This window comes from Bacillus sp. 5w2 (assembly GCF_054353775.1).
On record NZ_JBTIWT010000020.1, the window covers coordinates 57672 to 98288 of the forward strand.

Consider the following 40617-nt stretch of genomic DNA (forward strand, 5'->3'; position numbering starts at 1 on the left):
TTGGTTCGGTTTAGGTGTTTTTAAAGTAGAAGATGGTTCAGAAGTAATTGATTCTGTAAAAGCAGCAATTAAAAATGGCTACCGCAGCATCGACACTGCAGCAATCTATCAAAATGAAGAAGGCGTTGGACAAGCGATTCGTGAATCAGGTGTTTCACGTGAAGAATTATTTATTACATCAAAAGTATGGAATAGCGATCAAGGATATGAAACAACACTCCAAGCATTTGAAACTACATTAGAAAAATTAGGTCTAGAATATTTAGATTTATATTTAGTACATTGGCCTGTAAAAGGGAAATATACTGAATCATGGAAAGCATTAGAAAAGCTTTATAAAGATGGCCGTGTTCGCGCTATCGGTGTGAGTAATTTCCACATTCACCACTTACAAGACGTATTTGAAATTGCTGAAATTAAGCCAATGGTCAACCAAGTGGAATACCACCCACGTTTAGCACAAGAAGAATTACATGCTTTCTGTAAAGAACATAACATTCAGCTTGAAGCTTGGTCGCCATTAATGCAAGGACAGCTACTGGATAACCCAACATTACAAGACATTGCTACAAAATATAATAAATCAACTGCACAAATTATTTTACGCTGGGATCTACAAAACGAAGTTGTAACAATCCCTAAATCTATTAAAGAACATCGCATTATTGAAAATGCAAATATATTCGATTTTGAATTAAGTGCTGATGACATGAAAGCAATTCAAGCTCTAAATGAAGATCGTCGCGTTGGTCCAGATCCAGATAACTTTAACTTCTAGTAGAAAAACCACTGCCATATGCAGTGGTTTTTACGTTAAAGAAAACTGAAAATTTAAACTATATTCCATCCGGTTGACACTTCATTATCCAAGGTGTAAGATTTTGAATTATCAAAGAAGAACAAAAATTAATAAAATTTATTCGTTTACTCATTGTATCAAGAGAGGTGGAGGGACTGGCCCTTTGAAACCTCGGCAGCAGGTTCATTTTGAATACTGTGCCACTTCCTGCAAGCTTTGTGCTTGAAAGATAGAATGAGGGACTTCGTTTATATACGGGTGCATAACTTGTACGTAAAAATCCCTCTTTCTCAATACGAAAAGAGGGATTTTTTATTTTTCATTTCCCTCATCATCATCCAAACTTAATTATTTAGGAGGAAAATCAAATGAAAAAGAAGTTTGTACCCGGTATCGCATCAGTTGTAGGAGTAAGTATTTTATTAACTGGTTGCGGTAGTTATAAAAACGAAGCAAGCGGAGCAAATGCAAAAGGCGAGGCACCTAGTAAACAGGTTTTAAACTTATCTTCACCTACTGAAATACGAACAATGGATACAGCTCGTGCTACAGATACTGATTCTGGTCAAGTGATGAGAAACGTATTTGAAGGCTTGTATAATCTTGGTGAAGGTAACAAACCTGTCCCTGGTGTTGCAAAATCTCATGAAGTAAGTGGCGATAAAACGAAATACACATTCCATTTACGAGATTCAAAATGGTCAAACGGTACGCCTGTTACCGCGAAAGATTTCGTCTTCGCTTGGCAAAGAGCTGTCGATCCAGCAACAGCCTCTGAATATGCATTTTTATTCTTTGATATTAAAAACGCAACAAAAATTAACAACAAAGAACTTCCAGCCGACCAACTTGGTGTAAAAGCAATTGATGACCATACGTTTGAGGTAGAATTAGAGCGTCCTGTTCCGTATTTTATTAGCTTAACAGCGTTCCCAACATTTCTACCAATTAACGAGGAATTCTTTAAAGCACAAGGTGATAAGTACGCTTTAGAAGATAATGCAATCTTGTACAATGGAGCTTTTACACTAAGCGATTGGAAGCATGAACAAAGCTTTAAATTCAAGAAAAACCCTAGCTATTGGGATAAAGATACTGTCAAACTAGAAGAAATCAATTTTAACGTCGTAAAAGAAAAATCTACAGAAGTAAATTTATTCGAATCTAAACAATTAGACCGTATAAAACTAACATCTGACTTCGTTGATAAATATAAAAAAGATGCCAACTTTAAAGAACGCCCGAACGTAGGGGTCCAGTTTTTACGTATGAATCAACAAAACAAAGTACTTCAAAATGTTTCTGCACGCCAAGCAATCGATCAAACAATTGATCGAAAATCCTTTGTAAATACGTTATTAAATGATGGCTCTACACCAACCTTTAGTCTCGTGCCGAAAAACTTTACAAAGGGGCCTGACGGAACAGACTTCCGTACTGCAAACGGGGATTTAACAAAAATCAATACAAAATCTGCACAAGAATTGTGGAAGAAGGCAAAACAAGAGCTTGGTTCTGAAAAGATCACATTAGAATTATTAACAAGTGATGGTGACCTTGAGAAGAAAACTGGCGAGTTCTTAAAAGGGCAACTAGAAAAGAATTTAGACGGATTAACAGTAAATGTAAAACCACAACCGCGTAAACAACAAGTTTCACTTTTATTAAAAGGTGACTACGAAATCGGAATTGACGGCTGGAGCCCTGATTTTGCGGATCCAATTACATTCCTTGAACTATTTACAACGAATAACCCTTACAACTTAGATCATTACTCTAATAAGGAGTTCGATGAAACAATAGCAAAAGTGAAAACAACTTTAGCTGGTGATGAAAAAGCTCGCTGGGAAGCATTACTGGCATCCGAGAAAATATTATTTAAAGACTCTGTTATCGCTCCTCTTTACCAAAAAGGTGAATCTTATTTAGAACGTTCTTATGTGAAAGGAATTGTGCAAGTAGACTTTGCAGGTCAATTAAACTTCAAATGGGCACAAATTGAAAAATAAAAGGCAACCTGAATTGAAGTTTTTCTACCCATACCAATTGTTTTATTGGAAAAATGTATCAAAAGCGGATTTCTCATTAGGAGAAAATCCGCTTTTTCAATATATTATTTTTAAAAAATAATACTCCATTTTTTATTATTGACATATAGTTCTTTCCAGTGTTAATATTCTAAATAATCAAAGAAACTAAATATTTAACCATCAAAATATAATGTCTTCTACGTTGAAACATATAACGATAGATTATAGTTCAACATGTATATACATATAGAACACCTGATGACCTACATGCACATTTTTATAATAGGTTTTCTCTTCTTCTATAGTTACACTTCAAGACATGGACATTATGACGTTACAAACAACACATTTAGGGAGGAACGAACAATGAAGAAAAAAGTTGTACCTGTTGTTGCATCTGTTTTAGGGGCAAGTCTATTACTAACTGCTTGCGGGGGAAATAAAGATAATGCAAGCGGAGCGAAAGCAAATGATAAAGCACCTGATAAACAGGCCATTAACTTATCATTCGCTTCAGAAATTCCAACAATGGATGTTGCAAAAGCAACGGATGGTGAATCCATGAACGTAATGCGAAATGTTTTTGAAGGTTTATATGCAATGGGAGAAGATAATAAACCGATTCCGGGTGTTGCTGAGTCGGTTGACGTTAGTCCCGATAAAACAAAATATACATTCCACCTGCGTGATTCAAAATGGTCAAACGGTACTCCTGTTACAGCAAAAGATTTCGTCTTCGCTTGGCAACGTGCCGTAAATCCTGATACCGCAGCTGAATATGCATTCTTATTCTTCGATATAAAGAATGCGAAACAAATAAACCAAAAACAATTACCGGTTGATCAATTAGGTATTAAAGCTCTTGATGACAAAACTTTAGAAGTACAACTAGATCGTCCTGTTCCCTACTTCTTAAACTTAACGACATTCTCAACATTCTTACCAATTAATGAAGAGTACTTAAAATCTCAAGGTGATAAATACGGTTTAGAAACAAATCATTTAATTTACAACGGTGCTTTCACATTAGATAACTGGAAACATGAACAAAGCTTCCAATTGAAAAAGAATCCTAACTATTGGGATGCTAAAACGGTAAAATTAGAAGAAATCAACTTCAATGTCGTTAAGGATAAATCTACAGAAGTTAACTTATATGATTCAGGACAAATTGATCGTGTTGCTTTGAATGCGGAGTTTGTTGATAAATATAAGAGCGATCCAAACTTCAAAGAACGAGCTGAAGTTGGCATTCAATTTTTACGACTCAATCAAAAAAATGAAACATTAAAAAATCAACATGCACGCCTTGCTATTAACGGCGCAATGAATAAAAAGGCATACGTAGAAACAATTTTAAATAACGGCGCTGTTCCAGCTGAAGGAATGGTTCCTGCGAAATTCGCAAAGAGTCCAGAAGGCAATGACTTCCGTAAAGAAAATGGAAATCTAGTCAAAGATGATGTGAAAACAGCGAAAGAAAACTGGAAAAAAGCGAAGCAAGAACTTGGTACTGACAAAGTAACAATCGAACTATTAACTAGTGATAATGCTTTAGCTAAAAAGACTGGTGAATATTTAAAAGGTGAACTAGAAAAGAACTTAGATGGCTTAACAGTGAATTTAAAACCACAACCACGTAAACAACAGTTAAAACTACTATTAAGTGGTGATTATGAAATCGGAATCGATGGCTGGGGCCCTGACTTCGCTGATCCAATTACATTCTTAGATTTATTTACAACAGATAGTGCTTACAACTTCGATAAATACTCTAATAAAGAGTATGATGAGCTAATTCATAAAGTAAAAACAGATTTAGCCGGTGATGAAAAAGCACGCTGGGAAGCAATGAAGCAAGCTGAAAAAATCCTATTACAAGACGGTGCTGTCGCTCCTTTATACCAACAAGGTCGTTCTTACTTACAACGCGGATTTATTAAAGGACTTGTAACAACTGACTTCGGCGGTGAGTTTAACTACAAGTGGACAGAAGTTGCAAAATAATAAAGTAAAAAAGGTATCCCAAGAAGGATACCTTTTTATTTTATGCTTCTTTAACTACAGAGCTTCTTCTTCCCTTTACCATTCCTTTTATCGCTAAAGTCATCACTGCTACTGATTGTGTAACCAATACAATAACTAATAATGAAATAATATTTCTCTCTAAACTAACTCCTCCGAATATTATTGTATAATAGCCATTTGCTGCATATGTTGCGGGAAATAATTCGCCGATTGTTTGATATGTTTTAGAAAGCATCTCATGTGGTACGATTACACCCGAACTTACAAGTTGTAACGATAGTGAAATTATATTAAAGATCATACCTGCATTTCCGAAAACAGTTATGAACATTTGTGTTAATGAAAGAAAAGCGAAGAAGACTATTGTCAATAATCCTCTTCCCCTTCTTTTTGCATTGAACTAAAACTCATCATAAATATAAATAAAAACATCAAATATATTTTCCACGTCAAAGAAGGTATATGCCCTGACCAAAGATAGCTAATCAAATAGTTAATCCCCATAATACAAGAAGATACTACTAAACTAATGCTTATTAGTTTTACATATTTGAACATACCTTTTCTCCTTACTTTTCTATCTCTTCAAATTGCAGATTTACCGGCTCTTCTAGGAGTGTTTCATAAAAGTTTTCAGCCAAATCTGTTGAAGGAATTTTTCCATCCACTTCATCAAATCGAATACTATCTAGCCACACACAACCTTCTCCTGATAATAAAACACCAAATGCAATACCAAGTGCTTCTTCTTTTATATCTAATACAACCGAGTACGATTGCCAGTTATTCGTATTTTTAATTGGACGATTTTGCATGTTATCCATAGCGAGCGGTTCTGTATCTTTTCCGTCTACTCGCATCCACAATCCTGCCCAATCTCTTACGTTTTCACTCTTAACAAATGCTGTAAAACGTAATCTCTTTCCTACATATTTATCCGCTCGGAACATTTGCATTAATGTTGAAAATCCTCCGTGCGTAACATTCTCTTTTGCTTTTATGTATGCAGATACTTTCCCTTGATGGACAACTTCATAATCTAAACCCATCTCATATTCAGCAGGATGACTTCCACTTAAGATCCATCCTTTCGGTATACCTTTTTGCATTGAAACACCCTCTCTTTCTATATAAAATGATTGGAAATACTTTCGATATTTCTTTGGTGGCAATTGGAACATTCTTTTAAAAGCTCTCGTAAATGCCTCTTGTGAGGAAAAACCGTATTGCACTGCAATATCAATAACTGCTCTCTCAGTTGACACTAAAATCTGCGCAGCATGAGTTAACCTTCTCTTTCGAATATAATCCGTGACACTCATCCCAATATAACTTTGAAAAATACGATGAAAATGGTACATCGATACTGCAATGTGAGATGCCACTTTTTCTGTTGTAAGCTCCTCATGTAAATGCTCCTCTATATATTCAATTGCTTTTTTCATCATCTCTTTATATTCTTCATGCATTTTAGTACCCCCTCACAACTTCAATTTACCATATACATACAAATTATTTTTGATTTAAATTGCGGATTAGCCCTTGTAGCTACAGAATAATAATTTATTTTTAGCACATACATAATTACATGTTTTTGGGAAAAACTTGTATAGAACGAATTTACATAAGGAGGAATTTATAATGAGAATTTTACTATCAGTTTTATTAGCTCTTATGCTAGTACCTGCATTAACAGGATGTAAAGCTCCTGCAAAAGAAGACACAACTTCTAATAAAAAGACTACAGAAGAGGCGAAGAATGAAGCTCCTGCTGATTTAAAACTAAACTTCAATGAATTCGATTTAAAGGCAGACTACCAAGATACAAAGAAAGACTACGAAGCAGACTATAAAAACGTAGCAGCTGATAAAAAAATGGAAGCAAAAATTGAAGATCATAAAGCAGATGTAAAATTAACAGGAGACGAGGCTATCACAAAATTAAGCCCACTTCTAAAAGAATTAAAATTTGATAAAGATACTCCTGACCAAGAAGTAATCGATCAAATAGTGAACGTGTTCAAACTTGATAAAGACTACCAAAAATTCGATTTAGAAGTTGTCTTCTCTGATGGAACGAAAAAAGAATATAAAAGAGAAATAAAATAAAGAAGTAGGCGGTTGCCTACTTCTTTATTTTTGCATATCTTAAATCTGGCTTAGATCCAACATAATATTGCAGTCCAGATACTGATTCTTTTTGTAAATAGGAATCAGAAGGGAATATAACCGGAATTAATGGTGAATCTGTAAACATAATATCTTCTGCTTTATGCAGTAAGTCAAAGCGCTTATCTTCATCTTGTTCAACTTCTGCTTCTTTTACTAAAGCATCAAATTCTTTATTATGCCATTTTGCATAGTTATTCGGACCATCACCTGCATATAGATCTAGTTTAGTAATTGGATCTAATAGAGAGCCGCCCCATCCCATATAAGCTAATTGGAAATCACTTTGCTTATATGTGTCGATGTAACTCTTCCACTCTTTATTTTCTAATTTAATATCTACGCCTAGATTTTTCTTAAACATTTCTTGCATTGCTTCTGCTACTTTTTTATGTTGTGTATCTGTAGTGAATTTTAATGTTACTTCAGGTAATGTAGACCAGCCTTGTTCTTTCATACCTTCTTCTAGTAATTTTTTCGCTTCTGCTGGATCAAATTTAACGTAACCACCTTTTTCTTTACGGAAATCACGGCCACTTTGTGTTTTTGCTCCTTCTGGAACGAATGCATTTGCTTCTTGTGCATTGTTTTTATAGAGTTTTTCCACGATAAACTTGCGATCAACTGCTAATGAGAATGCTTTACGTACTTTCGCATTTGTGAATGGCTCTTTTTCTACGTTAAACGAATAAATATAAGATGAAAATCCTGCAACACGCTTATATTCTTTATTTCCTTTTTCTTTCTCAATCATCTCTTGTGGTAAACCACTTAGTAAATCTAATTCTTTTGATTTGTATAATTGGTACGCTGTTTTAGAGTCTGGAATAATACGAAACTCAATTTCTTTTAATGTTACCTTTTTATCATAGTATTCTTTATTTTTTTGTACTGTAATTGCTTGGTTATGCTTCCATTCTTTTAACGTGAATGGTCCGTTCGTAATTAACTCTTTTGGATCTGTTTTTAATTTATTATTATCATCAATTGATTTTTTAGATAATGGAATAAATAATGAACTTGCTAATTTTTGTTTAATAGAAGACACTGGGTGCTCTAGTGTTACCTTTAATGTTTGAGGATCAACAACTTGAATACCCACTTGGCCTTCTTCACCTTTTCCAGTATTATATGCCTCTGCACCTTTAATAAAATACATTTCTGTCGCATTCATAGAACCTGTTTTTGGATTTAATAATCGCTTCCATGCAAATTCAAAGTCATTTGCTGTAATAGCAGAACCATCTGACCATTTAATATCTTTCTTTAAATGAATTGTATATTCAGTTCCATCAGTATTTACTTCTTCTTTCTCTGCTAATTCATTTTGATATTTCCCATCACTATCTTGCGTATATAAACTTGAGAATAAATGTCCAATTACATAACCTGACGTGCTATCTGTTGCAATAGCGGAATCAAGTGTATATGGATCGCTACCAATATTCGTTACTAATCGATCTCCTCCTCCCTTACCAGCACTTGCCTTTTGCGTCTCTTTCTTACCGCAAGCGACAGAAGTAATTGCTAAAACGGTCATAATGACAAACAGTAAAAACTTCTTCATCTTACATTCCCCTTTACCCTGAAATTTTTGGTGTTGATGCTAATAATGTTTTTGTATAAGAATGTTGTGGATTACGGAATACTTCATCCGTATCTCCAAATTCAACAAGTTCTCCTTTATATAAGACAGCCACTTTTTCACATAAATAGTGAACCATCGGTAAATCATGCGCGATAAATAAATATGTATAGCCTTGTTCCTTTTGAATCTTTTGCAGCAAGTGCACAATTTGGATTTGAAGTGAAACATCTAATGCTGAAATTGGTTCATCCAGAATCAATACTTCTGGCTCACATAATAAAGCTCTTGCAATAGCAATACGTTGACGTTGCCCTCCGCTAAATTCATGCGGGTAACGATCAATATATCGTCTATCTAACCCAACACGCTCTAGCGCATCACCCGCGACTTTATCTTTCAATCCTTTATCGCCTAAACCAAATGAAATATAGCCTTCTGTTACGCTATCGCGTACTTTCCAGCGCGGATTTAATGCCGCTGTGGAATCTTGAAAAATGAACTGCACTTTCTGTAAGAAATCACGCTTATGAGCTGCCTTCAACTTGTGAACAACTTGACCGTTATAATCAATTTCACCAGACGTTGGTTTCTCGATCCCAGCTATAAGCTTACCGAGTGTTGTTTTTCCAGAACCGCTTTCTCCAATAATGCCAAGCGTTGTTCCTTTCGGGATAGAAAGAGATATATCTTTTAAAGCTGTGATTTCTTTGTTTTTACTTCCATACGTTTTCTTTACTTGCTTTACCGTAATTAAATCTGTCGTCATGAAGCATTCACCTTCTCTTTTGATTTCGCTTGGTTATGCTCTAGAACATGCTGCCAACAATGAGAACTATGCTCCTCAGAATATGTTGTTCTCTCTGGGAAGCGATGAATGCATTCTTTTATTGCTACTGGGCAACGATTAACAAAGGGACAACCAAAGCTATTTAATGTTTCAATGGAAGGTGTCGTTCCTTCTATTGCACGTAATACTTTTTCTGAATCATCCATATTCGGAATTGCTTGTAATAAGCTTTTCGTATATGGATGTTTAGGAGAACCTATTACTTCCTGTATCGTCCCTTTTTCAACAACACGTCCACCGTACATAACTACCACCCGGTCAGCTACTTCACGTACAAGCGCCAAGTCGTGTGTGATTAATAAAATGCTCGTATTTTGTTTTTCTTTCCGCTCTTTTAATAATCCCATAATTTGTTTTTGAATCGTTACATCTAACGCTGTTGTTGGCTCGTCTGCAATAACAAGCTTTGGATGACAAGCAAACGCAATTGCTAAACAAATACGTTGCCTCATACCGCCACTTAATTGATGTGGGTACTGTTCAAAACGTTTCTCTGCTTCATGTATTCCTAAATCATTTAATAGGTTAATTGCAATTTTTTTTGCCTCTTTTTTCGATTTCTTTTCGTGTTGCAAAATCACTTCTGTAATTTGCCTTCCCACCTTCATCGTCGGATTTAAAGATGAAAGCGGATCTTGAAAGATAAAGGAAATATCTTTCCCGCGAATTTGATTCCATTCTGATTCTTGTAAATTCGTTAATTCCTTTGATTGGAAAGATACATTTCCACCATCGATACGAATGGATTCTTGATTTAAGCCGATAATAGATTGCGCTGTAACGCTTTTTCCTGAACCACTCTCCCCTACCAATGCCACTATTTCACCTTTGTTAATAGAAAAGGAAACATGTTTCACAATCGCTTGCTTACTATTCTCTTTTTCAACGGCTAACGTTACGTTTTCTAAAGATAAGAGCTGTCCCATGTTTTTTCTCCTTTCGATTCCGTTTTACGATTTTCGGATCAATTGCATCTTGCAAACCATCACCAATAGCATTAAATGCGAACATGATGAGTGCAATCATGATTGCCGGGAAGAATAGCTGCCACCACTCTCCGCTTAGTAATGTCCCAAGTGCATCGTTCGTCATCGTTCCCCAGCTAGCCGCTGGTGATTGCACTCCGAGTCCGATAAAGCTTAAAAATGATTCTGAGAAAATAGCTGCCGGAATTGTAAATGATAAATTTACGATAATAATCCCTGTTAAGTTTGGAATTAAATGTCCATATATAATTTTCATATGAGACGTACCTAACCGCTCTGCTGCGATAACAAATTCTCTTTGTTTTAAAGACAGTACTTGCGCTCGAATAAGACGAGCCATTCCAATCCACCCTGTTAATGCAAGGGCAATAATAATAGTAAAAAGACCTGGTTTCATAACAATTAATAGCAAAATAACAATTAATAGATATGGGATACCATATAATACTTCAATCCCTCGTATAATCCACTCATCAATTAACGTTCCAAGACGATTACGCCCTCTTACATATCCGCTAAAACCTCCGATTAGTACACCAATCCCTATGTCTAGAGCTGCTGCTACCAATCCAACTGTTAGTGAGATTTTCCCACCAGCCCAAGTACGCGCCCATATGTCTCTTCCTAAATCATCGGTTCCAAACCAATGGTCCCTACTAGGAGGTAAATTAGTTGCTTCTTTCACTTGTTCACTCGCAGTAAATGATGTTAAACTTTCGCCAATTAGTGAGAAAATAATAATTAGTAATAACGTCACTGCCCCTAAAACCGCTATAGGGTTTGATATAAACTTGCGAAACACTTCCTTCTTTCGGCTAATCGTTTGCTGCTCTTTATTTATCGTTAATTCTTTTTTCTCTTCATTCGTTAATAACTGGTTATTGATTTTATAAGCTCCCATTTAAATGTCCCCCCTCCTTACGTAATAGAACGAATACGTGGATCAACAATACGATGAATAATATCTGTAATAAAAATACATGCAATTAATAGCGCACTATAGAAAATGGTTGTTCCCATAATGACCGGATAATCCCGGTTAAAAATACTATCTACAAAATATTTTCCAAGACCAGGAATGGAAAATATTTTTTCAATAACGAAAGTCCCTGTTAACAGTCCAGCCATTAATGGTCCAACAAATGTAAGTACTGGCACAATCGCATTTCGAAGAGCATGTCTTATAATAATTTTCTTAATTGGTATGCCTTTCGCTCTCGCTAGCTTAATATAATCACTCTGCAAAACTTCAATCATATTAGAGCGAACAAATCTTGTAATAACCGCGATTGGCCCTAATGCTAATGCGAAGGATGGCAATACTGTATGTTCGAATGTACCCCAAGAAGCAACAGGTAACAGTTCAAACTGTATAGCAAATACTTGTATAAATAGTGGTGCTAAAATAAAACTTGGAATAGAAATACCGAGAATTGCAAGTAAGCTCACACTATAATCAATTACTTTGCCGTGATGCAGGGCAGCAAATGTACCTGCTGCAATTCCGACTAACAATGAAATAATAAGTGCTTGTAAGCCGATAATTGCTGATGGACCAAATCCTGTCGTTATAATCTCTGATACACCTTGTCCCGTCGATTGAACGGATTCACCAAAGTCAAAATGAACTACACCATCTAAATAAGCGACATATTGATTCCATAACGGTTCATCGAGGTGATACTTCGCCCTCATATTTTGTATTACTTCCTCTGGGAAGATTTTCGCATCTGATGAAAATGGATCCCCAGGAATGATATGCATAATCAAAAATGTTACTGTCGTAATGACCCATAGTGTGAACACCATAACCGATAGTTTTTTAATAACATACACTTCAATAACCCCCTAAACAAATAAATTTACTTTGTTTTATTTACATATTTATTCCCATTACTTCTTTGCTTCTTAAAATACAAAAAGCCTTGATCTTAAAAAATAAGATCAAGGCTTAATAAACGAAGGCCCATCACTTATCTTTCAAGACTTGCTTGCTGGAATTAGCACGGTGTTCCTGTTACAGAACCCGCTGCTGAGGTGTCATAGGGCCAGTCCCTCTACCTCTCTGGATAAGTAAATTGCTATATTATTATTTGGTTCAAATTGTATATTTCGAATTATAATTCTGAAAAAATGAAAAGTCAATCAAATTGGATATATTTAGAAAAATCAGTTTTTAATTCTTTTATCGGAATTACCATTAACAATCGTTATACTTGTCATCCTTGGCTTCTACAAACTTTTTATAATCCATTCGATACTATTACCTGGCAAACCATTTCTATATTTCATGAAGAGCAGCAAGTATTGGTATCCAAGGATGAAGATGAAGACGGTAAGAAGAAAAAATAACCTTGCATGTGCAAGGTTATTTTTTCGTTTCTGCTTGAAAACGTTTATAGTATGTCGATGCTGTTGCAAAATTAATTTCTATATCACGAATCAATGATGAGTCTTCTTCTTTAGCTAGCTTCTGTAATTTTTTCATCGCTTGTTCCGATTCATTCAAGAAACCAGCGTATATCTCATGTTCTTGCTCTTTCGACTTTGGAACACGAATTTCTTTACGTATATTATCGATATCTTCTAACATGCTCGTTGTTACCTTTTGCACATCCTCTTTATATGTAGCATTCGTTATTTCCTTACCGCCCTTTTCTTTTGCTACTTCAAATAACTGCAGTGCTTTATTAATTTCTTTATTTATTTTTATATCGTATTTTTCATGTACTGCAAGGTATTCTTTTATCTCTTCTTTTTGTTCAGTAGATTGCTCTACCTTTTCTTTCGGTTCTTTCGTATCTTTATTTCCATTACACCCTGCTAGAAGGAGCATACTTCCCATTACAGCAATACCCAAAACCTTCTTCATCTCTTCTTCTCCTTTTATCTACAGCTATTACTCATTATAGTTTATTTTATCTCCACTTGTTATTATACCGAGAACACCCTACTTTTTACACTTAAGACGATATCTTAATATACACACCAACATTTTTGTCACAGTATCGTCACTTTATCAATTTAGCCAAGAAGACTCCTTCCTCAAGGATCGTGAAGGACGTAGCCCAGCGAGTAGGTGGGAGATGAATTGGCTTCGAACAAGAGATGACAGGAAGTCATCTTAATCGTTCGACATATGTAAAGTATTACCAGGAAATTTGTAATAATCACTTCACTATCAATCGAATGTATGTTTGGTATATAATAGACATATATCGAAATGGAGGTGAAACGAAGGATGATTAATAAAGCGTATAAATTTCGTATCTATCCAAATAAAGCACAAGCGATCCTGATTAATAAAACAATTGGTTGTTCTCGTTTTGTATTCAATCACTTCCTATCTCTATGGGATAATGCATACAAAGAAACAGGAAAGGGTTTGACATATGGTACATGCTCTGCCAAACTTCCTGCCATGAAGAAAGAGTTTGTTTGGCTAAAAGAAGTGGATAGTATTGCTATTCAATCGTCTGTTCGCAACCTTGCGGATGCTTACACACGCTTTTTTAAAAAACAAAACAGTGCCCCGCGTTTCAAATCTAAAAAGAACAACGTACAATTTTATACCACAAAACAAACAAATGAAAACATTGTTGTTGTGGGAAACAAAATGAAATTGCCGAAACTAGTTCTTGTTCGATTTGCCAAAAGTCGTGAAGTAAAGGGACGTATTTTAAATGCTACGGTTAGACGGAACCCTTCTGGTAAATACTTTGTGTCCTTGTTAGTTGAAACAGAAGTGCAAGAACTTCCGAAAACACATTCTTATATTGGAATGGATGTAGGGTTAAAAGATTTCGCCATTTTGTCAGATGGAACAACCTATAAAAACCCTAAATTTTTTCGCTCATTGGAAGAGAAGTTGGCAAAAGCACAGCGTGTTCTTTCTAGAAGAATGAAAGGATCTTCTCGCTGGAATAAACAACGAGTAAGGGTAGCTAGAATTCATGAATACATAGCTAATGCTAGAAAAGATTACTTGGACAAAATCTCAACTGAAATCATCAAAAACCACGATGTTATCGGTATAGAAGATTTACAAGTATCGAATATGTTAAAAAATCATAAGTTAGCAAAAGCGATTAGTGAAGTATCTTGGTCACAATTTAGAACGTTGCTAGAATACAAGGCAAAATGGTATGGAAAACAAGTCATTCCGGTATCCAAAACATTTGCTTCAAGCCAATTATGTTCTTGTTGTGGGTATCAAAATAAAGACGTTAAGAATCTAAATCTTCGTGAATGGGATTGTCCTGAGTGCAATAGTCATCACGACAGAGATATTAACGCAAGTATCAATCTTAAAAATGAAGCTTTAAGGCTTCTAACCGTAGGAACTACGGGGATAGCCTAATGAATTAGAAGCCACTAGGCTTCTGTACTTAGGAATCTCCCACTTCAAACAGTCCGTAAGGACGTTAAGTGGTGAGTAGTTCAAGCAAATAACTTTTGCATCACCTTACAACACTGTATAAATTATTTCAAAGAAATGAAAAAAAAAGCTGATTCAACACATGTTTGAATCAGCTCTTTTTTATAAATTAAGCCTCTAAATTTTGTCTTTGTTGCAGTTCAAACTGCTTCTCACTTCTTCTGGCCATAAATAGATAACATAACACAGCACCAATTTCACAAAGAGCTATTACAACACCCATCGGTAATGCGGTGTTGCTTCCACCAATACCTACTAACGGTGCAACAAGTGCTCCTGAAATAAACTGTAATAATCCTAATAGGGCCGATGCTGTTCCTGCAGCTTGTTTCTGATTTCTCATCGCTAACGAGAACCCAGTTGTTGAGACAATCCCAACACTTGATACAACAAGGAATAATGAACATAAAACACCAATTAAACCTATTCCTAGTACGATTGTCAGTAATAAAGATAAGCCACCAACAGCTGCGAGAATAATACCGGAAACGAATAATGTTTTCTCATTCACTTTCCCTGCTAAACGGCCCGTAACCTGACTAGCAATAATAATACCGATACCGTTGATCGCAAAGAATAAGCTAAATTGCTGCGGGGATGCTCCGTATATGTTCTGCAATACAAATGGTGAGCCTGAAATGTAAGCAAACATTGCCGCTGTTACTAGTCCTTGTGACAATGCATATCCCATAAACAAACGATCCTTTAACAGTTTTCCGTACGTCGCCAATGTCCCTGACAAACCACCTGTTTCTCTTTCTTCGGGAGGTAATGTTTCACGTAATACGAAAGTAGCTGATATTAACATGAATACACTAATTGCTCCAAGAACGATGAAGACACCGCGCCATGTTGTAAATTGTAGCAATTGTCCTCCAATAATCGGTGCCAAAATAGGCGCCGCTCCGTTTACTAACATGAGCAGTGAGAAAAACTTCGTCATTTCAGAACCTGAATACATGTCACGTACCATTGCACGTGATATAACAATCCCAGCTGACCCTGAAGCTCCTTGTAAGAAGCGTAATAACACTAAACTCCAAATAGATGGCGCAATAGCACAAAGTAACGAAGAAGCAACATAAATAATAAGAGCAATAATAAGAGGTTTGCGCCTTCCGTAAATATCACTAATTGAACCGACAAACAACTGTCCTACTGATAGCCCAAGCAAACAAGCTGTCAATGTAAGCTGCGCAAGGGATGCACCCGTTTGTAAATCATCTGTTAATTTCGGTAACGAAGGCAAATACATATCAATAGATAATGGCCCGATCGCCGTAAGTGTCCCTAGTACAAGAATCATCCATAACCTGTTCATCTTTACAGGTTTATATATTTCGTGATTAACTTCATTCACTTTTTCAATTCACCCTTTCCGATACATACTAAATCGTAACAATTATAGTTACAACATAAACATACGTCAAGTATAGTGCATTTTCCTGTTTTATACTGTAAAAAAAAGCGATAGAATTTCTATCGCTTTACTTTTTCAAATTACTATTTGCAAATTTAGATACAGATGCCATTGTTTCTCCTGTGTCTAAATATGTGATTTGGATTGGATCCCCTACTTCTGTAAACATTGCATATGGGAATTTCTTCGCTGGTACCATAAATACTTTTTGCTCATTTTCTAATAGTACGTACACAATCGTATTTTCACCTGATTTTTCTTTATATACACGTTGTACAGTACCTTCTTTTTGTGCTTCTTTACCACTTGAAGTCGGTCTAAATGAATCTCCACTTCCACTCAACGCATTTTTATAATTCTCAAGCGCTTCTTTTTGTGTCGAACCTGTTGCAAATATTTTCGCATTAGAAGCATAGATAACCGTGTGAGCACGTACTAATCCTCCGTCATCAATAACAGGTACAATCCAAGAAGGTTTACCATACACGTTATAAATAACCGGCATCGTTCCGTGCCATTTCTCTCTCTTAAAAGAATTATCCACTACTTCCGAAGCAGCTGAACCATCCATAATTCCCTTTACTTCTTTTCCGTTATAGTAATACAACTTACCTGTACGCGCATCGATAAGCGAGTAACCTAACGCAGAATCTACTCCTTCTTTCGGAGAGGTGAAATCAGTAAAGTAATATAGCGTTCCATCCTTACCGAAGATTGGTGTAACTCCTTCTTTCGTTCCCCACTCAGTCGGAATCTTCATATCCGTTTGCGAGAATTTTGTATTCCAAAATCCATGAATATATTTACCAAAATACGTATTTAATGTAGATGCGGTCTCGTGATTTAACACACCATCAACAAATTTAGGCGCTTTTCCTTTATCGTATCTTTTCACTTCACCTGTTTGTGCATCTACTACTACAACACCCTCTACCTCAAATCCAGATCTTCCTGAAATAAATTCACCATACGTCATTGTATAATACGGTTTCCCTTGATCATCAACTTCGAATTTAGGCTTCCCTTTAAAAATTAAATCCGGTTCTGCTTTTCGAACGACACGTTCTAATTTATTACCAAAAAACATGCTCGGCACATATTTCATTTTATAACCGAGGTGCAGCTTCGCTTCCGCATCAGGATTCGTACCTGACATCGTTACATACCCTGGAATTGTCTCAGCCTTACGTGCTTTAAAAAATCCTGAAACTTCAATCGGTGCTACATATAAAGCCTCACCATTTACCATTTGTGGTGTTAATTCTCCCAGCTCAAAATAAGCTACTTTCGGAATATCCCCAAATACTTTTTTCATCTTATTCTCCGCTGTCTTTGGCGGCACTGTAAACGGCTGATCATTTTCAGTAAATGGCTCTGAAATATCTTTCTCTACTTTAACAACAGAATCATACTTCGTTTGCGTGATTACTATATCGTGTAAATAACCAAAATAACCGTAACTTGCGAGTAAAACAAACATTAGAAGTCCTTTTAATGTCCCTTCTAATTTCCCTATCTTCTCTTGTGAAAATAAAACAAGCCCAATTAAAATTGCTACTGCAACAGAATAATGAGTAAGAATCGAATCTGCTCGATCATCAATTAGCCAAAGATATTCATAGATTGCAATACCTATCCAAAATAAAATAGGAATAACTAAAATAGATGATTTCTTACCCCTTACAACCTTCCCAGCCTCTTTCTTATCCACTGCTCGCAGTTTACTACCGCTTCTTGTCCATGGAATTAAAAACAAAGTGAGAATAGCTAAAATTAAAAATTTCATCAAAGGCAATGTCCCCTTTTCTTTTGTTTTCCCCTTTAGTATAACAAATAAAGGGTATACAGGTAAAAATGGGAATGTTTATATTTTTTTACTACTTAATACAACTCCGCTCACTACATATAAGATAGATGCAATATAAAAAATGGTACCAATCGTAAAGAAATCTACTAAATATCCCGTTGCAATAATTGCTACTGCTCCTCCAATCGATGTCCACACATGATATTTTCCAATCTCATAACCAGCATTTTCTTGCACAACCTTTCGTGCTAACGATGTCTTCTCCGTATTACGCTGCACAGCCCCTAAAATACCCATTAGAATTTGAAGAATGTATACATGCCAGACTTCCGTGGCGATCGGAAAACAAAGCATTAATATCGCCATAGACCAAGCATATATAATTAATAATTTTTGATCGCCTACTCGATCAGACATCTTTCCTACTAACGGATATACAAGTGCTGAAGTTAAAGCAAATAAGCCATACGCCCAACCAAACTGTGAGAAACTATTTCCAACATTCCGAAGCAATAATATATAAAAGGGAAATACCATACTTCCCGCCATCATAATGATACTTTGTGAGGCTACAAATCTTCTATATGTCATTTCGTATACTCCCTATAAAATAAATTCACAAATCTCTCTTCTGGATCTACTTCCTTCTTCTTCTGAAGAAATTCTTCTATACGAGGATATGCTTTCTTTAGCTGTTCTTTCGTTGGGTAAGAATAATACGGTAAATAATAACTACCATTATGCTTTAAAGTAACATCGATCATCTTCCGAATGACACCTTCTGTTTTCTTTATCTCTCTCTCAGAGCGTCCCTGATTAATTAAAAGAACTAGTGCAAACATATCATCTTTCGCATAGGATAAAACTGCATTTTCATTCTTTTCCACGTAACGAATCGTAATGTTGAGCAAATTCAGCTCTTCTTTAGTTAATGTGTTACGTAAATCATCTATGTATTTTGTGAAAGAATCTACGGGCACAAAGTATTCTTGTAACACTTCTGTCCTATTCGGATTTTCATATTCCATAAAAGCACTATCTGACCTCATAACATTATTTCGCGTCTCATACTTTCCATCTGTACGTTCAAAATAATTTCTTTGTATATCCCAAAACGTATTCTTTCCCCAGTCGCTATAACGCGATAACCCAAGCAAAAATTTCGGTGCAGCTATAATATTTTCTTCCTTTAATTCACTGTACTCTTCCCTCATATTTTGATTTTGTGCCACTGTATAATCTGTCACATACATCTCTTTTAAAAATGAGTTTGGAGCAACAGAAATACGCGCTAAGTGCATACGAACATTTTCATCTTTTTTCACTTTTTCTTTGAAATAAGATGCGTATTCTTTATAATCTAGCATTCTTGTGTGCGTTTCATATAATTCATCATCCGTTAACTTTAACGTCACATCTAAAATAACACCAAATAACCCGTAACCACCAATGACATATGGAAATAACTCCGTATTCTCTTTTCTGCTTACATTGCGTACAGTACCATCTGCCATTAATAGTCGAAAGGATTCGACCGTATCAATCAATGCTTCATGACGAATATCACGCCCATGTACATTTACACTTAATGAACCACCAACAGTAAAAATATTTTGAGATTGCATCACTTGAACCGCAAGACCATATGGATTGATTTTCTTTTGAATGTCATTCCAGGTGACACCGCCTTGCACCCTAATCCTCTTCTTCTCCGCATCGAATTCTAATATTTTATTATACCCTTTCATATCAAGCATCGTACCGTTCGGATAATACGTCTGACCGCCTTGACTATGCTGCATACCCGCAATCGAAATTTTCTCTCCTGAAACTTTTGCATCTTGCACTAATTTTATTAACGAGTGCTCATCCGTAGCACTTTCAACACGTTTAATCTTTGTCGGGAGCAATTTACCGACATCACTCATCATAGGATGATCGAGTTGTTTTTTATACGTATGTACAGACGCCGCTAACAAAACGGTATACGCTACAATGACAACTACTATCTTTCTTTTTTTCAAATGACACTCTCCTTGTTTGAATTTCTTTCACTACATATTGTACATATTTTTCTAAGAAGAAAATATGTTAGTAACGAAAAAAGAGAGATACCCTTGCTCTTTTAGGCATCTCTCTTCAAATCAATTAATTCGTTACTGGCAACTGTATGGGATCAAATTTTTCATATGATGTATATTTTATATCCGTCATAATTTTTGCTTTCTCCTTACTATTTCTACTCACAACTATATCCAATTTTAATGATTCATATTTAAAATCTTTTGTGATCATATATTCTGCATCTATCTCTTCTACCTTTGCATTTTGTGCTTCTAATGCTTTCTTCTGCGTTTCACCTATACTACCTAAAATACTCTCTGCATCTTTTCCTTTTAACCTGACCTTTAATTTATATTTGTCTCCACTTTTTTCCATCTTCATTTTTTGTACAATTTCTGGTGGGATTTCTACATTCTCTTTCACACTCTTGGCTGCATTCATCCCACTAATATTTAATTTCTCTTCTGGTATAGATATAACTTCACCTGTATTAGGATTCTTCACTTGACCAACAATTTTATCATTTACACCATAAATGATAATATCCGTACCCGAAACATTCATTTCAGCACGAGAACTCTTTGTTTTCAGCTCTATTTGTATTTTAGCCTTCATTATACTCAGTTCTTGTCCATCAGCCTTTATATCCATATCCTGCATCACCGTTACATACTCTTCATTTTTTAAGTTCTCATACGCCTTATTAAAAACATCTTTTGCGGCTAAATCCTTCTCTTTCTTTACTGATGCCGTTTTGGGTTCACCCGTCTTCGATACTTTATCACTACTACACCCTACCCCTAAACCAATTGTAAGTAATAAACTAGAAGCTACTATAATTTTCTTCATAAAAATCCCCCTTTACCAAATAATACCACTTTTTTATCTTTTAAATCTATATGATTTCCAATGTCCTTATTTAAATTCAACTCTAAATAACAACATGTTTGATGAAAGGTTTAAATATGATGTAAATAAAAACAACGAAATTCGGGAGGTTATTATGAAAGCAATGATTTGCACAAAATATGGACCACCTAACGTTCTCCAGCTTCAAAATATAGAGAAACCTACACCTAAAAAGAACGAAGTATTAATTAAAATTCATGCAACAAGTGTATCGACTGGAGATTGTAGAATACGCGGCTTTAATAGTCCCCTCTTATTTTGGATTCCTATGCGGATCATATTAGGTTTCAGAAAACCGAGAAAACCTATACTCGGCGTAGAATTAGCTGGAGAAATTGAGGAAATTGGAACAGATGTAACCCAATTTAAAAAAGGAGATCCAATTTTTGCATTAACAGAACTAAACCTTGGTGGTTATGCCGAATACACATGTGTACATGAAAGTGGATTAATAGCATTAAAACCTACCAATGTGACGTATGAAGAAGCGGCAGTTATTTCTTTTGGCGGAACTTCAGCATTACATTTCCTGAGAAAGGGCCGTATAAAAAAAGGACAACAAGTGCTCATATATGGTGCCTCTGGATCAGTAGGAACAGCTGCCGTACAACTTGCTAAATATTTTGGTGCGACCGTTACGGCTGTTTGTAGTCATTCAAATTTTGAACTCGTGCAATCTTTAGGAGCTGATAAAATAATTGATTATACAAAAGAAGATTTTACTAAGCGGGGTGAACGCTACAATATTATATTTGATGCAGTTGGAAAACATAAAAAATCCCTTTGTGAAAAGGCATTAACACCTAATGGGAAATATGTATCTGTGAATGGAATGATGGCAAAAGTAAGTAAAGAAGATATGATTCTACTAAAAAAACTAACTGAAGCAGAACATTTAAAGCCTGTTATTGATAGAACTTACCGATTAGAAGAAATTACTGAAGCTCATATATATGTAGAAAAAGGGCATAAAAAAGGAAATGTTTCGATTACCTTAAAATAAAATATATTCAGAAAATAACATTGACAATTCTTTTTGTAAGATTTACTATTAGTAGCATATTAAAAAAACTACATACACATACTCTTATCAAGAGTGGCGGAGGGACTGGCCCGATGATGCCCGGCAACCGAGCTTATGACGTATAAGCTAAGGTGCTAATTCCTGCAAAACGAGCTTTCGTTTTGGAAGATAAGAGAGGAACCTATTTTGTCTATTCGGCACCTCTCTTATTTTTGAGAGGTGCTTTTTATTTTGGAACGTATATGAAGGGGGAACTATAGATGAAAAAAGTATTATTGAGCATTGTAAGTGGAGCGGTATTATTATTAGGCGCATGTAGCGGGGGTTCAGATAAAGAAGTAAAAGCGTTAGATGAGAAAAAGATTACTGTCGGTGTAACAGGCGGTCCGCATGAACAAATTTTTGAAAAGGTAAAAGAAGTTGCCGCAAAAGACGGTCTCGAAATTGATGTAAAAGTATTTAATGATTATGTAGCACCAAACGTATCCCTAGATGAAAAAAGCCTCGATGTAAATAGCTATCAAACGAAATCATATTTAGACGTATTTAAAGCTGAACGTAATATGAAATTAACTGAAGTATTTTCAACAGTAACATTCCCTATGGGTGTATATTCGAAAAGCTTAAAAGATGTAAAGGATTTAAAAGAGGGCGACGCAATTGCTGTACCAAATGATCCAACAAATGAACTTCGAGCTTTAAAGCTATTTGAAAAAGCCGGTGTTTTAAAAGTAGATCCAAAGGCTACAGAAAAAGCGACTGCGAAAGATGTAATTGAAAATCCAAAAAACTTAAAGATTGTTGAATTAGAGGCATCTCAATTACCGACACAACTAAGTGAAGTAAAAGCAGCTGCGATTAATACAAACTTTGCATTAGGTGCAAAATTAAGCCCTGCGAAAGATTCTATCTTCCGTGAAGGAAAAGATTCACCATATGTGAACTGGGTCGTTGTTCGTACTGAAAATAAAGATGATGCTGTTGTAAATAAATTAAAGAAAGCTTATCAATCTAAAGAAGTGAAAGAATTTATCGAGAAAAAATTTGATGGTTCTGTTTTACCGTCTTGGTAGGAGCTGACGATAATGATTGAATTAAAAAATGTATCCAAAGTATTCACAACAAAAAAAGGGAATGTGGAAGCTCTTAAACCTACCTCCCTTCAAGTAAAAAAGGGCGAAGTATTTGGAATCATTGGATATAGTGGTGCTGGTAAAAGTACATTAATTCGATGTGTAAATTTATTAGAAAAGCCAACGACAGGAAATATCATTGTAAACAACCAAGACTTAACAACTTTATCAGCAAAAGAACTCGCAAAAGCGCGACAAAAAATCGGAATGATCTTTCAAGGATTCAATTTACTTAAAACCGTGACAGTTTATGAAAATATCGCATTACCTTTACGCCTTGCTGGCATTCCCAAAGTAGAAATTGAAAAAAGGGTAGAAAAATACTTACGTATTGTCGATCTTTTCAATCGAAAAGATGCCTATCCGAGTGAACTTTCTGGTGGCCAAAAGCAGCGTGTTGCCATTGCACGCGCACTATCACACGAACCTGAAGTGTTATTAAGCGACGAAGCAACAAGCGCTTTAGATCCGGAAACAACCGATTCTATCCTTGACTTATTATTAAAAATCAATGAAGAAATCGGGATCACAATTTTATTAATTACACATGAAATGAATGTCATCCAGCGTATATGTGACCGAGTTGCTGTTATGGAACATGGAGCAGTAATCGAAAGTGGAACTGTGAAAGATATTTTCACCAACCCACAACATATAACAACGAAGAAATTCGTAAATAGTGCATTTGCAGCTAGAATTCCAGAAGAGGTACAAAAAGAACTACAAAGAACCGGAGAAATCGTAACACTTTCATTTATAGGAACTTCTTCTGGCGAACCAGCGTTAGCTATTGCTACAAAACGTTTTCAAGTGTATCCAAATATTTTATCCGGTAACATTACACAGTTAAAACATGAAGCATATGGGAAACTGGTCATTCATATGCAGGGTGAAAAAAATGAAGTAGACCGCGCTTTATCATTTTTACAAGAACAAGGGATCATCGTAGAAGGAGGTAGAACAGATTATGGGAAACAAGTCCTTTTTGGATGAATGGGGTAAAGTCATATGGGAAGCAACCATTCAAACATTTCAAATGACATCTATTTCACTATTCATCTCTATCCTTATTGCATTACCACTTGGCGTCACACTTGTTTTAACGAGACCTGGTGGGCAGCACGAAAATAAAATCATTTATCCGATTCTTAATACAATTATTAATATCATTCGCTCTCTTCCATTTATCATTCTATTATTCTTCATTTTACCTTTTACAAAGTTTCTAATGGGAACATCCATTGGCGTGCAAGGTGTCATCGTACCACTTGTCGTATTCACAGCACCTTACATTGCACGATTAATGGAGACAGCTTTATTAGAGGTGGACCGTGGTGTTATTGAAGCTTACCAAGCAATGGGCATTTCTACTATAAAAATTATTTGGCACGTTATGGTGAAAGAAGCTCGTCCCTCCCTTGTACTTGGCTTAACAATTGCAACAATCGGCTTAATCGGTGCAACAGCAATGGCTGGACTTGTAGGGGCTGGCGGGCTAGGGGACTTAGCATATCGATTCGGACACTTACGCTACGAACCTGAAGTAATGTATGCAACCGTCTTTATTTTAATTATCCTCGTTCAAGGGTTACAGTCTTTAGGGAATGGTGTTGCACGAAGATTGAAGAAAGATTAAAAAAGAGGGCATCTCACCGAAATGAGATACCTTCTTTTTATCCCGCATTAACGGGCGGTAAGACCCTCGCCTCAAAATTCAGCGGGAGCAAAGAAGTTAGGTGGGGGATCAACTGCCCTTAAAAGTCCGATTGGTGAAGGCTAATAATCAGTGGGGGATGAAAAAACCCCCCACTAATTAAAGTTTCACTTTATCTTTTAAATCCGCCTTCTGAATGAATAACTTGTCCTGTAATCCATTTTGCTTCTTCACTTACTAAAAACTTAATAAGCCTCGCTGCATCCTTTGGCTCACCAATTCTGCCGAAAGGAAACATTGGTTTTAATCCTTGCTTTATCTCTTCAGTCATCCACCCTGTACTAGTTGGACCTGGATTAATTGCATTCACTGTTATTCCTAAATGGGCTACTTCCGCTGACAACGTACTAGTAAGAGCGTCAATAGCTCCCTTCGTTGTTGCATACGCCAGTTCTCCAGCCATAGGCCCTTGAAATTGACCTGAAGTCATATTCACAATTCTACCACCAGATTTCTTATCAAATCCTCGGGCAAATTGGCTACTTAACAATGTAGCCGCACGAATATTTACCATGTAATGCTTATCCAATTCTTCAGCAGTCAAATTAGAGAAATCATTATTTGTAGAATACGCTGCATTATTAATTAATATATGAGGGTATCCTAGTTGTTCAGTAACTTTATTTATAAGCTCTTTCGGTGCATCATTCCGAGTTAAATCTAACTCCATGCTCGATACTTTCACACCGTTTTTTAGTAACTCTTTTTTTAATTGTATTTGTTCACTTTGATCGACGCCCCAAGGCATCTCTTTATCGTAAGCTGTCCAATACGTAAAAAATATATCGTATCCTGCTTCAGCTAACTCTTTACAAATCGCTGCGCCTATACCATCTAAACGACTTACACCTGTAACAATTGCTACTTTATGTTTTAATTGATTCATCATATACTCCTCCAATTTTAAAGGACGCATATTTTATATAAGAGATATAAATTTCCCCACATAGGTATCTATCCTTACAAAGGGGATGTACAAGCCAAATATGCAGTCCTTGAATGATTTACAGATAGCTAAATAACCCCTCACTTATGAGAGAAAAATTCATCTATCTAATTTCTAATCATTACAAGTTCGTACACATATTGAATCCTTGTCTCCTTTCCATATATCTCTATTTTTATTATAGCAATATGACAAAACATTTTAAATAATATAAAAGAAAATACAACAGAAAAACAGGCAATGGGAAAAATACTGCCCATCGCCTGTTTTTAATTGGAATACCTAATATATAACTTTCGTCTTAACGGTTTAATTTTTATCCTTCTTATATACCATGTAACTAGGCTCATTATAAACCCACTCATCTGTACCAATTCTTAGCCAGCCATTCTTTTCTTCGTATACTGTAGCTTTTTCACCTTTGCTTGCTTTTCTAACAACAGAGTAGCTAGCACCTGCTCCGCTGCGAACATTTACCCCAATTCCATTAATTTCAACTGTACCAATTCCTTTTTGAACACTACCAGTTTCAATTACTTGAAGCATGTTTAAAATGAATGCTGCTGTTTCACCACGAGTCGTCGTTCCTTTAGGCACATACAGATTATCTCCCATACCTTTTACAATACCCAAACCGTATAATCTTTGTACTGCTTCTTTATAGATAATTTGATCTTTATCTGCAAATGGTAAGTTTGCCAATGGTCCATTTATTTTTTTATACTGTAAAGCTTTATTTACAATAACTGCAGCTTCTTCTCTTGTAATAGGTGTGTTAGGGTCAAAATTACCGTCTCCTCTACCAGAAATGATGCCTGCACTTGCAGTACGTTTAATACCATCTCGTAAAGTTGGATTTACATCATTTAAATCTTTAAACGTTGCATCTCCAGCTGGAAGACTTAGAGAATTAGAGATTAATTGAGCAAACTCAGCTCTTGTTACAGATCTATTAGGCGCAAAAATACCGTTTCCTTCTCCGACCATAATACCTCTTCTATTCAAATCACGAATAGCTGGCTCATACCAACCTCCTGTTATATCGTCTGTTGGTTGATAAAATTTATTATAATACCCTTCAACACCATTTACGAATGGAACCCATTGTCCACTGTTAATCATAATAGCAGGACAGTTTTTACCACTCCATTTTTGATGTTTTACGACATTATTTAATGGTACACCTGTTTCTTTCATTAAATAAGCTGCAAGTTTCTTAGCGTTATCTACTGCCTTATTATAGTCACCATCACTGTTAACTGCAATTTCAATGGCAATAGATTCTCTATTACCTGGTCCATCACCGTCTCCTGCGTGCCATCCGTTTTCGTTTAATGGTAAGTGTTGATAAATCTCTTTATCATCTACTGTAAAGTGCCATGATGCAGCTCGATCTGTTTGTCCTACTGCTTGGTTATATAAGTATTGAGCGTGGTTTTTAGCTCCTGCTCCTACACTTTTATTGTCAGTCTCGTGAATTGTAATATACTTTGGAATCATGTGGTTTTGAGGACGAATATTCTCATTACCAGTCGGAACAATCCATTCAGTAAATGGAACGCCATTTATAGTACTAGAAACTTTAGGTGCTGAAAAAGAAAGACTACGTTTTGTTCTATTTGAATTGTTAGGAACCGTTAATGTACCTGTTTCTTCATACATACCTTCTGAACCTTGAAGACTGTCCACTTTCTTATTATCGACAGTACCTCCACCACGTCCATCTACTCCTTGAAAACTTTCTTCAATGCTTTTTAAAGCTTGTTCGTCTGATACCTGAAGTTGACCTGTTTCACCTTGTACCAGGGCACTTATAGATTGATAGTTATTTACTGATTGTTGTTCCTCTGCGAACGATACCACAGATGAAGATAATACCGTTAATCCTGCTGTTAATGCTACTACCTTTTTATGAAATGTAATACTCATGTTTAATTTGATATATCTCGCTATTTTAGATATATCTTCCTCCTTTAATAGACTTATAAAAATTAGCGAAAAAAACCTTTAAAATACCCTTTTGAATGTCGAAAACAATACTTAACATTTTACTCGATATCCCGTTTGTTTTCTATGAAATCTCTAAATTCTTTAAAAATCCTGACAACAAATAAAAAAGAATTCCTATTTTTAGAAATCCTTTTTTGCTACACCTCTAGGTATGAGTTTACTAATATGCTAGATATTAATTAATTTTACATAGTATTACAGTTCTTAACTAGGTTAATCAAACCAATATGAATAACTCTAAATAACAATTATAAAAAAGAGCATGTTTCAAAAAGATTAATTAAAACATACTCTTACTTTTTCCAAATTTAGACCTTTAGCGAACCACGAAATCCTCTAGCAGCATAGTATGAATCTGCTCCATTGTGATACACGAAAACGTGTCCGAAGCGATAATCGCAAAATAGAGCACCGCCGAGTTCTCGAATATCTGAAGGTGTTTGTACCCAGCTTGATGATTTCATGTCGAAATTCCCGAGCTGGTGCAACTCTCGATATTGTTCTTCCGTTAATAATTCAATGCCCATAGCAGTTGCCACATCAATAACATTATTTTCTGGTTTATGTTTTTTTCTTGACTCTAATGCTTCAAGATCATAACAAAGACTTCTGCGACCTTTAGGACTCTCCTTTGAACAATCATAGAAAGTATACTCGTCCTTCTCCTCATCATAACCAACAACATCCGGCTCACCGCCAGTTACTTCCATTTCATTAATTGACCATAGTTTTTCAGTATTAGTAGCCAGCTTTGCTTCAACTTTAGCCCATTCAAGACCTTCATGGCGGTTCATGTTTTTCTCAAAACGGGCTTGTAATACTTTTAATAGTTCTTCGCGTTGTTCTGCAGATAACTCATTTTTATTCTCCGTCATATTAATCCTCCGAATTACGTTTCCTTATAATCATTTAAATCTTTTCAATGATAGTTTGTATACAGTTTACAACGAAAAATCCCTGTACATATATCCATTATATAGTACGAAAACCTTTCATGCTTTCTCCAAGAATATAGTGTGAAAACCACATCAAGTTCTGCCTCATAATAGCTACTCTCATTCCTGGCTGATCCGAGCTATATGCCATTCCTTTAAATATAATTAATTCTGTATCAACTTCCATTTCTCTTAATCCTTCATATAGCTCATATGCATTTGTAGTTGGAATTCTTACATCCTTTTCTCCATGTTGAATTAACGTAGGCGTACAAGCTGATTTAATATATGTCATTGGTGATGTCTTCTTATATATCTCTGGATCATTCCATGGAGTATTTCCTAAATACATTCTAATAAAGTAAGGGATATCTGTATTTACATAATGGGTACTCAAGTTAGTAATTCCACCTCCAACTGAAATAGCTTTAAATCTACTACTAAATGTAGAACAGAAAGCTGATATATATCCTCCGTTACTCCATCCCATAACTCCTACTCTATCTTTATCTACAATCCCTTTTTCAACTAGTGCATCCACTCCAGATATAATATCATCATAATCAGCAAATCCTTGTTTTCTATAGTTTGCTTTTAAAAATTCATTACCATAACCAGAACTTCCTCTATAGTTTGGTTCTAAAACGATAAAGCCTTTTTCAACAAACTGTTCAATCGGATATTTCTCATTGAAGCAGTCTGAAAATATCGGAAAGGACGCCCAATTCGGACCACCATGGATTACTACTAATAAGGGATGTTTTTTATTTGCCTCAAACTCTACTGGGGTTGATAAAACACCTTCTATTTCAAGACCATCACTACTTCTCCATGAGATGATTTCCCTGTTACTTTTAAGCCTGCCTTCGAAAAAGCTATTTTCATTTGTTATTTTTTTATCATCCAAATAGATTTCAAAGGTTTCATTTGTTATAGCCTTAGTATATGTTATATGATTTCCATCCCTTGTTATAGAGGCATCCATTATAAATCCTTCTACTGTTTCGCTTAACATTTCCACAGTTCCATCCTCACATAGCAATCCAATACGGTAATTCGTTTTATCCTGCCACCTAATTAAAATCCCTTTAGCTGTCCACTGTAATGGCATAACCGTACTATCAAAATTTGTTAGAGGTTGAATTACCTCTCCCGTATTCATATCATATATCTCTAATGTACTATCTTGTATATGATTCCTATAGTAATCCTTCTCTCTTATGCTTGCTGCGTAACATATTTTATCGCCCTCGGGAGAAAAGCAGACGCTTGCTCCTAACAACTTATCCATATTCATTTTTTGTAGTTCTCCAGCTTCAACATCTAATATGTAGAGCTCACCATTCATATAATCGTTTAGGCTTGGTGTAGCCATACATACAACCTTTTTCCCATCATTTGAAATATCAAAGTTATGTATATAAAACTCCTTACCGTCCGTTAGTTGATAAACACTGCTAACCTTCCGTTCCCCTTTATCATTTTGTATCACTTTTTCTATTTCAACGTAGTATAAACAATTATTCCGATGTTCCTTACCTACATGGTGGAAATCTCCATATCGTTCCTTATGCTTCTTTATTTTCTCACATTCTTTTGACTGTGCAACATAATAAAAACCTTTACCCGTGGGATTCCATTTAAATGTACTGACACCTTCTTCCTCATCAGTCATTTGAACCTCACTACAACCATCTATTGATTTAACAAAGATCTGATTTGTATTAGCTCCGTCACTGCCTGGGCTAAGGTATGCAATAGTCTTAGAATCTGGAGACCATAATGGATGTGTACTATCTATATCCCCATTTGTTAGTGGATAACCCTGCCCTTTATCTTTCTCATATATCCATACATGATTTCTATACGTATTGTCATCCCAGTTAGCTGTCTTTTTTACAAATGCTACGTTTTTTCCATCATCACTTATATTTGCACTGGATACGACCGGTGATGAAATAATCTCTTCTATACTTAAATATGTTTTTGCTTTCACTTTCATTAATAAGCCCCCCTTGTAATGACCATGAATCTATCGTCTCTTCTCTTTATAATAAAGAGAATTGTTCACACATACTTAAAATGATAGCTGAAAATTCAAATAAATCAAAGTAGTTCTATTCCAACTCCAATAAAGTAAAACCTTCATTAGTAGGGTGCTATCCACTTACCAATTTTAGATGTTCTTTTTCAATACAAAAATACCCCTTTAGATACAATATCTAAAGGGGTACCGATTCATTTATTTATTAACCTACCAATCTCCTACTCAACCGTAACAGACTTAGCTAAGTTACGTGGCTTATCAACATCACACTCGCGATGAAGTGCTGCGTAGTATGAGATAAGTTGTAATGGAATAACTGCTACTAGTGGTGCTAGTGTTTCGTGTACAGCTGGTAATACGAAGCTGTCACCTTCCATTTCTAAGCCTTTCATTGAGATGATACATGGATTAGCTCCGCGTGCTACTACTTCTTTCACGTTACCACGAATTCCAAGGTTTACGTGCTTTTGTGTAGCAAGTGCGATAACTGGTGTACCATTTTCGATTAAGGCGATTGTACCGTGTTTTAACTCTCCTCCAGCAAATCCTTCTGCTTGGATGTAAGAGATTTCTTTTAGCTTTAACGCACCTTCTAATCCTACGTAGAAGTCTACGCTACGTCCGATGAAGAAACAGTTACGAGTTGTTGCTAAAAATTTCTTTGCTAATGCGTCCATTTCTTCTTTTTGATCACAAAGTACTACCATTGCGTTTGCTACAAGTCCTAGTTCGTGTGTTAAGTCAAAATCAAGAACTTCACCTTTTGCTTTAGCAATATCAGCTGCTAAAATTGAAAGTACTGCAAGCTGTGCTGTGTAAGCTTTCGTTGATGCCACTGCAATTTCTGGTCCCGCGTATAATGGAAGTGTATAATCAGCTTCACGAGAAAGCGTAGAACCAGGTACGTTTGTAATTGTTAATGCTTTATGACCCATTTCATTTGTTTGTACAAGTACTGCACGACTATCAGCTGTTTCACCACTTTGTGAAATGTAAATGAAGAATGGTCTTTCTGTTAATAATGGCATGTTATAAGAGAATTCACTTGCTACATGCACTTCAACTGGCATTTTTGCAAACTTCTCGATAAATTGTTTTCCAACAAGACCTGCATGATAACTTGTTCCACATGCAATGATGTAAATGCGATCACTATCTAAAATTGCGTTACGGATATCTTCATTCAATTCAATCTCGCCATTTTCATCTTGGTACTTTTGAATAATATTACGGATTACAAGTGGTTGCTCGTCGATTTCTTTAAGCATGAAATGAGGATACGTTCCTTTTTCAATATCACTTGCGTCTAATTCCGCTGTAAACGGTGCACGTTCAATCGTTTCACCTTGTAAGTTTTTAATTGTAATACTTTCTTTCGTTACAATTACGATTTCTTTATCCATTAATTCGATAAATTGATCTGTAACTTGTAACATCGCCATAGCGTCGCTCGCCACAACATTAAAGTTGTCACCAACACCTACTAATAGCGGGCTTTTGTTTTTAGCAACATAAATCATGTTTGGATTTTCAGCATCAAGTAATCCGATTGCATAAGAGCCATGTAAAAGAGATAGCGTATTACGGAACGCTTCTTCTACACTTAGTCCTGTGCTCACTTGTTGTTCCATAAGCTGTACGATAACCTCTGTATCTGTTTCACTTACGAACGTTACATCTTGTAAATATTCCTTTTTCACTAACTCATAGTTTTCAATTACACCATTATGAACTAGCGTAAAGCGTTTTGATGTACTTTGATGCGGATGCGCGTTTACTTTGCTTGGAACACCATGTGTAGCCCAGCGTGTGTGACCGATTCCCACGCTTGCTGCTACGTTCTCATCTACGATTTCGCGAAGTTTTGCAATACGACCTTTTTCTTTGTATACAACAACACCGTTCTCTGCTTGTACTGCAATACCTGCTGAATCATATCCACGATATTCTAGCTTTTCTAAACCTTTTAATAAAATTTCCTTTGCATCTTGCTCTCCAATAAATCCTACGATTCCACACATGTTTAGTCGCCGTTACAAATGCTTACATTGCTCTGCGAACATGTAACGACATAGTCCGATACCATTTTTATTTATACTAAAAAACGGATTACATATTGCTAGCCCTGTAAGCTTGTAACGGCTTTCACCTTCCTCTCGATTGGGTTTAAGTCCGTATATACTTATACAGCTAGTTTTCATCCGTTCCTTTTCTCTCATCACACTTTCACCTTTGTCCACTAAGTCACCTTAATGATTTAAGTAAAAGCTTGCGGTTGTGATGAACAACCGAGAGTCATCCGCCGAAATCTCGATAAACTCCACCTCGTCAACTACACTACTTGTAGTTCTGGCGCTTCTATAATTTACAATATTTCCTTTGAGAAAAAGAACAAGACCATCTTATAACAAACATGGATAAACCGTCAATGAAATTTTTTTCATCGTCTATAAAACATATGAAAAAGGAGCACTTATTGTGCTCCTTTTCAATAAATTTATCGAATTATTCAGCGCCAACTTCAGCTTTCACAACTTCTACAATGCGATGTACATATGCGTCACAAACTTCTTGTGTTGGTGCTTCTGCCATTACACGAATAAGTGGCTCTGTTCCAGATGGACGAACAAGAATGCGGCCATCACCGTTCATTTCTTCCTCTACAACACGAATAATTTCTTTAATTTTTTCGTTTTCTAATGCTAGTTTTTTATCTGTTACACGAACGTTTACTAGTAATTGTGGGAATTTGATCATCTCACCTGCAAGCTCAGATAGTGGTTTTTTCGTCATTTTCATGATGTTTACAAGTTGAAGTGCACTTAACATTCCATCACCAGTTGTAATGTAATCAAGTAAGATAATATGACCTGATTGTTCTCCACCCAGGTTATATCCACCACGCTTCATCTCTTCCATTACATAGCGATCGCCAACTGCTGTTTTATCACTTGTGATATTGTTAGCTTCTAGTGCTTTGTAGAAACCTAAGTTACTCATAACAGTTGAAACGACTGTATTATGCTTTAGTTGACCAGTTTCTTTCATGTACTTCGCACAAATAAACATAATTTGATCGCCATCAACGATGTTTCCTTTTTCATCTACAGCGATTAAACGGTCACCATCACCATCAAAGGCAAGACCGATATCAGCACCTTTTTCTTTTACTAATTCAGCTAATACTTCTGGATGTGTAGAACCTACTCCATCGTTAATATTCATACCGTTTGGTGAAGTTCCCATTGTTGAAATATCAGCTTCTAAATCAGCAAATAAGTACGGAGCTAAAGAAGACGTAGCACCATGCGCACAATCTAAAGCGATATGTAAACCAGAGAAATCTTCCTCTACAGTTTGTTTAATGTATTGTAAATATTTTTGTCCGCCTTCAAAATAATCACTCACTTGTCCTAGGTTAGTACCTGTTGGACGTGGTAATTCATCAACTTCTTTGTCTAATAAAGCTTCGATTTCTGCTTCTTGCTCATCAGTTAATTTAAAACCGTCTGAACCGAAGAATTTAATTCCGTTATCTTGTACTGGATTATGAGATGCAGAAATCATAACACCTGCTTGTGCATCTAACGCTTTTGTTAAATAAGCAACACCTGGTGTAGAAATAACACCAAGGCGCATTACTTCTGCTCCAGTTGATAATAGGCCTGCTACTAAAGCTCCTTCTAACATATGTCCTGATATACGTGTATCACGGCCGATAATTACTTTTGGACGATCTGTATCTTTTGTTAATACATAACCACCAAAACGTCCAATTTTGAACGCTAATTCAGGTGTTAACTCCTGGTTCGCAACCCCGCGTACTCCATCTGTACCAAAATATTTACCCATTATGATTCGCTCCTTTTTCTGGCTCTTTTTGATTATCTACTGTTGGCTCTTGATTAGTTTCTTTTTCTTTATTTTGTTCCTGTTCCTTTTCCGGATCAGGTTTAGGTTCAGGATTTTTTGGTTTTTCAGTTTGATTATCTTGGTTATTATTTGAATCTGGTTTTTCACCGTTACCCTGTACTTCTTTATCTGGATTTTCTTTCTTCACAATTGTGACTTTAGCACTTTTTTGTTTTGGCTCTATTGAAATATTACCAGGACCACTCACTTGAATAGAAACATCCTTCGTCCCCGGAGATACATTTTGCAAATTAATTGCTGCTGTTATTTGAGCAGCTGTTATTTTATCTACTATACTTGTTTCTCCTGAAATATCAACGCTTATCTTCCCATCTTGCGGCGAAAGTAGCTGGGCCGTAACATCTTTAGAAAGTCCATTTTTTTGAATCGATATACCATCAATCGTTCTTGTTTTCGTTTGTTTTGTTTTTTGCACTCCTACCGAAACCTTCACTTGATTCGGTTTTGCACTTGTTACACCCTTTGGCAATAAAACAGAGGTATCGAATGTTGTAGACTCTGTCAATTGACTAAGATCTACTTCGACCCCCTCTATCGATTGTATATTATCCAAGATATCTTTTGGACCTGCTATCGTTACTTCTCTCGGCTCAACGCTAATATTTGTAACGGCCAATCCTTCTGGTAAACTCCCCTTTTTCGTATACGTTACAGGAACAGTTTTTTCAGTATTATTGGCTGTAGCTTGCGTCGCCACATTCAATGTTACACTAATTTTAGATGGACTCGTTCTTACATTTAAATGTTTTCCTTCTTTATTGTATAATGTAACCTCGGCTGTTTTTGTAACAGTTTTATTAACACCCTTTAAATCAATATACGCCTTAGCAGATGAAATACTTTCAATTTCTTCTTTCGTCCCAACTACCTCAACAGTATCCGGTTTAATATTTGATTTTTCAAGAGTAGCACCCGCAGGCATCTGATCTTCATTTGATAATTTTAAGTCTACATGAACATATTTTCTCGCTTTTTCATGAAGAGTAATTTTAATTATTGATGGCTGAACTGTTCCTTTCACATCATCTGGAAGCCCGTTCGTTTTCAAAGAAACTTCATACGTTCCTTTTTCGCTATCTCTCAAATCAACTGGTATATCAAATTGTTTTTTTGCTTTTGCCGTAGCAACTGCTGCTTTTGGGCCCTCTAACTTCACCTTAACACCCTCTGACGGAATACCACTTACAATATATTTCTCTTCATCATACTTAAGATTAATTTCATAATTAGTTAATGTTTCTTTCGCATCATTTGCGAAAGGTAGTATCCCCGATGTCGTATTTTTTTCAGTTAAAGTCGCTGACATAAAAAGCATACACGCCAATAGTAATGAGATCCCTTTTAAAAACCAATGATTCTCCATTAACTTATCCATGACGCTTTCTCCTCCAATTCCATAAAGACGAAGAAGTCGTTTTTTCGTTTCCACTAAATTCAGCCAACAACATATCTTTCAGTTGTTCTGCCTTCAAATCACGATGCAACTTACCATTTTTCGTTAAAGAAATTTGGCCAGTTTCTTCCGACACAACTACAGTAATACTATCAGTGACTTCACTAACTCCCATTGCAGCACGATGCCTAGTTCCTAACTCCTTAGAGATAAATGGACTTTCCGATAACGGAAGATAACACGCTGCTGCTTTAATGGTACTTCCTTGCATAATTACTGCCCCATCGTGAAGAGGTGTATTAGGAATGAAAATATTAATAAGTAATTCCGATGATACGTTTGCATTTAGTGGAATACCCGTTTCCACATAATCACCCATACCGGTCTCTTTTGACAAAGTAATTAATGCACCAATTCTACGTTTTCCCATATATTCCGTTGCTTTCGCTATCGCTGTTGCAACGATTTCAGGTTCATCATCCTCATGAGTTCCAACACGCGAAAATAAACTCCCGCGTCCTAGCTGCTCAAGTGCTCTCCGCAATTCTGGCTGGAAAATAATAATAACGGCTAAAAATCCCCACGTTAATACTTGTTCCGTTAGCCAATATAGCGTATGCAATTCAAGGAAAATACTGATCATCCGAACGACAATAATAACTGTAATCCCTTTTAAAAGTTGAACAGCTTTCGTCCCACGGATTATGAGAATTAGCTTATATATAATAAACCATACAACGGCAATATCTAATACCGTACTAAGATATTTCAAAATGGTCGTATCTTCAAAAGGCATGCTAACCCTTCCTCCTACTTACGAGCAATTCTATCCATATATTGAAATATTGTTTTATGCTCTATCTGTATGTATTTCCAACAACTAGTTAATTATACCATACTTGAAACAAACAACAATTACAAACAACCCCCTTTAGCCTAAATTGGTAAGATGTCAAACATTCTTATCGTACAGTATAATATAAATCATTATTATACGCTTATTTTCAAATAAAAAAAGCAACTTCTCAGTTGCTTTTCTTACATTTATTTTAGTTTTTCACCGAATAAAGAACCCATTAAAGCAACCGCTGTTGTTGCCGTTCTATTTCGCTCATCTAAAATCGTATTTACCTCTACAAACTCAGCAGATGTAACAATATCAGCTTCCGCCAACATTTCCATTGCTAAATGGCTTTCACGATAAGATAGGCCACCAATTACAGGTGTTCCAACTCCTGGTGCATCATGAGGGTCAAGACCATCTAAATCTAATGATAAATGCACACCATCAGTATGAGATAAATACGCGATTGTTTCTTCCATAACAGCCGTCATACCCATACGATCAATCTCGTGCATAGAGAATACTTTAATACCTTCATTGCGAATAAAGTCTTTTTCGCCTTCATCTAATGCACGTGCACCGATAATTACAACATTCTCTTTTTTCACCTTTGGATATGCCCCGTATAAATCTACAAGTGAAGGATGCCCATACCCTAAACTTGCTGCGAGTGACATGCCATGAATATTTCCAGATGGTGAAGTTTCTTCTGTATTTAAGTCGCCATGTGCATCATACCAAATAACACCTAAATTTTTATAATGTTTCGCAACACCAGCTAATGTACCAATAGCAATACTATGGTCGCCACCTAATACAAGTGGAAAACGTCCTTCTTCTATAATATGATCCACCTTACTTGCTAATTCGTTACATACAGTTGCAACTTGTGTAAGGTTTCTTAAACTTGTATTTACATCTACTTCTTTTTCTCTCTCTATACATATATCTCCCATATCTTTAACGTCATATCCAATTTCTTCAATTCTTTCAATTACACCTGCATAACGGATTGCGCTCGGCCCCATATCAACTCCACGACGCATCTGCCCTAAGTCCATTGGAACTCCAATAACTGAGATTTCTTTTTTCATAGATAGTATCCCCCTTTTGTGCCTTCACTAAATATTTTAAATCTTTTATATAGTCTGACTCAACTCGACATTTTTCTGTATGGATATACAAATTATTCACTTATATTCGCTTTAAAATCCAAATGTTAAGACTATTCTATGTATAAAGTTAACCTAATGAAACAATTTTCATCATTATTATTAAATAATAATAAAAAACACTCCTACATTTAGAAGTGTTTTTCTGATGCTATTTTCCACAATGCTGCAATATTCTTTGCTGTCATTTCAATATTCTCTTCTGCTACTTTATATGCCTCTTCTAATGTCATCGGACTCGCTGTAATACTAAATACTGCATCAATTCCTTTTTCATGAACAGCCGGATAATTCGGAGATACAGATCCTCCAATAGCAATCACCGGAATACGAAAAGGCTTTGCACGCTCCGCAACACCTACAGGGGCCTTTCCATATGCTGTTTGTTCATCTATTCTCCCTTCGCCAGTTATAATTAAATCTGCACCTTCTATATGCTTATCAAAATTTGTATAATCTAATACAATTTCAATTCCTCTCCGCAAGTTTCCCTTTAACACTGCAATAACAGCTGCTCCCATTCCTCCTGCGGCTCCTGCACCAGGTATTTTAGATACGTCGCAAGATAAAGATTGGTTAAGGATATTCGCATAATGCTTTACATTCTCATCCAGCTCTTTCATCATCTCTGCGTTCGCACCCTTTTGTCTGCCAAATACGAAAGATGCTCCCCTTATCCCAACTAACGGATTATCTACATCACATGCTGCTTCTATCTTTATATGCGTTAAGCGTGAATCCATTCGCGAAAAATCAATAGCGACAATCGAATGTAACGTGCCTCCAGATGGCTCTATTACTTCCCCTTCTTCATTTATAAACCTGACTCCTAAAGCTGACAACATACCTGCTCCGCCATCATTTGTAGCACTTCCTCCAAGTCCTAAAATAATGTGCTCAGCTCCTTCGTCTAGCGCATGTAGTATAAGTTCTCCTGTTCCTTTAGTCGTTGTAATAAGTGGGTTTCGCTTTTTAACCGGAACATGTTGTAATCCTGATGCTGCTGCCATTTCAATAAACGCTGTCTTTTTATCTTTAGACATACCGTAAAAGGCTTGTACACGTTCTCTAAGCGGCCCTGTCACTTGAAGTGATATCATTCTTCCACCTGTAGCATCCACAAGCGAATCAACCGTTCCTTCTCCCCCATCCCCAATTGGTATTTTTACATACTCTGCTTTAGGGAAAATCGCTCCAAAACCTCTTTCAATAGCTTCACATACTTCTATAGCTTTTAAGCTTTCTTTATATGAATCAGATGCAATAACAACTTTCACAATTATCCCCCATCCTTTCTTTTTACATTTTCTTCATTTTAAACGACAAGTATGAAAGTTGTCTTTTTAAATACAAAAAAAGCTTACATCATATGATGTAAGCTTTTTTATTTAGATGGAGCCTAGCGGGATCGAACCGCTGACCTCCTGCGTGCAAGGCAGGCGCTCTCCCAGCTGAGCTAAGGCCCCTTAGTAATTAAGCGGAAGACGGGATTCGAACCCGCGACCCCAACCTTGGCAAGGTTGTATTCTACCACTGAACTACTTCCGCGAAAATGGTGAGCCATGAAGGATTCGAACCTTCGACCCTCTGATTAAAAGTCAGATGCTCTACCAACTGAGCTAATGGCTCGTAAATGGCTGGGCTAGCTGGATTCGAACCAGCGCATGACGGAGTCAAAGTCCGTTGCCTTACCGCTTGGCTATAGCCCATTAATATTTACTAGTATGGTTATCTTTTCAAAAAAATAAACCCTCTCAGGTTATTTTAAAGAAAATGGTGGAGGGGGGCAGATTCGAACTGCCGAACCCGAAGGAGCGGATTTACAGTCCGCCGCGTTTAGCCACTTCGCTACCCCTCCGACATTTAAAATATATATGGTGGAGGATGACGGGATCGAACCGCCGACCCCCTGCTTGTAAGGCAGGTGCTCTCCCAGCTGAGCTAATCCTCCAAAAGTGGTGACCCGTACGGGATTCGAACCCGTGTTACCGCCGTGAAAGGGCGGTGTCTTAACCACTTGACCAACGGGCCAAAAATTTTAAAACTCTTCCCAAGCTTCCAACCGGGCTTGAACCGGTGACCTCTTCCTTACCATGGAAGTGCTCTACCAGCTGAGCTATGGAAGCATAATGGCTCCGCAGGTAGGACTCGAACCTACGACCGATCGGTTAACAGCCGATAGCTCTACCACTGAGCTACTGCGGAATAATAATAGCCTGGCAACGTCCTACTCTCACAGGGACAAGGTCCCAACTACCATCGGCGCTAGAGAGCTTAACTTCCGTGTTCGGTATGGGAACGGGTGTGACCTCTCTGCCATCATTACCAGACTTTTATCATTATAAACATTTCTTTCGAAATATCAAGAAGAAAATTATATA

General features: G+C 36.3%; 34 protein-coding genes, 9 tRNA genes, 1 rRNA gene, 1 pseudogene and 3 riboswitches (1 of these 48 cut by a window edge). Of the genes and pseudogenes, 10 read left to right on the forward strand and 35 right to left on the reverse strand.

Going from position 1 to position 40617, the window contains the following annotated elements; translation table 11 throughout:
- The 3 genes from ACXY7N_RS25015 to ACXY7N_RS25025 form a co-directional block, all read left to right on the forward strand.
- Positions 1-778, forward strand: partial view of an aldo/keto reductase gene (locus tag ACXY7N_RS25015; protein WP_016089630.1) — the 3' portion only. It extends 56 nt beyond the left edge of the window; the window shows 778 of its 834 coding nt (coding positions 57-834); the start codon falls outside the window, past its left edge; its stop codon occupies positions 776-778.
- 152 nt (positions 779-930) lie between these two features.
- Positions 931-1035, forward strand: a riboswitch (SAM riboswitch).
- A 132-nt stretch (positions 1036-1167) separates the two neighbouring features.
- Positions 1168-2808 carry a peptide ABC transporter substrate-binding protein gene (locus ACXY7N_RS25020; protein ID WP_016089631.1) on the forward strand — a complete coding sequence of 547 codons (1641 nt, stop codon included), beginning with the start codon at positions 1168-1170 and terminating at the stop codon, positions 2806-2808.
- A 387-nt stretch (positions 2809-3195) separates the two neighbouring features.
- Positions 3196-4836 carry a peptide ABC transporter substrate-binding protein gene (locus ACXY7N_RS25025; RefSeq protein ID WP_016133453.1) on the forward strand — a complete coding sequence of 547 codons (1641 nt, stop codon included), beginning with the start codon at positions 3196-3198 and terminating at the stop codon, positions 4834-4836.
- Positions 4837-4876: 40 nt separating this feature from the next.
- On the opposite strand, the gene ACXY7N_RS25030 is transcribed toward ACXY7N_RS25025, so the two are convergent.
- The 3 genes from ACXY7N_RS25030 to ACXY7N_RS25040 are packed head-to-tail and all read right to left on the reverse strand — an operon-like array spanning position 4877 to position 6326.
- A complete protein-coding gene (locus ACXY7N_RS25030) occupies positions 4877-5227 on the reverse strand; it encodes an ABC-2 transporter permease (protein ID WP_488592669.1) in 351 nt (116 codons plus the stop codon).
- Positions 5224-5415, reverse strand: a complete 192-nt coding sequence (locus ACXY7N_RS25035; protein ID WP_016089634.1) for a hypothetical protein — start codon at positions 5413-5415, stop codon at positions 5224-5226. The genes ACXY7N_RS25030 and ACXY7N_RS25035 overlap by 4 nt, the downstream gene beginning before the upstream one ends.
- Before the next feature lie 11 nt (positions 5416-5426).
- Entirely contained in the window at positions 5427-6326 is a 900-nt protein-coding gene (locus ACXY7N_RS25040; RefSeq protein WP_488592670.1) for a helix-turn-helix transcriptional regulator, read from the reverse strand.
- Between the two features lie 172 nt (positions 6327-6498).
- Between ACXY7N_RS25040 and ACXY7N_RS25045 the strand changes: the two genes are divergently transcribed.
- Entirely contained in the window at positions 6499-6966 is a 468-nt protein-coding gene (locus ACXY7N_RS25045; protein WP_016133452.1) for a YusW family protein, read from the forward strand.
- A gap of 16 nt (positions 6967-6982) precedes the next feature.
- Here ACXY7N_RS25045 and ACXY7N_RS25050 read toward each other — a convergent pair whose 3' ends face one another.
- The 5 genes from ACXY7N_RS25050 to ACXY7N_RS25070 are packed head-to-tail and all read right to left on the reverse strand — an operon-like array spanning position 6983 to position 12283.
- Positions 6983-8593 carry a peptide ABC transporter substrate-binding protein gene (locus tag ACXY7N_RS25050; RefSeq protein ID WP_016089637.1) on the reverse strand — a complete coding sequence of 537 codons (1611 nt, stop codon included), beginning with the start codon at positions 8591-8593 and terminating at the stop codon, positions 6983-6985.
- Between the two features lie 13 nt (positions 8594-8606).
- Positions 8607-9380, reverse strand: a complete 774-nt coding sequence (locus ACXY7N_RS25055; protein ID WP_016089638.1) for an ABC transporter ATP-binding protein — start codon at positions 9378-9380, stop codon at positions 8607-8609.
- Entirely contained in the window at positions 9377-10387 is a 1011-nt protein-coding gene (locus ACXY7N_RS25060) for an ABC transporter ATP-binding protein (protein ID WP_016089639.1), read from the reverse strand. Before ACXY7N_RS25060 ends, ACXY7N_RS25055 begins: the two co-directional genes overlap by 4 nt.
- Positions 10344-11348, reverse strand: a complete 1005-nt coding sequence (locus tag ACXY7N_RS25065) for an ABC transporter permease (RefSeq protein WP_488592671.1) — start codon at positions 11346-11348, stop codon at positions 10344-10346. Before ACXY7N_RS25065 ends, ACXY7N_RS25060 begins: the two co-directional genes overlap by 44 nt.
- A 17-nt stretch (positions 11349-11365) precedes the next feature.
- Entirely contained in the window at positions 11366-12283 is a 918-nt protein-coding gene (locus ACXY7N_RS25070; protein WP_375807674.1) for an ABC transporter permease, read from the reverse strand.
- Between the two features lie 134 nt (positions 12284-12417).
- A riboswitch (SAM riboswitch) is annotated at positions 12418-12523 on the reverse strand.
- Between the two features lie 103 nt (positions 12524-12626).
- Here ACXY7N_RS25070 and ACXY7N_RS25075 point away from each other — a divergent pair.
- Positions 12627-12799: pseudogene (locus tag ACXY7N_RS25075) on the forward strand (DUF3951 domain-containing protein).
- A gap of 16 nt (positions 12800-12815) precedes the next feature.
- On the opposite strand, the gene ACXY7N_RS25080 reads toward ACXY7N_RS25075, so the two are convergent.
- Positions 12816-13319 carry a hypothetical protein gene (locus tag ACXY7N_RS25080; protein WP_488592672.1) on the reverse strand — a complete coding sequence of 168 codons (504 nt, stop codon included), beginning with the start codon at positions 13317-13319 and terminating at the stop codon, positions 12816-12818.
- Positions 13320-13688: 369 nt separating this feature from the next.
- On the opposite strand from ACXY7N_RS25080, the gene tnpB reads away from it, so the two are divergent.
- Complete coding sequence (gene tnpB / locus ACXY7N_RS25085) at positions 13689-14807, forward strand: IS200/IS605 family element RNA-guided endonuclease TnpB (RefSeq protein WP_488592673.1); 1119 nt, start codon at positions 13689-13691, stop codon at positions 14805-14807.
- A 187-nt stretch (positions 14808-14994) separates the two neighbouring features.
- Here the strand turns inward: tnpB and ACXY7N_RS25090 are convergent, their stop codons facing one another.
- The 5 genes from ACXY7N_RS25090 to ACXY7N_RS25110 form a co-directional block, all read right to left on the reverse strand.
- Positions 14995-16254, reverse strand: a complete 1260-nt coding sequence (locus ACXY7N_RS25090; RefSeq protein WP_488592676.1) for a multidrug effflux MFS transporter — start codon at positions 16252-16254, stop codon at positions 14995-14997.
- Positions 16255-16372: 118 nt separating this feature from the next.
- Complete coding sequence (locus ACXY7N_RS25095; RefSeq protein ID WP_088083160.1) at positions 16373-18091, reverse strand: DUF3981 domain-containing protein; 1719 nt, start codon at positions 18089-18091, stop codon at positions 16373-16375.
- A gap of 78 nt (positions 18092-18169) precedes the next feature.
- Positions 18170-18703, reverse strand: coding sequence for an MFS transporter (locus tag ACXY7N_RS25100; RefSeq protein ID WP_016089645.1), 534 nt, complete (start codon positions 18701-18703; stop codon positions 18170-18172).
- Positions 18700-20136 (reverse strand): FAD-binding oxidoreductase, encoded by a 1437-nt coding sequence (locus tag ACXY7N_RS25105; RefSeq protein WP_088083159.1) that lies wholly within the window; start codon positions 20134-20136, stop codon positions 18700-18702. Before ACXY7N_RS25105 ends, ACXY7N_RS25100 begins: the two co-directional genes overlap by 4 nt.
- A 124-nt stretch (positions 20137-20260) precedes the next feature.
- Positions 20261-21025, reverse strand: coding sequence for a hypothetical protein (locus ACXY7N_RS25110; protein WP_016089647.1), 765 nt, complete (start codon positions 21023-21025; stop codon positions 20261-20263).
- Between the two features lie 154 nt (positions 21026-21179).
- Here ACXY7N_RS25110 and ACXY7N_RS25115 point away from each other — a divergent pair, with 154 nt between their 5' ends.
- The 4 genes from ACXY7N_RS25115 (at position 21180) to ACXY7N_RS25130 (ending at position 24878) form a co-directional block, all read left to right on the forward strand.
- Positions 21180-22088, forward strand: a complete 909-nt coding sequence (locus ACXY7N_RS25115; RefSeq protein WP_016089648.1) for an NAD(P)-dependent alcohol dehydrogenase — start codon at positions 21180-21182, stop codon at positions 22086-22088.
- 81 nt (positions 22089-22169) lie between these two features.
- Positions 22170-22284, forward strand: a riboswitch (SAM riboswitch).
- 85 nt (positions 22285-22369) lie between these two features.
- Positions 22370-23182, forward strand: coding sequence for a MetQ/NlpA family ABC transporter substrate-binding protein (locus tag ACXY7N_RS25120; RefSeq protein WP_016089649.1), 813 nt, complete (start codon positions 22370-22372; stop codon positions 23180-23182).
- Between the two features lie 12 nt (positions 23183-23194).
- A complete protein-coding gene (locus ACXY7N_RS25125) occupies positions 23195-24235 on the forward strand; it encodes a methionine ABC transporter ATP-binding protein (RefSeq protein ID WP_016089650.1) in 1041 nt (346 codons plus the stop codon).
- Positions 24210-24878, forward strand: coding sequence for a methionine ABC transporter permease (locus ACXY7N_RS25130; protein WP_016089651.1), 669 nt, complete (start codon positions 24210-24212; stop codon positions 24876-24878). Before ACXY7N_RS25125 ends, ACXY7N_RS25130 begins: the two co-directional genes overlap by 26 nt.
- A 190-nt stretch (positions 24879-25068) precedes the next feature.
- Here the strand turns inward: ACXY7N_RS25130 and ACXY7N_RS25135 are convergent, their stop codons facing one another.
- The 21 genes from ACXY7N_RS25135 to rrf form a co-directional block, all read right to left on the reverse strand.
- The gene (locus ACXY7N_RS25135; RefSeq protein ID WP_016089652.1) at positions 25069-25845 is read right to left on the reverse strand and encodes an SDR family oxidoreductase; all 777 of its coding nucleotides are present in this window, start codon (positions 25843-25845) and stop codon (positions 25069-25071) included.
- Positions 25846-26211: 366 nt separating this feature from the next.
- The gene (locus ACXY7N_RS25140; RefSeq protein ID WP_488592674.1) at positions 26212-27831 is read right to left on the reverse strand and encodes an S-layer homology domain-containing protein; all 1620 of its coding nucleotides are present in this window, start codon (positions 27829-27831) and stop codon (positions 26212-26214) included.
- A 389-nt stretch (positions 27832-28220) separates the two neighbouring features.
- A complete protein-coding gene (locus ACXY7N_RS25145) occupies positions 28221-28787 on the reverse strand; it encodes a DUF4256 domain-containing protein (protein ID WP_016089654.1) in 567 nt (188 codons plus the stop codon).
- A gap of 97 nt (positions 28788-28884) precedes the next feature.
- A complete protein-coding gene (locus tag ACXY7N_RS25150) occupies positions 28885-30849 on the reverse strand; it encodes a S9 family peptidase (protein ID WP_016136988.1) in 1965 nt (654 codons plus the stop codon).
- Positions 30850-31112: 263 nt separating this feature from the next.
- Positions 31113-32915: a glutamine--fructose-6-phosphate transaminase (isomerizing) gene (gene glmS, locus ACXY7N_RS25155; protein ID WP_016089656.1), complete on the reverse strand. Its 1803-nt coding sequence runs from the start codon at positions 32913-32915 to the stop codon at positions 31113-31115.
- Between the two features lie 12 nt (positions 32916-32927).
- Positions 32928-33113, reverse strand: coding sequence for a hypothetical protein (locus tag ACXY7N_RS25160; protein ID WP_033659100.1), 186 nt, complete (start codon positions 33111-33113; stop codon positions 32928-32930).
- Between the two features lie 286 nt (positions 33114-33399).
- Positions 33400-34746: a phosphoglucosamine mutase gene (glmM, locus tag ACXY7N_RS25165; protein ID WP_016089657.1), complete on the reverse strand. Its 1347-nt coding sequence runs from the start codon at positions 34744-34746 to the stop codon at positions 33400-33402.
- Positions 34739-36202 carry a CdaR family protein gene (locus tag ACXY7N_RS25170; protein ID WP_488592675.1) on the reverse strand — a complete coding sequence of 488 codons (1464 nt, stop codon included), beginning with the start codon at positions 36200-36202 and terminating at the stop codon, positions 34739-34741. Before ACXY7N_RS25170 ends, glmM begins: the two co-directional genes overlap by 8 nt.
- The gene (gene cdaA, locus ACXY7N_RS25175) at positions 36195-37016 is read right to left on the reverse strand and encodes a diadenylate cyclase CdaA (RefSeq protein ID WP_016089659.1); all 822 of its coding nucleotides are present in this window, start codon (positions 37014-37016) and stop codon (positions 36195-36197) included. The genes ACXY7N_RS25170 and cdaA overlap by 8 nt, the downstream gene beginning before the upstream one ends.
- Before the next feature lie 248 nt (positions 37017-37264).
- Positions 37265-38158, reverse strand: coding sequence for an arginase (gene rocF, locus ACXY7N_RS25180; protein WP_016089660.1), 894 nt, complete (start codon positions 38156-38158; stop codon positions 37265-37267).
- A 209-nt stretch (positions 38159-38367) separates the two neighbouring features.
- Entirely contained in the window at positions 38368-39513 is a 1146-nt protein-coding gene (locus ACXY7N_RS25185; RefSeq protein ID WP_016089661.1) for a glycerate kinase, read from the reverse strand.
- A gap of 116 nt (positions 39514-39629) precedes the next feature.
- Positions 39630-39702, reverse strand: a tRNA-Ala gene (locus tag ACXY7N_RS25190).
- Positions 39703-39712: 10 nt separating this feature from the next.
- Positions 39713-39784, reverse strand: a tRNA-Gly gene (locus ACXY7N_RS25195).
- Between the two features lie 5 nt (positions 39785-39789).
- Positions 39790-39865, reverse strand: a tRNA-Lys gene (locus tag ACXY7N_RS25200).
- A gap of 5 nt (positions 39866-39870) precedes the next feature.
- Positions 39871-39945: transfer RNA gene (locus tag ACXY7N_RS25205), tRNA-Gln, on the reverse strand.
- 65 nt (positions 39946-40010) lie between these two features.
- A tRNA-Tyr gene (locus tag ACXY7N_RS25210) sits at positions 40011-40094 on the reverse strand.
- A 17-nt stretch (positions 40095-40111) separates the two neighbouring features.
- Positions 40112-40187 (reverse strand) — tRNA-Val (locus tag ACXY7N_RS25215).
- A 5-nt stretch (positions 40188-40192) separates the two neighbouring features.
- A tRNA-Glu gene (locus tag ACXY7N_RS25220) sits at positions 40193-40267 on the reverse strand.
- 22 nt (positions 40268-40289) lie between these two features.
- Positions 40290-40362: transfer RNA gene (locus ACXY7N_RS25225), tRNA-Thr, on the reverse strand.
- A 4-nt stretch (positions 40363-40366) separates the two neighbouring features.
- Positions 40367-40441: transfer RNA gene (locus ACXY7N_RS25230), tRNA-Asn, on the reverse strand.
- A 9-nt stretch (positions 40442-40450) separates the two neighbouring features.
- Positions 40451-40566: ribosomal RNA gene (gene rrf, locus ACXY7N_RS25235) — 5S ribosomal RNA — on the reverse strand.
- Positions 40567-40617 lie beyond the last annotated feature (51 nt).

Coding starts and splice junctions, on each gene's coding strand:
- ACXY7N_RS25020 (WP_016089631.1), top strand. CDS start 1,168: ATGAAAAAGAAGTTTGTACCCGGTATCGCATCAGTTGTAGGAGTAAGT.
- ACXY7N_RS25025 (WP_016133453.1), top strand. CDS start 3,196: ATGAAGAAAAAAGTTGTACCTGTTGTTGCATCTGTTTTAGGGGCAAGT.
- ACXY7N_RS25035 (WP_016089634.1), bottom strand. CDS start 5,415: ATGTTCAAATATGTAAAACTAATAAGCATTAGTTTAGTAGTATCTTCT.
- ACXY7N_RS25040 (WP_488592670.1), bottom strand. CDS start 6,326: ATGCATGAAGAATATAAAGAGATGATGAAAAAAGCAATTGAATATATA.
- ACXY7N_RS25045 (WP_016133452.1), top strand. CDS start 6,499: ATGAGAATTTTACTATCAGTTTTATTAGCTCTTATGCTAGTACCTGCA.
- ACXY7N_RS25050 (WP_016089637.1), bottom strand. CDS start 8,593: ATGAAGAAGTTTTTACTGTTTGTCATTATGACCGTTTTAGCAATTACT.
- ACXY7N_RS25055 (WP_016089638.1), bottom strand. CDS start 9,380: ATGACGACAGATTTAATTACGGTAAAGCAAGTAAAGAAAACGTATGGA.
- ACXY7N_RS25060 (WP_016089639.1), bottom strand. CDS start 10,387: ATGGGACAGCTCTTATCTTTAGAAAACGTAACGTTAGCCGTTGAAAAA.
- ACXY7N_RS25065 (WP_488592671.1), bottom strand. CDS start 11,348: ATGGGAGCTTATAAAATCAATAACCAGTTATTAACGAATGAAGAGAAA.
- ACXY7N_RS25080 (WP_488592672.1), bottom strand. CDS start 13,319: ATGAAGAAGGTTTTGGGTATTGCTGTAATGGGAAGTATGCTCCTTCTA.
- tnpB (WP_488592673.1), top strand. CDS start 13,689: ATGATTAATAAAGCGTATAAATTTCGTATCTATCCAAATAAAGCACAA.
- ACXY7N_RS25095 (WP_088083160.1), bottom strand. CDS start 18,091: ATGAAATTTTTAATTTTAGCTATTCTCACTTTGTTTTTAATTCCATGG.
- ACXY7N_RS25100 (WP_016089645.1), bottom strand. CDS start 18,703: ATGACATATAGAAGATTTGTAGCCTCACAAAGTATCATTATGATGGCG.
- ACXY7N_RS25110 (WP_016089647.1), bottom strand. CDS start 21,025: ATGAAGAAAATTATAGTAGCTTCTAGTTTATTACTTACAATTGGTTTA.
- ACXY7N_RS25115 (WP_016089648.1), top strand. CDS start 21,180: ATGAAAGCAATGATTTGCACAAAATATGGACCACCTAACGTTCTCCAG.
- ACXY7N_RS25120 (WP_016089649.1), top strand. CDS start 22,370: ATGAAAAAAGTATTATTGAGCATTGTAAGTGGAGCGGTATTATTATTA.
- ACXY7N_RS25125 (WP_016089650.1), top strand. CDS start 23,195: ATGATTGAATTAAAAAATGTATCCAAAGTATTCACAACAAAAAAAGGG.
- ACXY7N_RS25130 (WP_016089651.1), top strand. CDS start 24,210: ATGGGAAACAAGTCCTTTTTGGATGAATGGGGTAAAGTCATATGGGAA.
- ACXY7N_RS25135 (WP_016089652.1), bottom strand. CDS start 25,845: ATGATGAATCAATTAAAACATAAAGTAGCAATTGTTACAGGTGTAAGT.
- ACXY7N_RS25140 (WP_488592674.1), bottom strand. CDS start 27,831: ATGAGTATTACATTTCATAAAAAGGTAGTAGCATTAACAGCAGGATTA.
- ACXY7N_RS25145 (WP_016089654.1), bottom strand. CDS start 28,787: ATGACGGAGAATAAAAATGAGTTATCTGCAGAACAACGCGAAGAACTA.
- ACXY7N_RS25150 (WP_016136988.1), bottom strand. CDS start 30,849: ATGAAAGTGAAAGCAAAAACATATTTAAGTATAGAAGAGATTATTTCA.
- glmS (WP_016089656.1), bottom strand. CDS start 32,915: ATGTGTGGAATCGTAGGATTTATTGGAGAGCAAGATGCAAAGGAAATT.
- ACXY7N_RS25160 (WP_033659100.1), bottom strand. CDS start 33,113: ATGAGAGAAAAGGAACGGATGAAAACTAGCTGTATAAGTATATACGGA.
- glmM (WP_016089657.1), bottom strand. CDS start 34,746: ATGGGTAAATATTTTGGTACAGATGGAGTACGCGGGGTTGCGAACCAG.
- ACXY7N_RS25170 (WP_488592675.1), bottom strand. CDS start 36,202: ATGGATAAGTTAATGGAGAATCATTGGTTTTTAAAAGGGATCTCATTA.
- cdaA (WP_016089659.1), bottom strand. CDS start 37,016: ATGCCTTTTGAAGATACGACCATTTTGAAATATCTTAGTACGGTATTA.
- rocF (WP_016089660.1), bottom strand. CDS start 38,158: ATGAAAAAAGAAATCTCAGTTATTGGAGTTCCAATGGACTTAGGGCAG.